The following is a 40,665-nucleotide window of genomic DNA, read 5'->3' on the forward strand; positions in this document are numbered from 1 at the left end:
GCAGATGGCGATCGCGCAGCTCGTCCGAAGCGCTGATGGCAATGATCAATTGCTCAGCCGCTTTCACCTGTGACGCGTTGAAATATTCACTGATCATATGAAACGCCTTACTCCCTGATTCCATGGCATAAACAAAAAAGCCCCGAACTACTGGCGTTCGGGGCTTTCATTTGTCTGGCGGTGAAGAAGGGATTCCAACCCTTGAGCCTACACACGCCTAGCAAAACCCGCTGCTGCCCACCGTAAAACAAGGGGGCAACGTTTCCGTAGGTGCATAGGCTGTACCAGCCTACTGTGCCAGTCAACCGTTTCGCGGGGCTGGTTCGCTAATGGGTATTGCACAGACTTGCCCCCCGTTAGCAGTCGACCTGACCCGCTACTTGCAACGGATTTGACCGTGACGCTTCGAGGCCTTGACCGGCGGAAAACCCATAGCAGGCGTCCACGATAATGCTGGATCGTTCGTCAGGGCAGGCCTGACGCTTGGCTCACAATTTATGCCGGGCCGTGTACAGGCAGATCATCTCCATGGCCAGGGCGGCAGCCGCCAACGCCGTGATTTCGGCATGATCGTACGGCGGGGCCACCTCGACGACGTCCATCCCGACCAGATTGATGCCGCGAAGATCCCGAAGAATCCGCAGCGCCTGGTGCGTCGAGAGGCCACCGCAGACAGGAGTGCCGGTACCTGGTGCGTAGGCGGGGTCCAGGCAGTCGATATCGAAGGTCAGATAGACCGGGCTGTCTCCCACGCGGGCGCGGATTATTTCGGCCAGTTCCCGAGGGGACCGGTCGTGAGCCTCATTGGCATTGAGCACCTGGAACCCCATCACATCGTCATTGGTGGTTCGCTGGCCAACCTGTATCGAGCGGGAGGGATCTACCAGCCCTTCGCGGACGGCGTGATAGAACATCGAGCCATGGTCGATACGTTTGTCTTCGCCATCACACTCCAGGTCGTGATGTGCGTCGAAATGAATCAATGACAGCGGACCATATTTGGCGGCGTGGGCTTGCAGCAAAGGATAACTGATGAAGTGGTCACCACCCAGCGTGAGCATTGCAGCGCCCGAGCCGAGGATCCTCTCGGCGTGCGCCCTGATGGCCGCAGGAGTCTGCTCCGGAGTACCGTAGTCGAAATAGCAGTCGCCATAGTCGACGCACGCCAGCAGGTCGAACGGATCAAACTCCCAAGGCCAGTGCCGTGCCCACGCCGATTGCACCGACGCCTCACGAATGGCACGTGGCCCGAATCGGCTGCCTGGGCGGTTGCTGGTGGCCGTGTCGAATGGAACGCCGCTGATGACCAAGTCCACACCTTGCAGATCGCGGGTATAGCGACGGCGCATGAAGCTGGTGATGCCGCCGTAGGTGGATTCGGCTGCGGTGCCGTAGAGGCTTTCACGCGTAATGGCTTGATCGATGATTGGAGAAGAGTCAGTCATGAGGTACTCATTGCTGGTTGCGAAAGGTGGTCCAGGCACGTGTGCGCTCGCGTAGTGCGCGCAGGGGCAAGTGCTGTTCGCCGAACAAGGCATGACGCGCGCCCTGCGAAGGGTAGATGGCAGCATTGTGGGTAATATTGGCGTCCAGCAATCCAGCGGCGGCCAGATTGGCATTGGCGAAGAACATCGTGCTGGTGAGTTCGGCCATGGATTGCGGCCGAGTAATGAATTCGATGAAGGCCTTGGCCTCCTTCGGGTGAGGCGCATCGGCTGGAATGGCAAGGGTATCGATCCAGGTCAGGGTCCCTTCGCGGGGCACCCGGTATTCGATGGTGAATGGCTTGTTCGCGGCCATCGCCTGGCTGTTCGCCAGCACTGCATCGCCACTGTAGGTCAGGGCAAGGCAGAGATCGCCATTGGCCAGGTCGGTCATTTGTGTGCCGGTGGTGATGGAGCGTACAGACGGACGCAATGTAGCGAGCATGTCTTTCGCCGCCTGAAGATCGGCAGCGGCCTGGCTGTAGGGGCGCTTGCCTAGATAGTTCAGCGTGAGACTCATGACTTCCTGAGGCGAATCGACGATCGAAATGCCGCAGCTTTTCAACCTGCTTGCATACTCAGGATTGAACAGCAGATCCAGGCTGTCCAGGGGGGGAACAGGGATGCGTTTCTCCACTTCTTGACGGTTGAACGCAAGCCCTACGGTTCCCCATGTGTAGGGAACGGCGAAGCGATTGTCCGGATCAACAGCACGCAGTTGAGCCAGCAACTGAGGATCGAAGTTGGCATGATCCGGCATCTGCGTCAGGTCCACCGGCTGCAGTGCCTTGGCGCGGATTAGCCGATCCAGCATGGCGACGCCTGGGACGACGACGTCGTAGCCGCTCTTGCCGGTCAGCATCTTGGTTTCCAGCACTTCAGCACTTTCGAAGGTGTCGTACTGGACCTTGATACCTGATTCAGCCTCGAATTTCTTGAGGGTCTCTGGCACGACATACTCCGCCCAGGCATAAAGCCGAACAACCTGTTCCGTGGCCGTAGCCTGACCTGCCAGAGTGCTCAACATGGCCAGTGACAAGGCACGCAACAGGCATGCACCTGCACCGAGACGGCGCCAGAGCATGGAGTCCACTTGCGTGCTTTTTTGTAATCGTCTTGGTGCTCGCAGTTTTAGCCTCATGGAGCCTCCTTTTGGAGTTGTTGTTTTTGGCTTGCTCCCTGGCATTGTTTAGATTGTATAAACAGCAATCAATCTATATAAATTGCTAGAAATATAAGCAATAAAACTAAACGGTTAAGTTCTATGGCACTCCCTCCTCTTCATGCTTTTCGCGTATTTGAATGCGTCGCGAGACTCGGCCATGTCGGCGCGGCAGCCGCTGAGTTGCATGTCACCACGGGAGCCATCAGCCAGCAGATCAGGTCTCTGCAAAACAACCTTGGCATCGAACTGTTCCAAAAACAGGGCAGGCATCTGGTGCTGACAGCGCGAGGCCTGGCGCTGCAGCGTTCGGTTGCACGAGGCCTGCATGAAATTACCGATGGGGTGCGTCAGGCCTGCGAAACGGATTTCCAGGGACCAGCCGAGAAGACACTGACGCTATCGACGGAACCGGTTTTCGGCGCTACCTGGTTGATTCCGCGACTCTTCGCGTTCCGCATGCAGCACCCGCACATTCGGCTACGGGTCATCACGGCGGATCACATTTCGGAAGTGGATTGGCGGCGAGCAGACATCGCCGTCCTTTACGACGCACCGATCTGGGAAGGGTTCTGGTGGCGGCCGCTGCAGGCCCTGCACATGTTCCCTGTCTGTTGCCCGCAACTGCTGCGCGGCCCCCATGCACTCAGGCAACCTTGCGACCTGATACACCATCGCCTGCTGCATGAAGATGACGGCACGCAATGGCGACACTGGTTGCGCGAAGCGCGCTTGCCGTACCCTGGGGATGCCGATGTTCACCTGGAAGACTTCGGTATGGCCCTCCAGGCTGCGCGGGATGGGTATGGTGTAGCCCTCAGCGACGAGATCAACTCGGCACGTGATCTGGACGACGGACGCCTGGTTCAACCATTTGCACTGAAAGTGCCGACTGGAATGGACTACTTCTGCATCTGCAATGAGGAAAGCCGAACACTTCCGGAGGTCACGCTGCTCATTGACTGGTTGATCGAGCAAGCCAAGGGCGCTGCTGGACGGCTGAAAGACGGATGAGTCGCTTGGCGAGCTTTCCAGTGGGAGGGAGACGTAGGGCGGGCTAAATGCAAAAAACCCCTGAAAGACTGCTCTCTCAGGGGTCTTGCGAAAGTGGCGGTGAAGAAGGGATTCGAACCCTTGATACAGTTTCCTGTATACACACTTTCCAGGCGTGCTCCTTCAACCGCTCGGACACTTCACCGGATCTCGTCAAGCTGTTCAGCCTGTCGAGGGGCGCTAATGTAGTCGAAAGTTTTTCTTTTGGCAAAGGTTTTTTTCAGAATTTTCATGCGCTTAAGGGCAACGGCCACGCTTGCCTGCCAAATAGGGCAAAGCCGCCAATCTATAAAGCGCTTTACCCGCCTTTCACCGTCGCCCCCCAGCGTACGGGGCCGCAGGCGCCAGCGCTGACCGGCCAGTCAGCCTTGGCGCTTTACCTGGCTGCAGAGGCTGAGTAACGTCTGCCTCACTCTTAACAAAGGATCCCTCTCATGAGTGAGCTGATTACCTACCACCTGGACGAGGGTATCGCGACCCTGACCCTGAACAACGGCAAGGTCAACGCGATCTCTCCCGATGTGATCGCCGCGTTCAACAGCGCGCTGGATCGTGCGCAGCAAGACCGTGCAGTGGTAATTATCACCGGCCAACCGGGCATCCTCTCCGGCGGTTATGACCTGAAGGTGATGACCTCCGGGCCACAGGCGGCCGTGAGCCTGGTCACGGCAGGCTCTACCTTGTCCCGGCGTCTGCTCGCTCACCCGTTCCCGGTGATTGTCGCCTGCCCCGGGCACGCCGTGGCCAAGGGTGCCTTCCTGCTGCTCTCGGCCGATTACCGTATCGGTGTCGAAGGCCCTTTCAATATCGGCCTGAACGAAGTACAGATCGGCATGACCATGCACCACGCCGGCATCGAACTGGCCCGCGACCGCCTGCGCCGCTCGGCGTTTCACCGCTCGGTGATCAATGGCGAGATGTTCGACCCGATCAGCGCCATCGACGCCGGCTTCCTGGATAAAGTCGTGGCTGCCGAGCAGTTGCAGGAGGCCGCCCTCGCCGCTGCCCGGCAACTGAAGAAAATCAACATGAGCGCGCACAAGAACACCAAGCTCAAGGTGCGCAAGGCCCTGCTCGAAACCCTGGACGATGCAATCATTCTCGATCAGGAACACCTGGGCTAACGTCTCCGGCGCATCGCAGGCGAGCCTGTTCACCACAGGCCCCACACAAGGCACTGGCTTTCACACCGGGCCGACCTTGCCTGCGATGCCTTGGCCCTCGGCCAGCACCATCAGTGTTTGCCCCCACGAGTGCACAGCCGTACACTGCGCCGCGTTTGCCCAGTGTGAGTCACTCGATGCTTTATCTGATCCGTATGCTTCTGTTGGGCATACACTTTCTGCTGGCGGGTACGCTTGGCTTGTTGATTGGCCTGTGCCGCCCCTTCAACCCAGACAACAGCCGGATTTTCGCTCGCCTGTATGCCTGGCCCATTGGCGGGTTGCTGCGCCTGCGGGTCAAGGCCGAAGTCGGCCCCTTGTTCGACCAGCCGCCCGGCTGCGTGATCATCGCCAACCACCAGTCCAACTTCGACCTGTTCGTCCTCGGCGGTGTCGTCCCACCACGCACGGTGTGCATCGGCAAGAAAAGCCTGGGCTGGATACCCTTTTTCGGTCAGATCTTCTGGCTTGGCGGCAACATTCTGGTCGACCGCAGCAACGCCTACCATGCACGGCAGGCGCTCCATGCCACCACCCGGATAGTGCAGCACAACAACACCTCGATCTGGATTTTCCCGGAAGGTACACGCAACCCCGGCAACCAGTTGCTGGACTTCAAGAGCGGTGCATTCCGCTTGGCGATTGAAGCAGGGGTTCCCATCGTCCCGGTGTGCGTCAGCCGTTATGCACAGCGCATGCGCCTGAACAGCTGGAACAGCGGCGACGTCATCATCCGCTCGCTGGCGCCCATCTCGACCAGCGGCCTCGGCAAAGAGGACATCCCGGCGTTGATCCAACAGTGCCGAGAACAGATGCAGCGCTGCATCGACACGATGGAAAACGAACTGCCGTCGGCCTGAGCAGTTGCCGGATCGATGCAGTCATACCAAGCTGACAGGATCACCTGAAGAAGCGAGCAGTCATGGGACGAGTCGTTGCAGCCGCGGTGTACAGCGCCGGCAGAAAAGTTACGTCAATCGAACTGGACGAAGGCAGCCACTGGGCCAGCAAGCCAGGGCACTTTGTCTGGATCGGCCTGGAAGAGCCTGATGCGCAGGCGCTGGCCAATCTGCAGCGCCAGTTCAACCTGCACGAACTGGCCATTGAAGATGCACTGGAAAAACACAGCCGGCCGAAGCTGGAAACATTCGGCGACGCGCTGTTCATCGTGACGTATTCACCCGTGCGCCACGAGGGCAAGCTGGAGTTCATCGAGACGCACATCTTCGCCGGCAAGGGGTACATCATCACCTGCCGCAATGGCCACTCGAAGTCCTACGCGCTGGTACGCCAACGCTGCGAAGCGCGCCCGCTGCTGCTGGAGCATGGCGAGGACTTCGTCCTCTACGCCCTGCTCGACTTTGTCACCGAAAACTATCAGCCAGTCAGCGAAGCGATTCACGGCGAAATCGAAGAGCTGGAACAGAGCGTACTGAGTGGTGCACTCAACGAAGACGACATCAAGCGCCTGCACGGCCTGCGCCGGGACATTCTGCGCTTGCGTCGCTATGTGGCGCCGATGGTCGAGATCAGCGAGGAACTGCAACGCCTGACGTTCCCGTTCATCGACAAGAACATGCGCCCGTACTTTCGAGATGTGCAGATTCACGTGACCCGACAGATGGAAGACCTGGCCGGTATTCGTGACATCGCCAGCCAGACCATCGAGATCGGCATGCTGCTGGAGTCATCGCGGCAAAGCATCGTCCAGCGCAAGTTCGCCGCCTGGGCGGCGATACTGGCCTTCCCCACCGCCGTGGCCGGTATCTACGGCATGAACTTCCAGAACATGCCTGAGCTTGGCTGGCAGTACGGCTACTTTGCCGTACTGGGGGTGATCACCGTAGGCTGCTCCGCACTCTTTGCCAGTTTCAAGCGCTCCGGCTGGCTCTGAGGTGCACCCTCAGGCCGTCGTGCCTTCGGGCTTATGGGCCACGAAGCGCATCATCCATTCGGCCACGGTTTCACCCTGGTGCTCGCTGGACAGGCTGGCCAGCCCTTGCCGATAGACCTCATCGCCCAGGTGCTGCTGACGCAAATCAAGCAGCGCCCGTGAGTAATCGTGAACGAACTCGGGGTGCCCCTGGAAACACAGCACCTGATCGTCGATGTGATAGGCCGCATACTGGCAGAACTCGCTGGACGCGATCAGCGTGGCGTTTTCCGGCAACCGGGTGACCTGGTCCTGATGGCTGATCAACAAGGTCAGGTCTTCGATCGCCGGGGTCATCCACGGCTGCTGTGCGTTCAGGCGATAACGGTGAATACCGACGCCCCAGCCCTGCGTCGCACGCTCGGTCTTGCCCCCCAACAGCAGCGCCAGCAACTGATGACCAAAGCACACGCCAAGCAACTTGTCGCCACGCTGATAGCGCTCAAGCAAAAAAGTCTTGAGGGTTTGAATCCAGGGATCGCTGCCAAACGAATCGGCCTTGCTACCGGTAACCAGGTAAGCATCGAACGATTGCTCATCGCTGGGGTATTCGCCGTTCATTACGTTATACAAGCTGAACTCGGCGGCGATGGGTTGGCGGGCAAACAGTTGCTCGAACATCCGGCCGTAGCCCTGAAACTGCTCGACCAGTTCCGGCCGCAGGACGTCGGTTTCAAGGATGCAGATGCGTAGCGACATAGAGATAGTCCCGAACGACAAAGGCGAAATGCGTGCTAGAGCCTGCCGCGATTAAGGCCTGTAAGCAAGTAGAATGCACTGACGAACGGTCATGCAGACTGGATCCACCGACGAACTGCACGCACGTGTCTAGCAAGGGCGATCATCATGGCATGGCAAAACGCCTGATAGCCAAAGCAAAGATTCTAAACGCTGGAAATACCAAACCGTTCTAAAAGATGGGTGACGTTGACCCTAAGGTTAGTTGTATACCCACTTTCAGCAGGTTTGTGTCGGCGCCTGGCAGGCCCGAAATCACACGTAAAACCTTCGACAGGGAAGCCACTCGGCATTCAGGAATAACAACAAAAAGGCAGTCAGCCATGTTCAAGCACACGAAAGTACGTCAGGCAGGGCTCATCCTCTTTGCCACTACCCTACTCTTGATTCTGCCGAATCTATCGCGGCTGTTCGGCTGAGCGACGCGCACGCCTCAGGAACCTATCAGCCGTAGTGTATGCTGCCGGTCTCATTGGTTGGAGACTGTTCCATGCGACGCTGCCTTGCCCTGCTGTTTGCCGTGCTGAGCCTACCGTTACAGGCCGCTCAACTGGTTCTGGAACTGGGTGATGCGCCGATCAACTGGCAAACCGAAGACTTGCTCAAGCACCCGCAAGCGCAGTCGATCAGCATCGCGGACGATGTTTCCTACAAGAAAGCCATGCACTACCGCGCCATCCCCCTCAGCGCCCTGCTGACCGGGGTTTCGGCACAGGATCACCTGCAGGCAGTTGCGCTGGACGGCTTCGCCGCCGAGATGCCAGCGGCGCCACTGCTCGCCAAGGGGCCAGCACGGGCCTGGCTGGCCATTGAGGACCCCGCCAAACCCTGGCCGGGCCTCGGCAAAGGCAAACCAAGCGCAGGCCCCTTCTACCTGGTATGGACGAACCCGCAGGCAGGTCATATCAGCCCTGAACAGTGGCCTTTCCAGGTTGCCAGCATTCGCCGCCTGGACGCCGTCGCCGAACGCTTCCCGGCCATGCGCCCCGCACCTGGGCTTGCAGACAATAGCCCGGTCAACCTCGGCTTTACCGTGTTCCAGAAAAACTGCCTGGCCTGCCACACGCTCAACGGCGCCGGCGATGCACAGTTTGGCCCGGACCTGAACCTGCCCTACAACCCGACCGAGTACTTCCACCTCGACCACCTGCGCCGCTACATCCGCGACCCGCAAAGCCTGCGTCAGTGGCCACAGGCGAAAATGCCCGGCTTCAGCAGCAGTGTGCTCAGCGACGGCGAGCTTGACGCCCTGCTCGCCTACCTCCAGCACATGGCCGGGCGCAAGCAGCCCTAGGGCTATTGCTGCTGCGCGCCGAGGGTCGGGGTGACCAGCACCTTGGCGTGCATCTGCTCAAAGCCACCACCCCGACGCATGCCGCGCACCGGGCACGCGTCCAGATAATCCAGGCCGACCGCCAACTTCAGGTGCCGTTCGGGGCGCTGCAGTTGGTTGGTGACATCAAAGCTGTACCAGCCATTGTCCAGCCAGGCCTCTGCCCAGGCATGGCTGGCCAGGTGCTGGCTGTCGCTGTCGAACAAGTAACCAGACACATATCGTGCCGGAATGCCAAGGCTGCGGGCGCACGCCAGGAACGCGTGGGCGTGGTCCTGACAGACGCCCGCGCCACCCGCGAACGCTTGCGCGGCACTGGTCTCCACCGCCGTCGCCCCGGGAGTGTAGGCAATGCGCTCGTGCAATCCATGCATCAGGTCAATCAGCGCGGAGCGATCACGGCGCTTGCGGCATTGGCGCTCGGCAAATGCGCGCAGTGCTTCGTCGGCCTCGGTCAACCGCGTGAAACGCAAGAACGGCAGTGCTGAACCCGCCTCATGTTCAACCTCGAACTGCTCGTCGATCTCCACCTGCCCCCGAGCACGGATAATCAATTCGGAATGCGGTTCATCCAGGCTCAACACGTGCAGGATGTTGCCGAATGGGTCTACTTGCGCCCGTGCCGGTCGAGGCAGGTCGAGGTGCCAACTGAACACCTGCTGCCGCTCGGTGTCGTGTGGGGTCAGGCGCAGGTACTGGATGCTGGTGCGTACCGGGTCTTCATAGTGATAGGCGGTTTCATGACTAATGGTCAGTCTCATACGACCTCCAGGTAAGCGCTGTGAATGGCGTTGCCCAACTGGCGTACCAGCGGGATGTAGTCGCTCAACCAAGGGTGCAGGCCCGCATCGAGGATTTCGTCGATACCGGTGTAGCGCAGGCGCGCATCCACCTCGGCAGCCAGGCGCTGTGCCGGACGGCCGTTGGCGCCGGGCAGGCTGGCCAGGATCTGATCGATCTCTTCAGTGCAGGCCCTTAGCGAACGCGGCACATCCGCACGCAGCAACAGTAACTCGGCCACATGCCGCGCCGCAGGTGCATCGCGGTAGATCTCGGTGTAAGCCTCGAAAGACGACAGGGCCCTGAGCAAGGCGCTCCACTGGTAGTAACCCCGGGCCGAGCTGTCACTGACCGCATCGGCTTCATCACCAAGCACTTCATAACGGGCGTCGAGCAGGCGCAACGTGTTGTCGGCACGCTCGATAAAGGTGCCCAGCCGGATAAAACGAAAGGCATCGTTGCGCATGATGGTGCCGTAGGTGGCGCCGCGAAACAGGTGTGAGCGCTCCTTCACCCACTCACAAAAACGGCTCAGGCCATAACGCCCTACGCCCTGTTCGGCAATGCCACGGATTTCCAGCCAGGCCGCATTGATGTTCTCCCACATGTCGGCGGTAATTCGCCCACGAACCGCATGCGCACAGGCCCGTGCCGAGCCAAGACAACTGTAGATACTGGCCGGGTTGCCCGGGTCCAGGGCGAAATGCTGCAACAGTCGCTCGGCGTGCAGTTCGCCATGACGCTCGAGGTAGTCATCAAGGGTGCCCGTGATCAGCAACGGCATCGCCAGCTCATCAAGGCCGCCTCCACGGCCGTCCTGCGGCATCAGTGACAGTGAATAACTGACATCAAGCATCCGCGCGAGGTTCTCCGCCCGCTCCAGATAACGCGACATCCAATACAGATCCGAGGCCGTTCTACTCAACATGATTCAATCCTCAACGACCCAGGTGTCCTTGGTACCGCCCCCCTGGGACGAGTTGACCACCAGCGAGCCCTCACGCAGCGCCACCCGGGTCAAACCACCGGGCACCACGCGGGTTTCCCGGCCGGACAAGACGAAGGGACGCAAATCGATATGCCGTGGGGCAATGCCGTTCTCGACAAAGGTCGGACAGGTCGACAACGACAACGTCGGCTGCGCGATGTAGGCCGCAGGGCGCGCTTTGATCCGCGCCGCAAAGGCTTCGAGTTCGGCACGGCTGGCGGCAGGCCCGACCAACATGCCGTAGCCGCCCGAGCCCTGGGTTTCCTTGACCACCAGCTCTGGCAAATGCGCCAGCACATGGGATAACTCAGCCGGTTTGCGGCATTGCCAGGTCGGCACGTTCTTCAGAATCGGCTCCTCGTCCAGATAGAAACGGATCATGTCGGTGACATAGGGGTAGATCGACTTGTCGTCGGCGACCCCGGTACCAATTGCGTTGGCCAGTACCACGTTGCCGCAACGGTAGGCAGACAACAGGCCGGGTACGCCCAGCATTGAGTCAGGGTTGAAGGCCAGCGGATCGAGGAAGGCATCGTCCAGGCGCCGGTAAATCACATCGACCGCCTTGGGGCCGTCCGTGGTGCGCATGTACACACGCTCGTCCCGTACAAACAGGTCCGCGCCTTCGACCAGTTCCACGCCCATTTCACGGGCGAGAAAAGCATGCTCAAAGAAGGCACTGTTAAAACGACCGGGGGTCAACACCACAACACTGGGGTTATCCAGCGGGCTGGAACTTTTCAGGGTGTCGAGTAACAGGTTCGGGTAGTGATCGATCGGGGCGATGCGTTGAGCGGCGAACAACTCCGGGAACAGGCGCATCATCATTTTGCGGTCTTCGAGCATGTAGCTCACACCGCTGGGGGTACGCAGGTTGTCCTCGAGTACGTAGTAGCTGCCGTCGCTGTCGCGCACCAGGTCGACCCCGGAGATATGCGCGTAGAGATCACGGTGCAGATTCAACCCCTGCATTGCCAACTGATACTGCTCGTTGGCGAGCACCTGCTCGGCCGGAATGATGCCGGCCCGCAGAATGCGCTGATCATGGTAGAGGTCGGCGAGAAACAGGTTGAGGGCCTTGACCCTCTGGATGCAGCCCCGCTCGATCACCCGCCATTCAGCGGCGGGAATACTACGGGGAATGGTGTCGAACGGGATCAGGCGTTCAGTGCCTTGCTCATCGCCATAGAGGGTGAACGTAATACCGGCACGATGAAACAGCAGGTCGGCTTCCCGACGACGCTGAGCCAACAGTTCCGGTGGGGTCTCGGCCAGCCAACTGGCGAATCCGCTGTAGTGCGCTCGGACTTCACCGTTGCCGGCATACATTTCGTCATAAAAGCTGCGGATCATGCCGAACTCCTTGTCATCCGGACCAAGACGTCATCGCAAGCCCCGTGCCATCGGCATAAATGCTTTTATTTCAAGTGGTTATAGAAGCGAGGGAAAAACACCGCACCAGAGCAGTGCGAGATACACCGTCAACCGGGCGACGGCGCCTCATTGCGAGGCAGTGCCCGGCTGACGGTTGATTGGCTCAGGCCAGCAAACGCTCTTGCTTGACCCCCCAGCCTTGAACCTCACCACCCAGCGGTGCGATCACCGCCTCAAAGCCCTGTTCGAACTCATCGATGCCGCCATGGGTGGCATACATCACCTTGCTCAACTCCAGATGCCAGCCGCCATCTGCACATTCACAGACCTGTGCATTGAGCGACTCGCCGCGGAATTTCCCGGCTGCTCTGCGGGCACGCTCCTCATCGGGGAAAACGGCATAGAACTCGATGGGGTGGATACGGGCAAAGTCGAACCCGCCTTCCTTCATGCTGCGCAAGACATTAATGCTGATGTCATCATATTGGCTGCTCATGAATCGTCCTCCGCAAATACCGATGGATTAACCTTCAGTGCGTGACGCTATCGCCCACAGTAGAGGCGCGGGCCTTCGAGCTAGTGATCAAGACAGGGCCGGGAAGCGTGAATCAGGTAGACCCTGAGTGCATCCTAGCGCTTGCGCAGCGCTCGTGCCAACCGATGTAAGTCGTATCGACACATCAAAAAACAAAAGCCCCGATAAATCGGGGCTTTGGTCAAACAGGCATCACGTAGTTCCGGTGATCAGTCCGGCACGCCGTGAACCACACCGGCGGTGTTGTCCAGCAGGCTCTTGGTCGCCGTCTGGATGAACGACTCCAGCTTGCGCGTCAGTTCAGCCTGGTCCGGGCTTTCGATTCGCTCGGCCTTGAACTCGCGACCCAGTTGGTAGCGGTACATGCGTGGCGACATGTCCTTGGACTCGATCAGAATCCGATCACCCGTTACCAGGCCAACGGTCTGCTCGCTACCCGACGGTTTGATCATGCCAAAACCCTGGTCGCCTTCCGGCAGGTTAAGCAGGTCACGCCCCCAGCACTGATGACGGGTTTCGCCACCGAGGCGACCCATGATGGTCGGCACGATATCGATCTGGGTACCCACGGTGTGGCTGACCGCACCGAACTTCTCCTGGATACCCGGCGCAATGAGCAGCAGCGGTACGTTGAAGCGGCTCAGGTCGAGTTCAGTGACCTGCTGGTTGTTGCCGAAACCATGGTCGCCAACAATAACGAACAGGGTTTCCTTGAAGTACGGCTCTTTGCGCGCCTTCTCGAAGAACTGACCCAATGCCCAGTCGGAATAACGCATGGCGGTCAGGTGCTCGTCGAGACGACCCTGGCCCGTCACAGGCTCTACCGGCAGGTTTTTCGGCAACGCGTACGGCGTGTGGTTGGACAGGCTTTGCAGCAAGGCATAGAACGGTTTCTTGCCATAGTTTTTCGCCAGTTCTTCAGCACCACGGTCGAACATGTCCTGGTCAGACACGCCCCAGGTAGGGTCGGAGAACACTGGATTGACGAAATCGTTACGGCCAATGAAAGTGGTCATGCCCTGGTTGCTGAAGAACCCGGACTGGTTGTCCCAGGCGAAGTCGCCGTTATAGACATAGACGTCATCGTATTTGCGTGCACTGAGCAGCGCTGGCAAACCCGACAGTTTGTGGCTGCCTTCAGGCGTCTGCATCAGGTATTCGAAACCTGGCAGGTTGGGGAAGCAGCCCATGGTGGCGAACATACCCTGGTGGGTATGGGTGCCGTTGGAGAAGAAACGGTCGAACAGCAACCCTTCCTTGGCCAGTTTGTCGAAGTACGGCGTAATGTTGGTGGTGGCACCCAGCGCACCCACCGAATGCCCGGCGAAGCTTTCCAGCAGGATCACCACGACGTTCTTGATCGGCAGGGTTTTCTCGACTGGCGGGGTGAACTCACGGCGCACAGCCGCTTCATCGGCATCGACCAGCTTGTCGTGAGGCGTCAGCAGCATGCTGCGCACGGTCTCCTGCGCTTCATCCTGCGGCAGGGTGGCCTTCCAGATGTTGTCACGCTCTTCGGACATCCGGCTCTTGGCAGCGGTGATCAGGGTCAGCGTACCGTTCAGGCCCAACTGGTTGGCAAAGTTCGAATCGGTGGTGTAAGCATCGCCCCAACGCATCGGCGGGCCTTGACGCAAGGTACCGCGAGCGGCAACCACGGCCACCAACAGCACCATGAAGAACACGCCGCCGCGCACATACCAAGGCGCTACGCTACGCGCACCGGCCACACTGCTGCCGTATACGCCACGAGGCCGCGTCATGCGGTCGACACCTTTGAACAGCAGGCTCAGCAACCAGGTCCCGAAGGCCCACGCCAACAGGTAACGTACGACAGGGAAGCCGTACCACAGCATGCTCAGTACGGTCTTCGGATCTTCCTTGACGTACTGGAAGACCAACCCGTTAAGGCGCTGGTGGAATTCACGGTAGAAGTCCATCTCCATCAGGCCGAGGAACATGGCCACACTGGCGGTCACGGTCAGCCAGAAACGGAACAGGCCGCGTGCGGCCATCGCCCGAACACTCAACAGTGCCAGCATCAGCGGAATGCAGAGGTACACCACCAGGCGCAGGTCGAAACGCAGGCCGTTGGCGAACGCCTCAGCCAACGTCGAGACCGGGGTGTTGCCGATCTGATCGCTGTTGTAAACCAGAAGCGCCAGCCTCACCAGGCTGAGCATCAGCATGATCACCAGGCCGCTCAGCAGCGTATAGGCCAGGTGCGATTTGACGGTCGGTTGCAGCGCGCGCGAAGCAGCACGCTGATGACTCAAGGCGTCCGTGTTAGCCATGAATAGGAAGATCCCAAAGATTCAGATTTGAAAGAAACGAAGAGCGAAATAACAAGCCTGCCCTAAACAACCGGGCACTGGGGAGCCATTCGTCGAACAGGCATTTGAGCGCACGAATTGTCGGCAATCGAATGTGAAAATTCTGTTCAGAAACTTGCCACGCTTCATGAAATCGACTACGGCGCCCTAAGGCGCCGTAGTGCAGCATCAATCGTTGCTGGGCTTGTTTACAGCCTGCAGCACGTATTGCGGCAAGGCAAACGCACCGATGTGAATCTCCGGGTTGTAATAACGCGTAACGATTCCACTGCCGGCGAAACGCTGGCGCAGGGTTTCCAGCGGCAGTTTGCGGTAACTGGTGTTGGTAGCGCCCCACGCGAAGGTCATTGCACCGCCGATGTAGGTCGGTACCGCGGCCTGGTAGAAGTGCCAATCGGCGAACAGGCTGCGCATGCGGCTTGCTGTGTTTTTAACTTCAGACAACTGCATGAACGGCGTGCCGTTCTGAGTGACCAGAATACCGCCGTCGTTCAGGCAACGATGGCAGGCCTGGTAGAAGTTCTCGGAGAACAGCACCTCTCCCGGACCGATCGGGTCAGTGGAGTCGGAGATGATGACGTCGAACTTCTCTTTGGTGGTGGCGACGAACCGCATGCCGTCATCAATGACCAGGTTCAGGCGCGGGTCATCGTAGGCACCCTTGGAGTGCTCCGGCAGGAACTCCTTGCACATGTCGACCACAGTACCGTCGATCTCGACCATAGTGATGTGCTCGACGCCACGGTGCTTGGTCACTTCACGCAACATGCCACCGTCACCGCCGCCAATGATCAGTACGCGCCGCGCCGTGCCATGAGCCAGGATCGGGACGTGGGTGAGCATCTCGTGGTAGATGAACTCATCGGCCTCGGTGGTTTGGATCACACCGTCCAGCGCCATCACGCGCCCCATGCGCGGGTTCTCGAAAATCACCAGGTGCTGGTGCTCGGTACGAACCTCGTGCAGCAGCTTGTCCATGCGAAAGCGCTGGCCGTAGCCTTCGTACAACGTCTCCAGGTAGTCGCTCATTGCGGGACCTCCAATAAAAGCGGCTGACAACGGGCGCAAACGCGCCCGCCATAGAAAAGGGCGCAGTGTACGTTGTCGATCATGACAGGTCGAATATTCGTCGAGGCACCGCAGGCCGCGCAGGCACCTACAGACGGACATTGCCCCGGGGGCCGGCAATCGCCCAGATGATCAGGCCCAGCACCGGCAACAGCAGGATCAGCAGCACCCAGAGCACCTTGGGCCCGGTCCCTACGCTGCTTTTAATCACATTGATGATTGCCCAGATGTCCAGGGCCAGGATGATCAGGCCAAGAAAGCCATTAAATGTCGAACCCATGATGCCGCTCCTGTGACGGGATGTGTCACTGAGCATAGCCAGCGCTCAACACCCTGGTGTCCACACCGACTTAAACGTGCAAGGCCAGCCGCAGTGCTTCAAGCGACGGCGCGGCGGCAATCCCGACTTCGGCAGCCAACTCAAGCACCCGCTCCAGGTCGTTGCCGTAAACCAGCACGACCTGCAACTCATCGTCGAGCGGCTCACTGAAGTCGAGCAACACATAGCCGCCCGCCTCTTTGTTCATGCTGCTCATCTGGATCTGGATGCGGTTGAGTGCGGTCAAGGCTTCCGTCTTGGCCAATTGCTTGGGCTTGATGTTGAACGCCACATCGGGGCCGAAGGAGGCGACGATCTGGGCAAACAGATCCTGGTAGCTGTCAGCCTGGAACAGCACGGTGTCCGGCAGGCTGCCCACCACAACCCATTCACCCAGGGGAATCGGGAAGGTGTCGTCGTAGTTGATATCGGGGTTGGCGGCCAGAAACCCGGCTGGATCGGCATACGCCTGAGCGGCTTCGTCAGCGATCCGCTCGATGTCATCCTCACGCAGACAGCCGGAGCTGATTTTGCCGATGAGTTCGACCAGTTGGTTTTTCATGAGGGGCCCCTTACGACGATAAAAGGCGCCAAGGATAACGGTAAACACCCACCGAGGGTTAGCCGGCCAGCGCTTGCAACTGCGTCACGGCGTCCTGCGCGCCCATGGCCTGGGCTGCGCCTAATGCGCTCATGCCCTTGGCATCTGCACGTTTGGGGTCGGCCCCCTGTGCCAGCAGATAGTCCACGATTGCGGTTCGGTTGAACATCGCCGCCATCATCAATGCCGTACGACCATCAGCCGTCGCCGCCTCGACACTGGCGCCCTGCTCCACCAGCAGTTGCACCATGGCCAGGTCGCCCTTGAATGCGGCGCCGGCAAGCGGCAGTTGGCCATTGTTGTTGGCGACGTGCGGATCGGCACCGTGCTGCAACAACACACGCACCGCCTCGACATGGCCATGGTAGCTGGCAAGCATCAACAGGCTGTCGCCCTTGTGGTTGCACAGATTGGCCGGCAACCCCTGCTGCAACAAGCGCTCAAGAACAACGGCATCACCTTGACGAGCGCAATCGAAAACCTGCTCGGCAAAGGCAATGGCTTCGTCGTTGAGTTGTTCGCAAGTGAGTTGGTCGGACATGGGGGGCTCCTGGCTGCCGGAAAAGCCCAAGTCTTGGCCAGCACGGGCTGGGGGTCAACGCGGAATAACGCATTGATGCAACAGAAGAAATCTATTGGTACGCAGGGGTGCCCGCGAGTTCGCGGCGTTTGCATCGCGGGCAAGCCCGGCTCCTACAAGCAGGCTTGCCTGTGATGCAAAGCGTCAGAACTGGTTTACGTCGATCAAGGCGAAGCTGACTACATTGCTGTGGCCCGCCAGTTCCCCACCCTGGCGTACCAGCCCGCAGGTCGCCATGCCGGCCTGCTGAGCTGCATCCAGTTCTTCGACGATGTCCGAGAGGAACAGGATCTGCTCTGCCGGCAAATCAATCGCCTGGGCGATGGTGCGGTAGGATTGCGCCTCGCGTTTACCACCGGACGTCGTGTCGAAATACCCGCTGAACAGCGGGGTCAGGTCGCCGGCTTCAGAGCAGCCGAAAATCAGCTTCTGCGCCTGAATGGAGCCCGAGGAATACACGTACAGGGCATAGCCTTCCTGATGCCAGCGCTTGAGCGCTTCAACCGCATCCGGGTAGACATGGCCCTTGAGCAGCCCCGCCTGATAGCCCTCGGCCCAGACCATGCCTTGCAACGCCTTGAGTGGCGTGGCCTTGCGGTCTTCAGCAATCCACTGCAGCAAGATTTCAATTACCCGCTCAACGTCAGCAGCGGGCTCATTGCTGTCTGTGCGCACAGCCTGCAATTGGGCCGCCACGGCAGGCTCAGCCGCATGGGTACGGACAAAATCGGGCAGGTGCCTGGCCGCGAACGGAAACAGCACGTCGAAGACAAAACTCACCGCGCTGGTAGTGCCTTCAATGTCGGTGAGGATGGCTTTGATAGTCATGCAGGCTCCGGTCAGTCGTCGATACGCGGGAATTGATCGGCGATTTTGTCGCCGGTGAACTGCGCTACCCAACCTTCAGGGTTGTTGAACAGGCGAATGGCAACGAAATGCGGGTTCTCGCCCATGTCAAACCAGTGAGGGGTGCCGGCCGGCACCGAGATCAGGTCGTTCTTCTCGCAGAGCACGGCGTAGACATACTCGTCGATGTGCAGGGTAAACAGACCTCGCCCGGCGACGAAAAAGCGCACTTCGTCTTCCGCATGGCGGTGTTCATCCAGAAACTTGGCACGCAGTTCGGCTTTCTGCGGGTGATCACTGTTCAGGCTTACCACATCGACGGTGATGTAGCCGCATTCGGTCATCAGCTTGTCGATCTGGGCCTGGTAGGCCGCAATCACCTCTTCCTGGCTAGCGCCCGGCTGGATCGGCGCATTGGCGGCCCAACGCTCGAAACGCACGCCCTGCTCTGCCAGGGTCGAGGCGATGTCCTCAACGTGGGTCAGCACCTTGTTCGGGATGTCCGGGGTGGACTGGTGGTACACGGTCAGGCTGCTCATCAGGGGCAACTCCTAGTTGTAGCGACTCAACGACCGGTAACCGATCGCACTTTCAATTCACACTCGAAGAGGAATTCGAAGGCTTCGACCTGACGCAACGCGTCACTCATGCGCGGGCCCCAGGTGTACAGGCCATGGCCACGGATCAGGTAGCCGACGCAGTCGGGGTGCGCCTCAAGCCAGGGCTGAACCTTGGCCGCCAGGCGGGCGATGTCCTGATCGTTCTCGAAAATCGGCACCTGCACCGTCGACTCGTGGGTCGAGATACCACTGAAGGCTTTCTGCAGTTCATAGTCTTCGAACACCAGGTAGTCCCCAGCGGTCACCCGTGACAACACCGTGGCATTGACCGAGTGGGTATGCAGCACGGCCCCGATGTCTGCCCGCCAGGCGTACAACTGGGTATGCAGCAAGGTTTCCGCCGAGGGTTTCTTGCCCGGCTCCAGGCTGTTGCCAGCAAGGTCGGTGGCCAGGACATCGTCCACGCCCAACTGACCTTTGTGCTTGCCGGAGACCGTCAACAGCGCCTGATCCGCCGCCAGGCGGGTGGAATAGTTGCTGCTGGTGGCCGGCGACCAGCCACGGCCATAGAGGAAGCGCCCGGCTTCGATGATTTCCAAGGCCAATTGTTCACGGGTAAGGCTCATGCCCTGTCCTCTTTCATTCGAGTCGCAATGATAACGGCTGCCGCCACGGCAGCGACGCTGGCAATACTAAAGGTTGTAGTGGGGCCCAGCGCATTCCAGCTGTAGCCCGAGTACAAGGCACCCAATGCGCCACCGGTGCCAGCCAATGCGGCATACAACGCCTGCCCCTGCCCTTGCTGGCGCGCCCCGAAGCTGCGCTGCACGAAGGCGATGGCCGCAGCATGAAAACTGCCGAAGGTGGCCGCATGCATCAATTGCGCGACCAGCAACACGGCCAGGTGCTCGGCGTACTCACCCAGCAGCATCCAGCGTAACGCTGCCAACAGGAAACTGGCCAACAGCACCCGGCGCAACGACACCCGCGCCATGATCCAGCTCATGGCCAGAAACATCAGCACCTCGGCCACCACGCCCAACGACCAGAGCAGGCCAATGGTGCCACGGCTGTACCCCAATCGCTCAAGGTGCAGGGTCAGAAAGGTGTAGTACGGGCCATGGCTCAATTGCATCAGGGCCACACAGGCATAAAAAGCCAGCACGCCGGGGCGAAGCAATTGCTGGATAAACCCCTCGCCAGCATCGCGCACATGCTGCCCGGGCGGGTGTGCATTGGGCACCCACAGGCTGGCCAGGACGATACCGGCCATGATCACTGCCAGCGCCACCGGGTAGATATCCAGGCTGAGCCATTCGAACAACCGGCCCAGCCCCGCAACCGTCAGGATAAAGCCGATTGACCCCCACAAGCGGACCTGGCTGTAGCGTGCGGTCTGCCCCTGCAGGTGTGCCAGGGTAATGACCTCGAACTGCGGCAGCACCGCGTGCCAGAAGAACGCATGCAGGGCCATCACCAACGCCAGCCAGGCGTAGCTCTTATCGATGAAGATCAGCGAAAAACTCGCCAGCGTCGACAACGCACCAAGCCGCACGATCAGCAGGCGCTGGCCGGTGCGATCGCCCAGCCAGCCCCACAGATTCGGCGCCACGCAGCGCATCAGCATGGGGATGGCCACCAGCTCGCCGATCCGCGCACTGGAAAACCCCAGGTGATCGAAGTACAGCGCCAGGAATGGCGCTGTCGAACCGAGCAAGGCGAAATAGAACAGATAGAAGCTGGACAGTCGCCAGTAAGGAATCGGCGCCACGGCTCAAACGGCCATGGCGCGATCGAACACTCGGGGCATTACAACTGGCCCAGCACCGGCGTGCTGACCTTCACATCGGCATTCTGCCCACGGTGACGCAGCAGGTGGTCCATCAGCACGATGGCCATCATCGCCTCGGCAATCGGGGTGGCACGGATACCTACGCAAGGGTCGTGGCGCCCTTTGGTGATGACGTCGACCGGGTTACCGTCGATATCGATCGAACGGCCCGGGGTGGTGATGCTCGACGTTGGCTTGAGCGCCAGGTGCGCGACAATCGGCTGCCCCGAGGAGATCCCGCCCAGAATGCCGCCAGCGTTGTTGCTGAGGAAACCTTCCGGGGTGAGCTCGTCGCGGTGTTCGGTACCGCGCTGGGCCACGCTGGCGAAGCCCGCACCGATCTCCACACCCTTGACTGCGTTGATGCTCATCAGTGCATGAGCCAGCTCGGCGTCCAGGCGATCAAAGATCGGCTCGCCCAGGCCAGGCATGACGCCTTCGGCGACAACGGTGATTTTCGCCCCGACCGAGTCCTGGTCGCGACGCAGCTGGTCCATGTAGGCTTCCAGCTCTGGCACTTTGTCCGGGTCTGGGCTGAAGAACGCGTTCTGCTCCACCGACTCCCAGGTCTTGAAGGGGATTTCAATCGGCCCCAACTGGCTCATGTAGCCACGAATGGTGATGCCCTGGCTGGCCAGGTACTTCTTGGCGATGGCACCGGCGGCCACCCTCATCGCGGTTTCGCGCGCCGAACTGCGGCCACCGCCACGGTAGTCACGTACACCGTACTTGTGGTGGTAGGTGTAATCGGCATGCGCCGGGCGGAACAGGTCCTTGATCGCCGAATAGTCCTTGGACTTCTGGTCGGTGTTGCGGATCAGCAGGCCAATTGCGCAGCCGGTGGTACGGCCCTCGAAAACGCCGGAGAGGATTTCGACTTCGTCGTCTTCCTGGCGTTGCGTGGTGTGGCGGCTGGTACCAGGCTTGCGCCGGTCCAGGTCGTGTTGCAGGTCGGCCAGCGAAAGCTCGAGGCCCGGCGGGCAGCCGTCGACAATGGCGACCAACGCCGGACCATGGCTTTCGCCAGCGGTGGTGACAGTGAACAGCTTGCCATAGGTATTGCCGGACATGCAGGACGCTCCGCGAATCAGCCTGATTTGAACAAGGCCGCCAGTATACGCACGCTAACCGGCGAGTTCATCCCTGTTGGCGAACCTTCTAGCCCGGCGTTTGTCCAACTTTCATCTTTCCAGCAGCGGCCCTGTAATGTTACGCGCCCTCACCCTGCTTCTTCTGTGCCTCAGCAGCCTCGCCCAAGCGGCGGCCCCCAGCGTTCTACAGCGGCCCCTGGACCTCGATACAGGCGCCGGCATCCTGCGCGGCAGCCTGCTGCTGCCCCGCAGCGAGCGACCGCCGCCCGTGGTGTTGATCATTGCCGGCTCAGGCCCGACCGACCGCGACGGCAACAACCCCAACGGCGCTCACACCGACAACCTCAAACGCCTGGCGCTGCTGCTCGCACGCAACAATATCGCCAGCGTGCGCTATGACAAACGCGGCGTTGCCGCCAGCCAGGAGGCGACACCCGACGAACGTGACCTGAGCGTCGAGGGTTATGTGGCCGATGCCGTAGCCTGGGGCCGTGCGCTCAACGCCGACCCACGCTTCGGCCCACTGGTGCTGCTGGGCCACAGCGAAGGTGCATTGATCGCCAGCCTGGCGGCCGAACCGGCCGGGGCCAGTGCAGTAATTGCAGTGGCTGGCAGCGGGCGCCCGGTGCATGACGTGCTGCATGCCCAGATAGCCGAGCGCGTACCTGATCGTTACCAAGCACGGGCCCAGGCGATCATCGACCAGCTCAAGGCCGGTCGCACATCGAGCGATGTTCCCCCGCCCTTGCAGGACATTCTGCGCCCCAGCGTTCAACCCTATTTGATTTCACTGTTCCGGCAAGACCCGGCAGCCGCCTTTGCCCGCTTGAAAGTTCCGGCGCTGATCGTGCAAGGCAACCATGACGTGCAGGTCAGTGTCGACGATGCCCAGCGCCTGAAGGCCGCCAAACCCGATGCCGAACTGGCATTGATCGAGGGCATGAACCATATGCTGCGGATCGCCCCGGCTGACGTGCACCAACAACAGCAAAGCTACCTCAACCCGGCGCTGCCACTGGCCAGTGCACTGGGCGAGAGAATCGTCGAGTTTATTCGTCGATTGCCGGCAGCTTGAGCAGAAGTTCCGGAAAAATGCACTCCAGTCCAGGCCAACCCTGCCGATAAGCCGGTGCTGGCATCCAAATTACGGCCAGCCTGCTGCGCACAAGAGGATTGCCGTGATGACCGATGCCCCACCCCAGGATGCCCCCGAAGCAAGCGCCGAAACGGCCGCTCCAGAACCTGCCCCGCTGCCGTGGGAAGACCTGAAGCCGGAGCACTTTCGCATGCTGCGCCTGGCCCCGCTGCCGACCGACCGGGCCACCGGTGCGCGGCCCTTGCGTTTCGTCCAGTACGGCTATGCCGAACGGCACAGCAAGACGCACAGCCTGCTGCGTATGGAGATTCGTCTGCCTGGGCAAAAAGTGCGCAAGGAGCAAAATCGCCTGGACATCCGCGTCGACCATGAGACGCACCACGTGAGCTTCGGCCCTGACAGTGGCCTGCAGATGGAGCCACTGAACCGTGGCGTCGGACGTTTTCTGCTGGCTCAAGGGGTGCAGTGGGCACAACAAAAGTGGTCGCACTACCGGATCGAGGGTGCGGCACTCCCGAGCAAGGACGCGCTGAACGAAGACACCCGCCAACGCCGTGACCATGTGCTGAAAAACGTCGGGCTGGAGGTCGAGTACGCCGATGTCCAGCACATGAAAGGCCGCTACCTGGAAGTGCAGGTAGGTGAGCTCAAGGGTGGCTGGAACAACGAGAAAGTCCAACAGGTCGAGATCATCGAGGCTGCGGGCATGCTCCAGCAGGCCGAACAGACCCTGCAGGAAAAAGAAACGCAACTGCGTGAGCGGGACGAGCGCGTGAACAAATACAAGCGCGAGGACAGCGGCCTGCGCTTCACCATCACCTGCCTGGTCGCCTTCGCCGTGTTCCAGGCCGGGCTGCTGATCTGGATTGCAACCCAACGCTGACAACCTGCAGGTGCCATCGCTGGCAAGCGCCCCACCGTACTTGTGGGGTTTGGCTTGCCAACGATACAGACGCCGCTAGCGCTTACACCCGCGAAGCAAACAGCGCCTGATGCTCACGGCACTGCTGCGCCGTCAGCATGAATACGCCGTGACCACCGCGCTCGAAGTCCAGCCAGGCAAAATCCACCTCGGGGTACAAGGCCGACAGGTGCACCTGGCTGTTGCCCACTTCGACAATCAACAAGCCCTTCTCGGTCAGGTGATCCGCCGCTTCAGCCAGCATCCGCCGGACCAGGTCCAGGCCATCGTCGCCACAGGCAAGGCCCAGCTCCGGCTCATGGTGGTACTCATGCGGCATGTCGGCGAAGTCTTCGGCATCGACATACGGCGGGTTGGACAGGATCAGGTCGAAACGCTGCCCCGGCAGCCCCTCGAAGCCATCGCCCTGAACAGTAAAAACCCGCTCTTCCAGGCCATGACGCTCGATGTTCTGATTGGCGACTTCCAAGGCCTCGAAGGACAGGTCGGCCAGCACCACTTCAGCGTCCGGGAACACTTCGGCACTGACGATACCAATGCAGCCAGAGCCGGTGCACAGGTCAAGAATGCGCTGCGGCTCTGCCGCCAACCACGGCTCGAAACGCTTTTCGATCAACTCGCCAATGGGTGAGCGCGGAATCAGTACACGCTCGTCGACGATGAACGACATACCGCAGAACCACGCCTCACCCAACAGGTAAGCCGTCGGAACGCGGTCTTCGATGCGACGCTTGAGCAGTGCCTGAAGGTGCGCCACTTCCTCGTCTTCGAGGCGGCAGTCAAGGTAGCTGTCGGCCACTTCCCATGGCAGGTGAACTGCGCCCAGCACCAGCAGGCGCGCCTCGTCCCAGGCGTTGTCGGCGCCATGGCCGAAGAACAGCTCCTTCTCGTGAAAACGGCTGACAGCCCAACGAATATGGTCGCGCAGGGTGCGCAGGCGGGAAGTGGTCACGGTAGACTCCTAGAGAAACGACCGGCGATTCTAACAGCCTGGCCAGGAATATGGCTGCCCATGACGTTTTAAGCGATTGGCCAACATGGCTGCAGGCCACTAACCACGCCGCTTGTACGCTAAGCGATTCACATCTGCGTCCAAGCAGGGGAGAATAGGCGAAAAGCCCTATCCAAAGGAGCCCCTGATGTCCGTTCCAATGACGATGTTCCACCTCAGCGGTCGCGGTTATCCGCCGGCCAAGCTGAGTAACGCCAGCCTGGTGATTATCGATGCGCAGAAAGAGTACCTGAGTGGTCCTCTGGCGCTGTCAGGCATGGACGAAGCCGTGGCCAACATCGGCAAACTGCTCGACGCGGCGCGCAAGGCCGGCCGACCAGTGATTCACGTACGCCACCTCGGCACGGTTGGCGGCCTGTTCGACCCACAGGGCGAACGTGGCGAGTTCATTCCCGGCCTCGAGCCACAGGGCGATGAAGTCATCATCGAAAAACGCATGCCTAACGCGTTCAAGAACACCAAGCTTCATGAAGAACTGCAGAAACTCGGTCATCTGGACCTGATTGTCTGCGGTTTCATGAGCCACTCCAGCGTCAGCACCACCGTACGTCGGGCCAAGGACTACGGCTACCGCTGCACCCTGGTCGAAGACGCCTGCACCACCCGCGACCTGCCCTTCAAGGGCGGCGTGATACCCGCAGCGCAGATCCAGCAAAGTGAAATGGCGATCATGGCCGACAACTTTGCCTGCGTGACCCAAGTCGCTAGCCTGATTTGACCTGACAGCTGGCGGAACCACATCGGTACTTTCAGGTCGAAGGCCCGATATCCATAGAGGAAATCGGAATGAAATTATCCGATGGTTTCGACGCCAAGCGCCTTCGCTCACGCGAACCGCGTAATTGGTCAATGCGTTTTGCGGCTGCCTTTTCGGCCCTGCTGGCGACCCTTGGCGTACTGCTGGCGATGGCCGGCACCGCCAGCCTGTTGGGCCATGCACCCGCCTTGGGCGAGCTGACCAACAACCGAGCCGCGGCGGCTGTCATCGTCGGCGCGGGCGTGTTGCTGCTGTGGCTGGGCGTATGGCTGTGGCGCCGTTGCCGGGCACGGCTGCGGCGTGGCCGGGAACTCAACCTGGCACCACACTTGATGAAAAAGCACGATTGAATTAACGAGACGCGGGGAGTCGCGTAAACTGCGCCGCCCAGGCGGAGGCTTACATGCAAGACGACGATTTTTCCCTGTTCAAGAGCGAAGTGCGCGGCGTCAAGCCGATCAAGCATGATCGCGCCGAGATTGGCAAACCCAAGGCCGACCGCAAGCAATTGGCCGGCCTGCGCCAAGCGGCGACCGTGCGCAGCGACCAGACAATAGTCGACGGGCTTTCCGACCAGTTCGTGATCGATGTCGGCCCGGAAGATGACCTGCACTGGAGCCGTGACGGTGTCCAGGAAAGCCAGATGCGCAAGCTCAAGCTTGGGCAGATCGCCTTTGAGGGCAGCCTCGACCTGCATGGCATGAGCGTGGAAAAAGCCCGGGAAACCCTCTGGGACTTCCTCGCCGAAGCCACCCGCTTCGAGGTGCGCTGTGTACGGGTTACCCACGGCAAGGCGGTACGCCTGGATGGCAAACGGCCAATGATCAAGAGCCACGTCAACACCTGGCTGCGTCAACATCCGCAGGTGCTGGGTTTCACCTCCTGCCAGGCCCGTCACGGCGGCACTGGCGCGGTGTATGTCATGCTCAAACGTACCATGCTCGAAGGACGCGACGAGTAAGCTGTGCTTGCAGCGCCGCCGCCGCCGCCGTACCCTTCGCGTTTGCGATTATTCCCCACAGGTAGATCCATGTCCCTGGAACAGAACTACACCGCGATCCTCGGCCAACTGGGCGAGGATGTCTCCCGCGAGGGCCTGCTCGACACGCCCAAGCGTGCCGCGAAGGCCATGCAGTACCTTTGCCGCGGTTATTCCCAAACCCTGGAAGAGGTGACCAACGGAGCGCTGTTCAGCTCCGACAACAGCGAAATGGTCCTGGTCAAGGACATCGAGCTGTACTCGCTGTGCGAGCACCACCTGCTGCCGTTCATCGGCAAGGCGCATGTTGCCTACATCCCGTCTGGCAAGGTCCTGGGCCTGTCGAAAGTCGCGCGTATCGTCGACATGTACGCCCGCCGCCTGCAGATCCAGGAAAACCTCAGCCGCCAGATCGCCGATGCTGTCCAGCAAGTGACTGGTGCCCTCGGCGTGGCCGTGGTCATTGAAGCCAAGCACATGTGCATGATGATGCGCGGCGTAGAAAAGCAGAACTCATCCATGGTCACCTCGGTGATGCTGGGTGAGTTCCGCGAAAATGCCGCCACCCGCAGCGAGTTCCTCAACCTGATCAAGTGATCGGTTGTACACCTTCAAGCCGACCTCACGGGGTCGGCTTTTTATTGTGAGATGCCGTCATGATCGTCAAAGCCCTTCGCATTGGCCTCGGCCAACTGATCGTCGTTCTCGACCTGATCACCCGCCCGCGCAAACTCAAGCGTGACCCGGCCGTACAAGCCAAGATCGAACAGCATGCAAAAGGCCTGAGCCTGTATCAGTTCCACGCCTGCCCCTTCTGCGTGAAAACCCGCCGCACCCTGCACCGCCTGAACGTGCCAGTGGCCCTGCGTGATGCAAAGAACGACGAACAGCATCGCCAGGCCCTGCTTGAAGGTGGCGGCAAGATCAAAGTACCGTGCCTGCGCATCGAAGAAGACGGCAAGACCACCTGGATGTATGAATCCAAGGCGATCATCGCGTACCTGGATCAGCGCTTCTCAGCAGCCTGAGGCGACGCCATCGCAGGCCAACCTGCTCCAACAGAGCACGCGCCAGCTGTAGGAGCCCGCACCAGCTGTAGGAGCCGGGCTTGCCCGCGATGCAAACGCCGCGAACTCACGGGCACCGCGCCGACGCCATCGCAGGCAAGCCAGCTCCAACAGAGCACGCGCAGCCTGTAGGAGCCGGGCTTGCCCGCGATACAAACGCCGCGAACTCACTGACACCCCACCGACGCCATCGCAGGCCAGCCAGCTCCAACAGAGCCCGCACCAGCTGTAGGAGCCGGGCTTGCCCGCGATGCAAACGCCGCGAACTCACGGGCACCCCGCTGACGCCATCGCAGGCCAACCTGCTCCAACAGAGCACGCGCCAGCTGTAGGAGCCGGGCTTGCCCGCGATGCAGACGCCGCGAACTCACTGTCACCCCGCCGACGCCATCGCAGGCAAGCCAGCTCCAACAGAGCCCGCGCAACCTGTAGAAGCCGGGCTTGCCCGCGATGCAAACGCCGCGCACTCACTGGCACCCCGCCGAGGCCATCGCAGGCAAGCCAGCTCCAACAGAGCCCGCGCAACCTGTAGGAGCCGGGCTTGCCCGCGATGCAAACGCCGCGAACTCACGGGCACCGCGCCGACGCCATCGCAGGCAAGCCAGCTCCAACAGGCCCCGCGCAACCTGTAGGAGCCGGGCTTGCCCGCGATGCACACGCCGCGCACTCACTGGCACCCCGCCGACGCCATCGCAGGCAAGCCAGCTCCAACAGAGCCCGCGTAACCTGTAGGAGCCGGGCTTGCCCGCGATACAAACGCCGCGTACTCGCTGACACCCCGCTGACGCCATCGCAGGCAAGCCAGCTCCAACAGGCCCCGCGCAACCTGTAGGAGCCGGGCTTGCCCGCGATGCAAACGCCGCGAACTCACGGGCACCGCGCCGACGCCATCGCAGGCAAGCCTGCTCCAACAGAAAACCCACATGCCCTGCGCGGCCCACCGAGGCAGGCGCCGCTACTTCAGATAGTTAGCCCAGCATGGTCACATGGCGTGGATGGCTGGCCACGCGCTTGAGCCATGCCTGGATCGCCGGGTAACCAGAAAGGTCGAAGCCGCCTTCATGGGCGACATGGGTGTAGGCATACAAGGCCACGTCGGCTATCGAATACTCATCACCCACCAGATAAGGCGTTAGCTGCAGCTGCTTCTCCATCACCCGCAAGGCCTTGTGCCCGCCTTTTTGCAGCTTCTTGTACTCGTCCAGCCGGTCTTCAGGCAGCCTCAGGTAGAACTGGATGAAACGCGCCACGGCCAGGTAAGGCTCATGGCTGTACTGCTCGAAAAACTGCCATTGCAGCACCTGGGTTCGCAGGCGCGGCTCGGTGGGCAAATACTCCGTACCGTCCGCGAGGAAGTTCAAAATGGCGTTGGACTCCCACAGGCAGGTGCCGTCCTCAAGCTCCAGCACCGGCACCTTGCCGTTAGGGTTCTTGGCAAGAAACTCGGGGGTCTCGGTGTCGCCACTGAGGATGTTGATGGGGTGCCACTCATAGGGCAGGTTCAGCAGGTGGAGCATCAGCTTGATCTTGTAGCAGTTGCCCGACTGGTAATCACCATAGACCTTGTACATTTCCCCTCCCCTTTTGAGTGCTGAAACGAAACTGTCTGCAATAGTTGGTGACTGTACGGCCAAATGCAACGATTGCTGTACTGCAAACATCGCGGGAGTGCAGGTTAGTCTGAAAAATCTGCTTACACACGAACAAGGACTGCCCGCATGACCGACGCCACTTCTGCGCACCTGCGCCCACTGGCCGATTCTTCCCCCTCCGCAGTGGTCGCCGGCTTTATCGCCATGCTCACCGGCTACACCAGTTCATTGGTGTTGATGTTCCAGGCGGGTCAGGCGGCTGGGCTTAGCAGCGGGCAGATTTCTTCCTGGATCTGGGCCCTGTCGATTGGCATGGCGGTATGCAGCATCGGCCTGTCGTTACGCTACCGCACACCGGTGACCATCGCCTGGTCAACCCCGGGGGCAGCGCTGTTGATCACCAGCCTGGGCGGCGTCAGCTATGGCGAAGCCATCGGCGCCTACATCACCTGCGCCGTGCTGGTGGTGATCTGCGGCCTGACCGGGAGCTTCGAGCGTTTGGTCAAGCGCATCCCTGCCTCGTTGGCGTCGGCCTTGCTGGCGGGCATTCTGTTCAAGATCGGCAGCGAGATTTTCATTGCAGCCCAGCACCGAACCCTGCTGGTACTGGGAATGTTCTTCAGCTACCTGGTGATCAAGCGCCTTTCGCCTCGCTATGCGGTGCTCGCGGCCTTGCTGGTGGGTACGGCGCTGTCCGGCGCCCTTGGCCTGCTGGATTTCAGCGGCTTCAGCCTGGAAGTGGCAACGCCGGTGTGGACAACCCCGTCCTTCTCACTCGCCGCCACCATCAGCATTGGTATCCCGCTGTTTGTCGTCGCCATGACGTCGCAAAACATGCCAGGTGTTGCCGTACTGCGCGCCGATGGTTATCAAGTGCCAGCCTCGCCACTGATCACGGTTACTGGCCTAGCCTCGCTGGTGCTGGCACCGTTCGGCTCGCACGGCATCAACCTTGCCGCCATCAGCGCGGCCATCTGCACCGGCCCGCATGCCCACGAAGACCCGAGCAAGCGCTACACCGCCGCCGTCTGGTGCGGGATTTTCTACGGTATTGCCGGGGTATTCGGGGCGACGCTGGCGGCCTTGTTCGCGGCGCTGCCCAAGGAGCTGGTGCTGTCGATTGCCGCCCTGGCGCTGTTTGGCTCGATCATGAACGGGTTGACCGTGGCCATGAACGAAGCCAAGGAGCGTGAGGCAGCACTGATCACCTTTATGGTCACCGCCTCGGGCTTCACGCTGTTTTCCGTGGGTTCGGCGTTCTGGGGGATCGTGGCCGGGGTACTGACGCTAATGATTCTGAACTGGCGCAAGGCCGCCTGAGCGCAGCGGCCTTAGGTGGGCAGCGCCAGCCCTCACAAGCGGAAGTGCCCGACCATCCCTTTCAACTCGGTGCCCAGCTGTGCCAGTTCAATACTTGAACTGGCATTGCCCTGCATGGCCAGCGCGGACTGATCGGCACTGCAGCGAATGTTGCTGACGCTACGGTTGATCTCCTCCGCCACCGAACTCTGCTGCTCGGCAGCGGCGGCAATCTGCTGGTTCATCTGCTGAATCAAAGACACTGCAGCCGCAATACTGCCCAAGGCACTCTCCGTCTGCAGTGCATCGGCAACCGCCAGCTTGACCAGCTCACCACTGCCCTGAATCTGTTCAACCGAAGCCTGGGCGTTACTGCGCAGGCTACTGACCAACCGCTCGATTTCTTCGGTGGACTGCTGGGTACGCTTGGCCAGTGCCCGCACCTCATCCGCGACCACCGCAAAACCACGCCCCTGTTCGCCTGCCCGTGCGGCTTCGATGGCTGCGTTGAGCGCCAGCAGGTTGGTCTGCTCGGCCACGCTCTTGATTACCTCGAGCACCTTGCCGATGTTCTGCACCTCGGCACTCAAGCGCTCGATGCCTTCACTGGCCGACGTGGAAGCACTGGCCAACGCCTCGATACGCTGCATGCTCTGGCGCACTACCTGATGGCCGCTCTCAACCTTTTCATCCGCCGCCTGTGCCGCTTGAGCGGCTTCTTCGGCATTGCGGGCCACATCGTGAACGGTCGCGGTCATCTGGTGCATGGCCGTGGCAACCTGTTCCGTTTCCTCCTTCTGGCTGCTGACCTCACGGTTAGTCTGCTCGGTGACGGCCGACAACGACTGAGCATTGCCGGCCAACTGCTCGATACCCGCCTGCAACCCGCTGACGATACCTGCCAGGCCACTGCCCATCTGCTGCATGGCCAGCAGCAACTGGCCCACCTCATCATGCCGATCAACGGCAATGTCGCCGCTCAAATCGCCAGCAGCGATCTGCTGAGCACGGCCAATCACCCGGCGCAACGGCCCAACGATCGCCCGCGTAATCAACCATGCGGCAACAACACCGACCACCAGCGCCAACAGTGAAGCGGCAATAATCAGCCAGGTGTTACGCCCAAGCTCAGCCTGCATGGCCGCCTCTTCAGCGGTCGACGCCTGATCGACCTGCGCCATGACCTGCTCGGCGCGCTGCTGCAGCTGCTGTTTAAGTTGTTGTTCGCGGGCCAGCAGGTCGGTGTATTCGCCGAGTTTCTCGCCAAAGCTGGCAATATGGGTGGCCACCTCCGTGAGCACGGCCTGGTAACCGGCATCCTGCACACTGCCCTTCAATTGCGCGACCAGCGCTGCCGCTTGCTCCGCCTGCTCGATACGCCCCTGACGAACGTCCTCTGCGCCCTTGCGGCTCTGCTCCAGCCGTACCCGAGCCTCGTCCATGGCCAGCAGCATCAGCCGCGCCACCTGGGCGACCTGACCGGCCTGCTCAACGAACTCCGCCCCTCGCGTGCCCTGTGAGTCTTTCAGGGTCCAGGTGCCGTCATCCGCGAGCCCGGCTTGCAAGACGTCAAGGTTATTGGCAACGCTGGAGACCGACCAATTGGCCATGTCCAGCGCCAGCTCCTTGGCCTGAGTCAACTCGACGACCTGGTCGAATGCCTGGCGATAGGCAAGCAGTGACGGCTCGACACTCGCGCTGGCCAGCTGCGGCAGTTCACGGGCCTGCGCCTGCAAAACCTCCACCCCTTGGTGCAAGGCTTCAACCGCCTTGGGATCGGACGTCAGCGCGTAGGTCTGCTCACGCAGGCGTACCTGCAACAACGCATCGTTGACCGCAGTCATTTGCTTGAGGCCATCGAAACGTTTGCCTACGCCAAACAACGCGGCAACACCCAGCCCCGCCACCAGCGTCGTCAACAACAACACCAGGCTAAACCCAAGGCCCATCTTGCGAGCCATTCCCCAATTGGCAAAACCACCCTTGCTGGCCGAATTCATTGCGCCCCGCTCCCCTGCTGCCATCCCGGAAACCCCGGAAAATCCCCAGGACGCAGAGTGGCAATCACGCAAGCCGCCGCACAAGCCTTTGGCGTCGGAATAATGGCAAAAAGCTAGGTGTGCGTCGTTTTCAGTAAGCTGAAGGTCGCGCTGACGATGCCTGGGTTACCGCCTGAAAATACCCGCAGTACGGGACAGGCCACATTCGGCAAACAGCCCTTCAGGCTCAATCACCCAGATCAATCATCGAGTATTTCGCCAAACGCTAACCCTTGCCGATACCGCCCGCAGGGGCTATGAAAAGGCTTGACCTTTTCATTAGAGAACGACGCCATGCCCGCCTTGAACAACCGCCGTTTCCTGCTCGCCAAACGCCCAGTGGGCGCCGTGACGCGGGATGACTTCACCTTTGAGCAGGTGCCCGTCGACGAGCCGGCAGACGGCCAGGTGCTGGTCAAAAACCTGTACCTGTCGCTGGACCCGGCCATGCGCGGCTGGATGAATGAGGGCAAGTCCTACATTCCACCAGTGGCACTCGGTGAAGTGATGCGCGCCTTGGGCGTTGGCGAAGTGATCGCCTCGAAACACCCCGACTTCGCCGTGGGCGACTACGTCAACGGCGCACTCGGCGTACAAGACTACTTCCTCGGGGCGCCCAAAGGCTTCTACACCATCGACCCACGGCTGGCACCGCTGCCGCGCTACCTGTCGGCACTGGGCATGACCGGCATGACTGCCTACTTCGCCCTGCTGGACGTTGGCGCACCCAAGGCCGGTGAAACCGTGGTGATATCCGGCGCGGCCGGTGCGGTCGGCAGCATCGCCGGGCAGATCGCCAAGCTCAAAGGGTGCCGCGTGGTCGGGATTGCCGGTGGGCAGGAGAAGTGCCGCTACCTGGCCGATGAGCTGGGCTTCGATGGCGTCATTGACTACAAAGCCGAAGACGTCCTCGAAGGCCTCAAGCGCGAGTGCCCCAAGGGTGTGGATATCTATTTCGACAACGTTGGTGGCGACATCCTGGATGCCGTGCTCAGCCGCCTGAACTTCAAGGCGCGGGTGGTGATTTGCGGCGCCATCAGCCAGTACAACAACAAGCAGGCGGTCAAAGGGCCGGCCAACTACCTGTCGCTACTGGTGAATCGGGCACGGATGGAAGGCTTTGTGGTGATGGACCACGCCCCGCAGTTTGCCGCCGCCGCGCAGGAAATCGCCGGCTGGCTGGCCACCGGCATGCTGAAAAGCCGGGAGGACGTGGTCGAAGGGCTGGAAACCTTCCCCGAAACCCTGTTGAAGCTGTTTAACGGGGAAAATTTCGGCAAGCTGGTGCTTAAGCCCTGATCTCGGCAACCACGTCGGCCAGCGCCTTGGCTGGATCGGCGGCCTGGCTGATCGGACGACCGATCACCAGGTAGTCGGAGCCGGCATCCAGCGCCTGACGAGGTGTCAGGATACGGCGCTGGTCATCCTGAGCGCTGCCCGCAGGGCGGATACCCGGGGTGACCAGTTGCAGCGACGGATGAGCCGCCTTCAGCGCCGGGGCTTCCAGAGCCGAGCAGACCAAGCCGTCCATACCGGCCTTCTCGGCCAGCGCAGCCAGGCGCAGCACCTGCTCTTGCGGCTCGATGTCCAGACCGATGCCGGCCAGGTCTTCGCGTTCCATACTGGTGAGCACGGTGACCCCAATCAGCAGCGGCTGAGGGCCGCTGCGCTGGGCCAGCACGTCACGGCAGGCCGCCATCATGCGCAGGCCACCGGAGCAATGCACGTTCACCATCCACACGCCCATTTCGGCAGCCGCTTTGACAGCCATGGCGGTGGTGTTCGGAATGTCGTGGAATTTCAGGTCGAGAAACACCTCGAAGCCTTTTTCACACAGGCTCTCGACGATGCCCGAAGCGCTGCTGGTGAACAGCTCCTTACCGACTTTGACCCGGCACAGGCTAGGGTCCAGCTGATCGGCCAGCTTCAGGGCGGCGTCACGGGAGGGGAAATCCAGGGCGACGATAATAGGCGTCTGGCAGACGGACATGGGCAAGTCTCTTGGCAAGTCGAAATCGGCGCGCATTGTAGCCGATGCAGCGGCGCAAGGGGGCCCACTGATCACGAATTCGCCGTCAACCCGCTAGCCCTCTTATACTTCAGGTAATACACCTAACATTAGACAAGGAGCACCCCATGCCCTGGTATGCCTGGTTGATCCTGGTGGTTGCCCTTGGCTCCATCATTGGCGGCCTGATGCTGCTGCGCGACACCGCACAAAAACTGCCGCTGACCGAAGAACAGCTCAAACGCATTCACGAACGCAACGCCGAAATGGACGCCAAAGACGCCAAGGACCGCTAAACATGCGGGACCGAGCCCGCCCGATAGAGTAGGAGCGGGCTTGCCCGCGATGGAAGGCAACACCTCCCCAGCGCCAAACGCTCACAACGCCGCGCCGACAAATCCGCCCCACTCCCGATCAGTTAACCGTCAACTTATCGCGATTGCGCTCCAGCAGCGCTTTGCCAATACCCTTGACCTCCAGCAGCTCATCAACCGACGCAAAGTCACCGTGAGCCTCACGGTAGGCGACGATAGCCTCGGCCTTGGCTTTACCGATACCGGTCAATTCACTTTGCAGGGCAGCGGCACTGGCTTTATTCAAATCAACCTTACCCACGCTTTGCTCAACAACAACCTGAGCTGCAGGCTGGGCCGGGGCCGTTGGCGCCGCCGACGCGGGCAATGAAAAGGTCGCGAACAGGGCTAACAGCAGAGAGGACAAGTACATATGGCGCATAAGGTGACACTCCTTGGGTCGTTTGCTTGCTGAGGCAGCTTTTCCTTGGCTGCCCCTGAAACCTAGCCCCTGGGTACCGTGCGTCAAACGCGATAAGCCGAGGATTCTTTACTAAATTCGACAGCGCATTCGCCCCCAGCCTCACCTGCATACCCCAACAGACGCCCACCCAAACGAATGCAAAATTCGTAAAGGAAATGTAAAAAAAATGTAAAAAAACCAAAAAATGCTATGTTCATCAGTCACATGGCATTTTGATATAGGGCTTCAAACGTGGGTAGGGATCCAAAACAACTGGTCAAGGACTTCCCTTTTACCTACACCCATCAGCGCTCGACCCTGCACTTCAGCACGCCGATTACGCCCCGTGTCGCTGACGCGATGAAACATTTGCTAAACCAGGCACGCCAAGACAAACGCGTGAGTGCGCCGGTACTCAGCAGCGGTTGCCACCTGTTCGCAAAACGCCAGCCCATCGACACCTTGAAGAAAAAAATGCGTATCGCCAGAGGCAGCGCCAAACGCTGCGGTATGTATGACTGGCCCATAGAAGAGTTGATGAACACGGCTGAAGCCCAACGGCGCGGTGTATGCGTGCCGTCGTTGATCGCCTTTGGCTACACCCGCTCGCCTGTGGGGCTGGCAAACGACGTGATCATCATCACCGAGCTACTGCCCGACCACACCGATGGCCTGGAATGGGTGAATGCCAACCCTCATGGGGTTGAACACCTCATCGCAAAAACGTTCGAATTGCTGCACGCCCTGAACAGCAAAGGCATCATCCACATGGACCTGTGGGCCGCAAATGTGATGCTCGCCAATACCGGCGACGCCCCTGCACATGCCATCGACCTTGAGAACTGCTTCCTGAAAGCGCCCGAAGACCTGAGCGAAACCCTGGGTTTTCAGTTTGGCTTTTTCTACCACCGGGAAATTTATCGCTTCATCACAGAAGTACGGTACGACGCGCTGGTGTACGACGCGCTGAAAGCGTACCCGGCTGTGGATAAGTCACGGTTTGCCAAGGTGTACGAGGAGAGCAAGCACCAGCATATTGGGCGCAAGGAACGGCGGGGGGTGTTTTGCGGAGAGGTGGTTGTGGGGTGAGCCGGGGAACTCCGGACAATAGTCCGCAGTTCCCGCATGTTGAAAAAGGCAGACGCGCAATGCGCCTGCCTCAAAGCTACTAATTCAACGCCGCGGTTTGATCAGCATCTTTAGGCCGCATCGGCACCGCCAACAAAATAGCCACTGGCAACCAGAACAACGTCCAGTAGTCACCAGGTCGAGTAAAGATCCGCTCAACATCCGTAAGCATGGCGATCAGCGCAAAGACCAATGCCGGAAATGCAAGGCGCACCCAATAGTTGCTGCGCAGTTTCCACGCTTTATGTGCCAACGCCAGTAGACCCGCGCCTAGCAACGCAAGCGAAACGATGCCGCTATCGTAGACCTGTTGGAGGTACAAGCTATGGGCATGAGGGGAAACTTGAACACCATCAGGCCAGCGATACTCAAAGGGTGTGCCCAGCCCGTGCCCGACGGCCCAGTGCCCTGACATCACTTTAAAATAATAGACCCAAATAGGCCCGCGCCCAGACAACTGCTTTTCCTGAAATTCAATGACCAACTGCGGCCAAAACTTGATGACCAGTGCAAGAACAAGCACTGTACCAATCCCCAGCAACCACCAACCGAGCCTGGAGTTTTGTAAAATGACGACAGCCACAATACCACCCAGCAAAGCAAACCATGCCCCCCTGGTATAGGTCAACAATACATAGAGGCTCAACAGCATGAAGATAGCGAGCCAAAACAGCACTGACTTGAACACCGTGCGCTTATCCAATGCCACACCGAGCGCCCAAATAGCAATTGCACCATGGAAAATACCGGCCACTACAGGCCAGCCGTAATTGGCAAAATTGCCGATACCCGAGCGATCTATACGATAAGCACGATAGGCCAGTGGTTTATCCAGAATGCCAAACTGATAAACAATACTGACAAGGGCACCTACAGCCACCATGACCACCCCTGCCAACAACGCTTTTTTCAGAAAGGCCTCATTGTAGGACATTAATAAGTAGATCGCTTGAAGATACAGGGCAATCAACAACCCTCGCTTCGCAAGCGAGAACGCATCCTTTTCAGACCCTGTTGCCCATAGTGCACTCAAGCCGACCCAAAACAGAAAAAAAATCCACGGAATGTAGTGAGCCGACGGTAAACATTTACTCCGAACAATCAACTTGTAAAAAACAAAAATCAGCGCCGGCAAAAGTAGCCATATATATACTTGAGCATTCCTCGCGCTACCGGACTGAATCCAAACCTTACCACTTAACTGAATAAACAAACCAATAGCCAGCATCCAGATCAAAACGAGCTGCCAGCTTCGGCCTCTAGAGCAGTCACCCCGTAATACTTCTACTCCATTCATAGCCACCACTACTTCCCCAAGCAAAATCAAAATGCGTTTTTATTAATGAAGCCTTTAAAAACAGTTAGAAAAATTATTTTAAGGTCAATCCAAAGCGACCAGTTATCGATGTACCAGAGATCGTACTCGACACGCTTTTGCATTTTTTCAAGCGTATCAGTCTCCCCGCGGTAGCCGCTGACCTGAGCCCAGCCGGTAATACCTGGCTTGACCTTATGCCGCTGCATGTAAGACTCGACCAAGTCCTTGTAGTACTCGTTATGCGCCAACGCATGAGGGCGAGGCCCAACAATCGACATACGCCCTTGGAGCACATTGAAAAACTGCGGCAATTCATCAAGGCTGGTACGTCGTAAAAACGCCCCGACTTTAGTCACACGCACATCGTTGCGCGTGGCTTGGGTAACGCCACCTTCGCTATGCACTACCATTGAGCGAAATTTGTACACTTTGAAATGTTTGCCGTTGATGCCCGTTCGATACTGTTTAAACAAAATCGGCCCCGGGGACGACACCTTGATTGCGACAGCAATCATCAGGCAAACCGGGAGTATCAAAAGGCTGATCAAGCCTCCGATGATCAAGTCCTCAAGGCGCTTGACCACCAACGCCGAACCATCCATCGGGCTGCAGCTAAGGTCCAATGAATACAAGCCAGCAATATGGCTCACCTTGTGGTTCAGCAAGCGGATATCGCCCCATTCCGGAATGAAGCGAACCGCAACGGTGTGGTGGCGAAGAGCATACATGATGGAGCGAATGACGCCCCCTTCACTGAGCGGCAGGCACAGCCATACTTCATGCACACCTAACTCATCAACTTTGGCGACCAGGCTGTCCATCCAGTCGTCGTTTTGACTAAACGCAAGGTTTGCGGAAATACGAAAACCGTCCTCTTCCAAGGTGCGGCCACTGTTTAGCTGGCTGGCGGACTGCCCTCCAGAATCAACCAGCAGTACGCTCTTCAGGTTCAGCCCAGAGCCACGTATGCGGCGTAAAAACAAAAATACGGAAAGGCGCAGCAACAAACACAATGCGCCTCCCGAAAACAACATTACACTGAACCAGATGCGAGAATAGTTATCTGAAACCTTCAGGAAAAACGTCAACGATAAAAGAATGCCTGCGGCAGACAGCCAGCAAACCACCAGGACACTGAGTTGACGCCAGAAGGACTGACCTCGTTGCGAGCCATAAACACCGCCCAACGCCAGGCAGATCACGACCACAATGGCCGTAATCATCGTTGCGGTGTTGTAACGCCCCGTCATTTCAAAGTGCTGAAAACGGTAATGGAAGGCAAACAAGCCCGCCACCAAGACGATGACCATGTCCGTTAACGCGACAAAAAAAGGAACGGGATACCGTTCTGCAAATGTTGGTTGATACCGATGAGTGACTTGCATGTCTTTGAACAGGCCCCAATCTCTATAAAACACTGGTTAGCGTACACTGCAGCCAGGCACTGCCCCCGCAGCCAAAACCCCCAACCCTACACAGCAATTCAGAGCCGCCAGCACCGGCCAGCACCGCCTGAGTCACTATCAGTCATGCTTTATTTTTTGGTTTGACACGCCCGTACTTGTCTTCAAAGCGAACGATATCGTCTTCCCCCAGGTACGTACCTGATTGAACCTCGATGAGCTCCAACGGGATAACGCCTGGATTTTCCAAAGCATGAACCTGGCCGATAGGTATGTAAGTGGATTGGTTCTCGGTGACCAGATAGGTTTTGTCGCCATTGGTGACACTCGCCGTACCACTCACCACAATCCAGTGTTCGGCACGGTGATGGTGCATCTGAACGGATAGCTTGGCTCCCGGTTTTACGGTGATACGCTTGACCTGATAACGATGCCCACTGTCGATCGAATCGTATACCCCCCAAGGACGATACACTTCACGGTGATTGGTATGCTCATGGCGCTGGTCCTGCTTGAGCTGCTCAACAATCTTTTTGACGTCTTGCACATGACTCTTGTGGGCAACCAGGACAGCATCCTTGGTCTCAACAATAATCAGGTCCTCGACCCCTACCGTCGTCACCAAGCGATGCTCGGCATGCACATAGCTATGACGAGTACCGTGTTGAAGGACATCCCCCTTCAAGACATTCCCGTTGCTGTCCTTTTCGCTGACATCCCACAGTGCAGACCATGACCCGATGTCACTCCATCCAGCATCCAGCGGCACCATGGCGGCATCGGCCGTTTTTTCCATCACCGCATAATCGATCGAGTCGTCCGGGCACTCGCTAAATGCATTTGCATCAATACGGGTGAAGTACAGGTCCTGCTCTGCACCTGCCAATGCCTGCCGGCACGCCTTAAGAATGTCGGGCTGGAACGCCTCCAGCTCTGCCAGGTAGCGGCTGGCACGAAACATGAACATGCCACTGTTCCAAAAATAGTCCCCAGAAGCAACATAATGCTGGGCAGTGGGCAAGTCCGGCTTCTCAACGAAACGGTTAACCTTGAACCCTTCACTACCAAGCACTTCGCCCTTCTGGATGTAGCCATAACCGGTTTCAGGATAGGCCGGTACGATGCCAAAGGTGACAAGCTTGCCTGCTTTGGCTAACACCGTGGCAGCCTCTATACTGGCATGGAACGCAGGCACGTCCTGAATCAAGTGATCGGCAGCCAAAACCAGCAGCAACGGATCCTGACCTTCTTCTATGGCCTGCAATGCCGCCAAAGCAATAGCAGGTGCCGTGTTACGCCCCATTGGCTCCAGCAGAATGTTGGCCTGCTCCAGGCCAATCTGACGTAGCTGCTCTGCTGCAAGAAACCGATGCTGCTCGTTGCAAATCAAGCGTGGAGTTTGGGCGTCCAGCCCCTGCAGGCGCTCAATCGTTGCCTGCAGCATGGACTGATTCTGGTCGACCATCGGCAAAAATTGCTTAGGGTTAAGTTGACGCGAAAGCGGCCAGAGACGCGAG

Annotated in this window: 42 protein-coding genes, 1 tRNA gene and 1 pseudogene (1 of these 44 cut by a window edge); 16 read left to right on the forward strand and 28 right to left on the reverse strand. The window is 59.6% G+C overall.

What is annotated here, in order from left to right; translation table 11 throughout:
* The 3 genes from AB7M23_RS23140 to AB7M23_RS23150 all read right to left on the reverse strand — a co-directional run.
* Window positions 1–97: the start of a DUF6630 family protein gene (locus tag AB7M23_RS23140; protein WP_454242114.1), read on the reverse strand. 419 nt of this gene lie to the left of the window's left edge; the window shows 97 of its 516 coding nt (coding positions 1–97); the start codon lies at window positions 95–97; the stop codon falls past the left edge of the window.
* A gap of 391 nt (window positions 98–488) precedes the next feature.
* The gene (speB, locus tag AB7M23_RS23145; protein ID WP_454242115.1) at window positions 489–1,445 is read right to left on the reverse strand and encodes an agmatinase; all 957 of its coding nucleotides are present in this window, start codon (window positions 1,443–1,445) and stop codon (window positions 489–491) included.
* A gap of 7 nt (window positions 1,446–1,452) precedes the next feature.
* Window positions 1,453–2,568 (reverse strand): extracellular solute-binding protein, encoded by a 1,116-nt coding sequence (locus tag AB7M23_RS23150; RefSeq protein ID WP_454242116.1) that lies wholly within the window; start codon window positions 2,566–2,568, stop codon window positions 1,453–1,455.
* Window positions 2,569–2,748: 180 nt separating this feature from the next.
* Between AB7M23_RS23150 and AB7M23_RS23155 the strand changes: the two genes are divergently transcribed.
* Window positions 2,749–3,660 carry a LysR substrate-binding domain-containing protein gene (locus tag AB7M23_RS23155; protein ID WP_454242117.1) on the forward strand — a complete coding sequence of 304 codons (912 nt, stop codon included), beginning with the start codon at window positions 2,749–2,751 and terminating at the stop codon, window positions 3,658–3,660.
* A gap of 94 nt (window positions 3,661–3,754) precedes the next feature.
* Here the strand turns inward: AB7M23_RS23155 and AB7M23_RS23160 are convergent.
* Window positions 3,755–3,844: transfer RNA gene (locus AB7M23_RS23160), tRNA-Ser, on the reverse strand.
* 289 nt (window positions 3,845–4,133) lie between these two features.
* Here AB7M23_RS23160 and AB7M23_RS23165 point away from each other — a divergent pair.
* The 3 genes from AB7M23_RS23165 (at window position 4,134) to AB7M23_RS23175 (ending at window position 6,756) form a co-directional block, all read left to right on the forward strand.
* Window positions 4,134–4,823: a crotonase/enoyl-CoA hydratase family protein gene (locus AB7M23_RS23165; protein ID WP_454242118.1), complete on the forward strand. Its 690-nt coding sequence runs from the start codon at window positions 4,134–4,136 to the stop codon at window positions 4,821–4,823.
* A 176-nt stretch (window positions 4,824–4,999) separates the two neighbouring features.
* Window positions 5,000–5,722, forward strand: coding sequence for a lysophospholipid acyltransferase family protein (locus AB7M23_RS23170; protein ID WP_454242119.1), 723 nt, complete (start codon window positions 5,000–5,002; stop codon window positions 5,720–5,722).
* 62 nt (window positions 5,723–5,784) lie between these two features.
* Window positions 5,785–6,756 carry a magnesium and cobalt transport protein CorA gene (locus tag AB7M23_RS23175; protein WP_065759893.1) on the forward strand — a complete coding sequence of 324 codons (972 nt, stop codon included), beginning with the start codon at window positions 5,785–5,787 and terminating at the stop codon, window positions 6,754–6,756.
* Window positions 6,757–6,765: 9 nt separating this feature from the next.
* On the opposite strand, the gene AB7M23_RS23180 is transcribed toward AB7M23_RS23175, so the two are convergent.
* The gene (locus tag AB7M23_RS23180) at window positions 6,766–7,494 is read right to left on the reverse strand and encodes an amidotransferase (RefSeq protein WP_065759892.1); all 729 of its coding nucleotides are present in this window, start codon (window positions 7,492–7,494) and stop codon (window positions 6,766–6,768) included.
* Window positions 7,495–8,023: 529 nt separating this feature from the next.
* Between AB7M23_RS23180 and AB7M23_RS23185 the strand changes: the two genes are divergently transcribed.
* Window positions 8,024–8,827, forward strand: coding sequence for a c-type cytochrome (locus AB7M23_RS23185; RefSeq protein WP_454242120.1), 804 nt, complete (start codon window positions 8,024–8,026; stop codon window positions 8,825–8,827).
* Between the two features lie 2 nt (window positions 8,828–8,829).
* On the opposite strand, the gene AB7M23_RS23190 is transcribed toward AB7M23_RS23185, so the two are convergent.
* The 14 genes from AB7M23_RS23190 to aroC form a co-directional block, all read right to left on the reverse strand.
* Entirely contained in the window at window positions 8,830–9,627 is a 798-nt protein-coding gene (locus tag AB7M23_RS23190) for a transglutaminase family protein (protein WP_454242121.1), read from the reverse strand.
* Window positions 9,624–10,574, reverse strand: coding sequence for an alpha-E domain-containing protein (locus AB7M23_RS23195; RefSeq protein WP_099775481.1), 951 nt, complete (start codon window positions 10,572–10,574; stop codon window positions 9,624–9,626). The genes AB7M23_RS23190 and AB7M23_RS23195 overlap by 4 nt, the downstream gene beginning before the upstream one ends.
* A gap of 3 nt (window positions 10,575–10,577) precedes the next feature.
* The gene (locus tag AB7M23_RS23200; protein WP_099775482.1) at window positions 10,578–11,987 is read right to left on the reverse strand and encodes a circularly permuted type 2 ATP-grasp protein; all 1,410 of its coding nucleotides are present in this window, start codon (window positions 11,985–11,987) and stop codon (window positions 10,578–10,580) included.
* Window positions 11,988–12,171: 184 nt separating this feature from the next.
* The gene (locus tag AB7M23_RS23205) at window positions 12,172–12,504 is read right to left on the reverse strand and encodes a ribonuclease E inhibitor RraB (protein ID WP_065759887.1); all 333 of its coding nucleotides are present in this window, start codon (window positions 12,502–12,504) and stop codon (window positions 12,172–12,174) included.
* A gap of 248 nt (window positions 12,505–12,752) precedes the next feature.
* Complete coding sequence (locus tag AB7M23_RS23210) at window positions 12,753–14,837, reverse strand: LTA synthase family protein (protein ID WP_099775483.1); 2,085 nt, start codon at window positions 14,835–14,837, stop codon at window positions 12,753–12,755.
* Between the two features lie 207 nt (window positions 14,838–15,044).
* Window positions 15,045–15,905 carry a polyamine aminopropyltransferase gene (gene speE / locus AB7M23_RS23215; RefSeq protein ID WP_454242122.1) on the reverse strand — a complete coding sequence of 287 codons (861 nt, stop codon included), beginning with the start codon at window positions 15,903–15,905 and terminating at the stop codon, window positions 15,045–15,047.
* A 127-nt stretch (window positions 15,906–16,032) separates the two neighbouring features.
* Complete coding sequence (locus AB7M23_RS23220) at window positions 16,033–16,224, reverse strand: PLDc N-terminal domain-containing protein (RefSeq protein ID WP_099775484.1); 192 nt, start codon at window positions 16,222–16,224, stop codon at window positions 16,033–16,035.
* A gap of 70 nt (window positions 16,225–16,294) precedes the next feature.
* Window positions 16,295–16,825 carry a hypothetical protein gene (locus tag AB7M23_RS23225; RefSeq protein WP_454242123.1) on the reverse strand — a complete coding sequence of 177 codons (531 nt, stop codon included), beginning with the start codon at window positions 16,823–16,825 and terminating at the stop codon, window positions 16,295–16,297.
* Between the two features lie 58 nt (window positions 16,826–16,883).
* Window positions 16,884–17,405 carry an ankyrin repeat domain-containing protein gene (locus AB7M23_RS23230; RefSeq protein WP_454242124.1) on the reverse strand — a complete coding sequence of 174 codons (522 nt, stop codon included), beginning with the start codon at window positions 17,403–17,405 and terminating at the stop codon, window positions 16,884–16,886.
* A 183-nt stretch (window positions 17,406–17,588) separates the two neighbouring features.
* The gene (gene mtnC, locus AB7M23_RS23235; protein ID WP_065759881.1) at window positions 17,589–18,272 is read right to left on the reverse strand and encodes an acireductone synthase; all 684 of its coding nucleotides are present in this window, start codon (window positions 18,270–18,272) and stop codon (window positions 17,589–17,591) included.
* 11 nt (window positions 18,273–18,283) lie between these two features.
* Window positions 18,284–18,829, reverse strand: a complete 546-nt coding sequence (locus tag AB7M23_RS23240; RefSeq protein WP_065759880.1) for a 1,2-dihydroxy-3-keto-5-methylthiopentene dioxygenase — start codon at window positions 18,827–18,829, stop codon at window positions 18,284–18,286.
* Between the two features lie 26 nt (window positions 18,830–18,855).
* Window positions 18,856–19,476 (reverse strand): methylthioribulose 1-phosphate dehydratase, encoded by a 621-nt coding sequence (locus AB7M23_RS23245; protein WP_102053189.1) that lies wholly within the window; start codon window positions 19,474–19,476, stop codon window positions 18,856–18,858.
* Window positions 19,473–20,621, reverse strand: coding sequence for an MFS transporter (locus tag AB7M23_RS23250; protein ID WP_099775487.1), 1,149 nt, complete (start codon window positions 20,619–20,621; stop codon window positions 19,473–19,475). The genes AB7M23_RS23245 and AB7M23_RS23250 overlap by 4 nt, the downstream gene beginning before the upstream one ends.
* Window positions 20,622–20,659: 38 nt before the next feature.
* Entirely contained in the window at window positions 20,660–21,751 is a 1,092-nt protein-coding gene (gene aroC, locus AB7M23_RS23255; RefSeq protein ID WP_065759877.1) for a chorismate synthase, read from the reverse strand.
* Between the two features lie 136 nt (window positions 21,752–21,887).
* Here aroC and AB7M23_RS23260 point away from each other — a divergent pair, with 136 nt between their 5' ends.
* The gene (locus tag AB7M23_RS23260; protein ID WP_454242125.1) at window positions 21,888–22,847 is read left to right on the forward strand and encodes an alpha/beta hydrolase; all 960 of its coding nucleotides are present in this window, start codon (window positions 21,888–21,890) and stop codon (window positions 22,845–22,847) included.
* A gap of 106 nt (window positions 22,848–22,953) precedes the next feature.
* A complete protein-coding gene (locus AB7M23_RS23265) occupies window positions 22,954–23,751 on the forward strand; it encodes a hypothetical protein (RefSeq protein WP_454242126.1) in 798 nt (265 codons plus the stop codon).
* A gap of 82 nt (window positions 23,752–23,833) precedes the next feature.
* Here the strand turns inward: AB7M23_RS23265 and prmB are convergent, their stop codons facing one another.
* Window positions 23,834–24,742, reverse strand: coding sequence for a 50S ribosomal protein L3 N(5)-glutamine methyltransferase (prmB, locus tag AB7M23_RS23270; protein WP_454242127.1), 909 nt, complete (start codon window positions 24,740–24,742; stop codon window positions 23,834–23,836).
* A gap of 187 nt (window positions 24,743–24,929) precedes the next feature.
* Here prmB and AB7M23_RS23275 point away from each other — a divergent pair, with 187 nt between their 5' ends.
* The 5 genes from AB7M23_RS23275 to AB7M23_RS23295 all read left to right on the forward strand — a co-directional run bounded on the left by AB7M23_RS23275 (window position 24,930) and on the right by AB7M23_RS23295 (window position 27,566).
* Entirely contained in the window at window positions 24,930–25,520 is a 591-nt protein-coding gene (locus AB7M23_RS23275; RefSeq protein WP_065759873.1) for a cysteine hydrolase family protein, read from the forward strand.
* A gap of 68 nt (window positions 25,521–25,588) precedes the next feature.
* Window positions 25,589–25,909, forward strand: a complete 321-nt coding sequence (locus AB7M23_RS23280) for a hypothetical protein (protein ID WP_454242128.1) — start codon at window positions 25,589–25,591, stop codon at window positions 25,907–25,909.
* A 53-nt stretch (window positions 25,910–25,962) separates the two neighbouring features.
* The gene (locus AB7M23_RS23285) at window positions 25,963–26,520 is read left to right on the forward strand and encodes a Smr/MutS family protein (protein WP_065759871.1); all 558 of its coding nucleotides are present in this window, start codon (window positions 25,963–25,965) and stop codon (window positions 26,518–26,520) included.
* A gap of 69 nt (window positions 26,521–26,589) precedes the next feature.
* Entirely contained in the window at window positions 26,590–27,135 is a 546-nt protein-coding gene (gene folE, locus AB7M23_RS23290) for a GTP cyclohydrolase I FolE (protein WP_099775492.1), read from the forward strand.
* Between the two features lie 59 nt (window positions 27,136–27,194).
* A complete protein-coding gene (locus tag AB7M23_RS23295) occupies window positions 27,195–27,566 on the forward strand; it encodes a glutathione S-transferase N-terminal domain-containing protein (protein WP_065759869.1) in 372 nt (123 codons plus the stop codon).
* Window positions 27,567–28,573: 1,007 nt separating this feature from the next.
* Here the strand turns inward: AB7M23_RS23295 and AB7M23_RS23300 are convergent.
* A complete protein-coding gene (locus tag AB7M23_RS23300; protein WP_065759868.1) occupies window positions 28,574–29,176 on the reverse strand; it encodes a glutathione S-transferase family protein in 603 nt (200 codons plus the stop codon).
* 147 nt (window positions 29,177–29,323) lie between these two features.
* On the opposite strand from AB7M23_RS23300, the gene AB7M23_RS23305 reads away from it, so the two are divergent.
* Entirely contained in the window at window positions 29,324–30,517 is a 1,194-nt protein-coding gene (locus tag AB7M23_RS23305) for a benzoate/H(+) symporter BenE family transporter (RefSeq protein ID WP_099775494.1), read from the forward strand.
* A gap of 32 nt (window positions 30,518–30,549) precedes the next feature.
* On the opposite strand, the gene AB7M23_RS23310 is transcribed toward AB7M23_RS23305, so the two are convergent.
* Both AB7M23_RS23310 and AB7M23_RS23315 read right to left on the reverse strand, forming a co-directional pair.
* Window positions 30,550–31,422: a methyl-accepting chemotaxis protein gene (locus tag AB7M23_RS23310; protein WP_454242213.1), complete on the reverse strand. Its 873-nt coding sequence runs from the start codon at window positions 31,420–31,422 to the stop codon at window positions 30,550–30,552.
* Window positions 31,417–32,520: pseudogene (locus AB7M23_RS23315) on the reverse strand (HAMP domain-containing protein); the annotation flags it as partial. The pseudogene AB7M23_RS23315 and the gene AB7M23_RS23310, both read right to left, overlap by 6 nt.
* Window positions 32,521–32,829: 309 nt before the next feature.
* On the opposite strand from AB7M23_RS23315, the gene AB7M23_RS23320 reads away from it, so the two are divergent.
* Window positions 32,830–33,834, forward strand: coding sequence for an NADP-dependent oxidoreductase (locus AB7M23_RS23320; protein ID WP_454242214.1), 1,005 nt, complete (start codon window positions 32,830–32,832; stop codon window positions 33,832–33,834).
* Here AB7M23_RS23320 and pyrF read toward each other — a convergent pair.
* The gene (gene pyrF, locus AB7M23_RS23325; RefSeq protein ID WP_065759864.1) at window positions 33,824–34,525 is read right to left on the reverse strand and encodes an orotidine-5'-phosphate decarboxylase; all 702 of its coding nucleotides are present in this window, start codon (window positions 34,523–34,525) and stop codon (window positions 33,824–33,826) included. The two genes, AB7M23_RS23320 and pyrF, sit on opposite strands and share 11 nt — an antisense overlap.
* Window positions 34,526–34,671: 146 nt before the next feature.
* Between pyrF and AB7M23_RS23330 the strand changes: the two genes are divergently transcribed.
* A complete protein-coding gene (locus AB7M23_RS23330; protein WP_065759863.1) occupies window positions 34,672–34,839 on the forward strand; it encodes a DUF2897 family protein in 168 nt (55 codons plus the stop codon).
* Between the two features lie 118 nt (window positions 34,840–34,957).
* Here the strand turns inward: AB7M23_RS23330 and AB7M23_RS23335 are convergent, their stop codons facing one another.
* Complete coding sequence (locus AB7M23_RS23335) at window positions 34,958–35,278, reverse strand: ComEA family DNA-binding protein (RefSeq protein ID WP_065759862.1); 321 nt, start codon at window positions 35,276–35,278, stop codon at window positions 34,958–34,960.
* A 273-nt stretch (window positions 35,279–35,551) separates the two neighbouring features.
* On the opposite strand from AB7M23_RS23335, the gene AB7M23_RS23340 reads away from it, so the two are divergent.
* On the forward strand, window positions 35,552–36,388 hold the full coding sequence (locus tag AB7M23_RS23340; RefSeq protein ID WP_454242129.1) for a lipopolysaccharide kinase InaA family protein: 837 nt from the start codon (window positions 35,552–35,554) through the stop codon (window positions 36,386–36,388).
* A gap of 79 nt (window positions 36,389–36,467) precedes the next feature.
* On the opposite strand, the gene AB7M23_RS23345 is transcribed toward AB7M23_RS23340, so the two are convergent.
* From AB7M23_RS23345 to AB7M23_RS23355, 3 genes are all read right to left on the reverse strand, one after another.
* The gene (locus tag AB7M23_RS23345) at window positions 36,468–37,724 is read right to left on the reverse strand and encodes an O-antigen ligase family protein (RefSeq protein WP_454242130.1); all 1,257 of its coding nucleotides are present in this window, start codon (window positions 37,722–37,724) and stop codon (window positions 36,468–36,470) included.
* Window positions 37,725–37,750: 26 nt separating this feature from the next.
* Window positions 37,751–39,130, reverse strand: a complete 1,380-nt coding sequence (locus AB7M23_RS23350) for an undecaprenyl-phosphate glucose phosphotransferase (protein ID WP_454242131.1) — start codon at window positions 39,128–39,130, stop codon at window positions 37,751–37,753.
* 142 nt (window positions 39,131–39,272) lie between these two features.
* Window positions 39,273–40,665, reverse strand: a 1,393-nt coding sequence (locus AB7M23_RS23355) for a mannose-1-phosphate guanylyltransferase/mannose-6-phosphate isomerase (protein WP_454242132.1), incomplete at its 5' end; no start/stop codon positions are given.

This window comes from Pseudomonas sp. HLS-6 TE3448 (genome assembly GCF_053629555.1).

What these genes read in the sequence shown, in the direction of transcription:
- AB7M23_RS23165 (WP_454242118.1), top strand. Translation starts at nt 4,134, where the DNA reads ATGAGTGAGCTGATTACCTACCACCTGGACGAGGGTATCGCGACCCTG.
- pyrF (WP_065759864.1), bottom strand. Translation starts at nt 34,525, where the DNA reads ATGTCCGTCTGCCAGACGCCTATTATCGTCGCCCTGGATTTCCCCTCC.
- AB7M23_RS23350 (WP_454242131.1), bottom strand. Translation starts at nt 39,130, where the DNA reads ATGCAAGTCACTCATCGGTATCAACCAACATTTGCAGAACGGTATCCC.
- AB7M23_RS23170 (WP_454242119.1), top strand. Translation starts at nt 5,000, where the DNA reads ATGCTTTATCTGATCCGTATGCTTCTGTTGGGCATACACTTTCTGCTG.
- folE (WP_099775492.1), top strand. Translation starts at nt 26,590, where the DNA reads ATGTCCCTGGAACAGAACTACACCGCGATCCTCGGCCAACTGGGCGAG.
- AB7M23_RS23265 (WP_454242126.1), top strand. Translation starts at nt 22,954, where the DNA reads ATGACCGATGCCCCACCCCAGGATGCCCCCGAAGCAAGCGCCGAAACG.
- AB7M23_RS23320 (WP_454242214.1), top strand. Translation starts at nt 32,830, where the DNA reads ATGCCCGCCTTGAACAACCGCCGTTTCCTGCTCGCCAAACGCCCAGTG.
- AB7M23_RS23210 (WP_099775483.1), bottom strand. Translation starts at nt 14,837, where the DNA reads ATGGCTAACACGGACGCCTTGAGTCATCAGCGTGCTGCTTCGCGCGCG.
- AB7M23_RS23280 (WP_454242128.1), top strand. Translation starts at nt 25,589, where the DNA reads ATGAAATTATCCGATGGTTTCGACGCCAAGCGCCTTCGCTCACGCGAA.
- AB7M23_RS23300 (WP_065759868.1), bottom strand. Translation starts at nt 29,176, where the DNA reads ATGTACAAGGTCTATGGTGATTACCAGTCGGGCAACTGCTACAAGATC.
- speB (WP_454242115.1), bottom strand. Translation starts at nt 1,445, where the DNA reads ATGACTGACTCTTCTCCAATCATCGATCAAGCCATTACGCGTGAAAGC.
- AB7M23_RS23195 (WP_099775481.1), bottom strand. Translation starts at nt 10,574, where the DNA reads ATGTTGAGTAGAACGGCCTCGGATCTGTATTGGATGTCGCGTTATCTG.
- AB7M23_RS23205 (WP_065759887.1), bottom strand. Translation starts at nt 12,504, where the DNA reads ATGAGCAGCCAATATGATGACATCAGCATTAATGTCTTGCGCAGCATG.
- AB7M23_RS23220 (WP_099775484.1), bottom strand. Translation starts at nt 16,224, where the DNA reads ATGGGTTCGACATTTAATGGCTTTCTTGGCCTGATCATCCTGGCCCTG.
- AB7M23_RS23260 (WP_454242125.1), top strand. Translation starts at nt 21,888, where the DNA reads ATGTTACGCGCCCTCACCCTGCTTCTTCTGTGCCTCAGCAGCCTCGCC.
- AB7M23_RS23345 (WP_454242130.1), bottom strand. Translation starts at nt 37,724, where the DNA reads ATGAATGGAGTAGAAGTATTACGGGGTGACTGCTCTAGAGGCCGAAGC.
- AB7M23_RS23155 (WP_454242117.1), top strand. Translation starts at nt 2,749, where the DNA reads ATGGCACTCCCTCCTCTTCATGCTTTTCGCGTATTTGAATGCGTCGCG.
- AB7M23_RS23225 (WP_454242123.1), bottom strand. Translation starts at nt 16,825, where the DNA reads ATGAAAAACCAACTGGTCGAACTCATCGGCAAAATCAGCTCCGGCTGT.
- AB7M23_RS23305 (WP_099775494.1), top strand. Translation starts at nt 29,324, where the DNA reads ATGACCGACGCCACTTCTGCGCACCTGCGCCCACTGGCCGATTCTTCC.
- AB7M23_RS23150 (WP_454242116.1), bottom strand. Translation starts at nt 2,568, where the DNA reads ATGCTCTGGCGCCGTCTCGGTGCAGGTGCATGCCTGTTGCGTGCCTTG.
- AB7M23_RS23190 (WP_454242121.1), bottom strand. Translation starts at nt 9,627, where the DNA reads ATGAGACTGACCATTAGTCATGAAACCGCCTATCACTATGAAGACCCG.
- AB7M23_RS23180 (WP_065759892.1), bottom strand. Translation starts at nt 7,494, where the DNA reads ATGTCGCTACGCATCTGCATCCTTGAAACCGACGTCCTGCGGCCGGAA.
- AB7M23_RS23185 (WP_454242120.1), top strand. Translation starts at nt 8,024, where the DNA reads ATGCGACGCTGCCTTGCCCTGCTGTTTGCCGTGCTGAGCCTACCGTTA.
- AB7M23_RS23330 (WP_065759863.1), top strand. Translation starts at nt 34,672, where the DNA reads ATGCCCTGGTATGCCTGGTTGATCCTGGTGGTTGCCCTTGGCTCCATC.
- AB7M23_RS23240 (WP_065759880.1), bottom strand. Translation starts at nt 18,829, where the DNA reads ATGAGCAGCCTGACCGTGTACCACCAGTCCACCCCGGACATCCCGAAC.
- aroC (WP_065759877.1), bottom strand. Translation starts at nt 21,751, where the DNA reads ATGTCCGGCAATACCTATGGCAAGCTGTTCACTGTCACCACCGCTGGC.
- AB7M23_RS23245 (WP_102053189.1), bottom strand. Translation starts at nt 19,476, where the DNA reads ATGAGCCTTACCCGTGAACAATTGGCCTTGGAAATCATCGAAGCCGGG.
- speE (WP_454242122.1), bottom strand. Translation starts at nt 15,905, where the DNA reads ATGAGCGACTACCTGGAGACGTTGTACGAAGGCTACGGCCAGCGCTTT.
- mtnC (WP_065759881.1), bottom strand. Translation starts at nt 18,272, where the DNA reads ATGACTATCAAAGCCATCCTCACCGACATTGAAGGCACTACCAGCGCG.
- AB7M23_RS23335 (WP_065759862.1), bottom strand. Translation starts at nt 35,278, where the DNA reads ATGCGCCATATGTACTTGTCCTCTCTGCTGTTAGCCCTGTTCGCGACC.
- AB7M23_RS23275 (WP_065759873.1), top strand. Translation starts at nt 24,930, where the DNA reads ATGTCCGTTCCAATGACGATGTTCCACCTCAGCGGTCGCGGTTATCCG.
- AB7M23_RS23175 (WP_065759893.1), top strand. Translation starts at nt 5,785, where the DNA reads ATGGGACGAGTCGTTGCAGCCGCGGTGTACAGCGCCGGCAGAAAAGTT.
- AB7M23_RS23230 (WP_454242124.1), bottom strand. Translation starts at nt 17,405, where the DNA reads ATGTCCGACCAACTCACTTGCGAACAACTCAACGACGAAGCCATTGCC.
- AB7M23_RS23310 (WP_454242213.1), bottom strand. Translation starts at nt 31,422, where the DNA reads ATGCAGCAGATGGGCAGTGGCCTGGCAGGTATCGTCAGCGGGTTGCAG.
- AB7M23_RS23285 (WP_065759871.1), top strand. Translation starts at nt 25,963, where the DNA reads ATGCAAGACGACGATTTTTCCCTGTTCAAGAGCGAAGTGCGCGGCGTC.
- AB7M23_RS23200 (WP_099775482.1), bottom strand. Translation starts at nt 11,987, where the DNA reads ATGATCCGCAGCTTTTATGACGAAATGTATGCCGGCAACGGTGAAGTC.
- AB7M23_RS23295 (WP_065759869.1), top strand. Translation starts at nt 27,195, where the DNA reads ATGATCGTCAAAGCCCTTCGCATTGGCCTCGGCCAACTGATCGTCGTT.